Below are 54,453 nucleotides of genomic sequence, written 5' to 3' on the forward strand. Positions count from 1 at the left end.
GCCCCCGGTCTAGCGGGCGCCGATCTAGCGGGCGCTGGCCGGCTGACCGTCCGGGGCCCGGCTCTCGCCCGGCTCAGGCGCCTGGCGGGCCGCCGGGGCCGGCTGGGCCCAGGCGCGGGCCACGCCGCGTTCCTGCGCCGGGGTCTGCTCGGTGGCCGTCAGGTCCGGCGAGCGGGCCGCCCAGAACCCGAAGGTGACCAGCGCCGCCAGCGCCAGCGAAATGGCCAGAACCCACACGATCCGCGTGCCGCGCCGGCCCTGGCGCACGTACTGCGCCTCCACCGGCCGATGGTCGTGGACCGCCTGCGCCGCCCGCGAATGGGGATCGAGGTCAGCCATGAGTACGCGCTCCTGAAACTGATCTTTTCCGGCGCGCTGGCGCCGAGCTTTCTCTCAACGCTTCAAGGGATTGGCCGTTCCGCCAGCGCTGAGCCGCTCTGAGGCCTCACAAAAAACAAAGGTGGCCGGAACTTCGACGGGGGGGTCCACGTTCTTTGGCTGCGGAGGCGGCGACGCCCCCCCCGACTTGAGACCGGCGCCCTGCCGGTCTGCCGTCTCCGCGCCTTATTCTCGATGATGCGACTTCGGCGGGCTGGTTCTCCAGCCCGCCGTTTGTTTTTCTCATTCGCCTGAAACGCGAAAGGGCGGCGGATTGCCCCGCCGCCCCTCGCCGTTTGAGCGAATGGACGCGATCAGTCCATCAGCTTGCGGGTCAGGTAGGTGTACTCCAGCGCCACCCGCCGGGCGGTCTCCAGCAGGTTGGCGCCGGCCGCGTGACCGCCGTCGGTGTTCTCGTAGTAGAGCACCGGGTAGCCCAGCGCCTCGAGCTTGGCGACGGCCTTGCGGGCGTGGCCGGGGTGGACGCGGTCGTCCTTGGTCGAGGTCTCGATGAACGGCTCGGGGTACTTCTGGCCGGCCTTGAGCGCCTGGTAGGGCGAGTACTCCAGGATCCAGGCGCGCTGCTCCGGAATGTCCGGGTTGCCGTACTCCGCCATCCACGACGCGCCGGCCAGCAGCTTGTGGAAGCGCATCATGTCGAACAGCGGCACCTGGATGACCGCGGCGTTGAACAGCTCCGGATGCTTGGTCATGGCCACGCCCATGAACAGGCCGCCCTGCGAGCCGCCCATGATGCCCAGGCGGCGCGGCGAGGTGATCTTGCGGGCGATCAGATCTTCGGCCACCGCGATGAAGTCCTCGTGGGCCTTGTGGCGGTTCTGCTGCAGGGCCGCCTCGTGCCAGGCCGGACCGAACTCGCCGCCGCCGCGGGTGTTGGCCACGACGTAGGTGCCGCCGCGCTCCAGCCACAGCTTGCCCAGGGTGCCCGAGTAGGACGGCAGCAGCGAGCTCTGGTAGCCGCCGTAGCCGTACAGGACGGTCGGGTTGGAGCCGTCCAGCTTGGCGTCCTTCGGGTGCACGACGAAGTAGGGGATCTTGGTGCCGTCGGCCGAGGTCGCCTCGAACTGCTCGACCACGTGGCCGGTGCCGTCGAAGCGGTCGGGCACGGCCTTCAGCTTGTCCAGCTTGCCGGTGGCGGCGTCGGCCAGCCACAGGGTCTGCGGGCTCAGATAGTTGGAGACGGTGAAGAACACCTGGTCGCTGGTCTCGGCGGCCGAGCCGATGGAGACGGTCGAGTTGGCCGGCAGGTCCAGCTTGGTGCGGGTCCAGCCCTTCGCCCCGTGGCCGTAGGCGTAGGCCCCGCCCTTCACGTTCTCATAGAGGGCGACGATCAGCTTGTTGCGGGTCTGGGACACGCCCTCGATCGCCTCGCGGGCGCCCGGACGCAGGATCAGCTCCGCCTTCGCCTTGGCCGGATCGGCCTTCAGCGCGGCAAGGTCGTAGGCCAGCAGATCGCCGACCTTGAAGCCGTTCCAGTCCTGCTCGGTGGTGAACACCAGCTGGCCGTCGACCAGGGCGCGCACCGACGACTTGTCAGGCAGCGGCAGCTTCACCAGGCCCTTGTCGGTCAGCAGGAAGCTCTCGGCCTCCCAGAAGGTCTTGCCGCGCACCACGATGGTCGCCTGCAGCGCGCCGTCGGCGTCGCGCAGGGTGTAGCTGTTGACCGAGACGTCGTCGGCCGTGCCGCGGAAGATCTCCTGGGCCTGGTCGAGGCTCTGGCCCCGCTTCAGCCGCTTCAGCACGAACGGATAGCCCGACTTGGTCATGGTGCCCGGACCGAAGTCGCGGGCGACCAGCAGGGTGTCGCGGTCGATCCAGGTCACCCCGCCCTTGGACTCCGGCAGGACGAAGCCGCCGTCGACGAAGCGCTTCTCGACCGAGTCGAACTCGCGGATGGTCACCGCGTCCTTGCCGCCGTTCGACAGCGACACCAGGCAGTAGCGCTCTTGCGGCGACAGGCAGGTCGAGCCCTTGTAGACCCAGTTGGCGTTCTCGGCCTTGGCCAGGGCGTCGAAGTCCAGCACCGTCTCCCACTGCGGCGCGGGCGTGCGGTAGCTGGCCAGCGTGGTGCGCCGCCACAGGCCGCGCACGTTGGTCTTGTCCTGCCAGAAGTTGTCGACCGTGCCGTCGCGGTTGAAGCCCGGCGTCGGGATCCGGTCGGTGGCGTTGACGACGGCCAGGGCCTTGTCGTGCAGCTCGGCGTAGCGCGGGTCGGCCTGCAGCACGCCCAGCGAGCGGTCGTTGTGCTCCTTCACCCAGGCGAGCGACTTCGTCCCCTCGATGTCCTCGAGCCAGAGGTAGGGATCGTCGGCCTGGGCGGTGGTCTGGCCGGCGGTCTGGGCGGTTTGGGCCTGGACGGTCATGGGCGTGCTCACGGCGAGCGCGAGGGCGCAGAGAATGCGGCGCATAAAGTCGTTTCCCCCGACTGTGGTTCAGTCTGTTGGGGACGCAGCATAGGGGGCGACCCGCGTTCCGCAAATCCGCCCGGTCGCACGCTCGTCGTCACTCCTCGTTCGTGATGTTCAGCAGGGTGCCGCAGGCCTTGCAGAAGACCGCGTCCGGATCGTGCCGCGACAGCCCGCAGGTCGGGCAGCGGAAGCGCACCTTGGTCGGCCGGAAAAGGGCCTGGGCCAGGCGGATGAACAGGGTCACGCCGACCAGCATGGTGATGATCGACAGGATCCGCCCCCACACGCCGGGCAGGGTGACGTCGCCGTAGCCCGTGGTGGTCAGGGAGGTGACGGTGAAATAGAGCGCGTCGATATAGCCGGAGATGCCTTCGTGCTTGAGCGCGAAGCCGGTGTAGACGAAACCGGTCATCACGAACACGAAGGTGACCAGGGCGGCGATGGCGCGCGTGGCGTCCTCCACCCGGGTGTCGTCGTAGCGCCGGCCGACTGTGCGCCAGAAGAAATCGCTGTTGATCAGGGTCCACAGCCGCAGGACCCGCAGGAACCCGAAGTTGAACAGGGTCTCGGGAAACAGCAGGGTGGCCAGCACGAACAGGTCGACCCACACGATCGGCCGGCGGATCCAGCTTCTGAAATCGCTCCAGGCGATCGCGCGGGCGACGATGTCCACGCCCAGCACCGCGGCCAGCACGTAGTCCAGGGTCAGATAGACCGGCTGACTGCGCAGCACCGGCGCGGCGATGAAGAAGGCGATCAACGCCAGGTCGACGACCAGCACCGCGTACCGGAACCGGACCGAGGTCGGCGACGAGCCGTGGTAGAGCGCCCGCAGGGTCAGCTGCAGGCGCCGGAAAAAGGTTCGCTCGCGTGGATCCCGCGTCGTCGAGGTCATGTCGAATTAACGCGCGCGCAAGCGCGGCGGCTCATCAAAGGGTCTGTCCTGTCCTATATGTGCGCCAGATGAGCCGTCCATTCCTGAAGATGAACGGGCTCGGCAACGCCTTCGTGGTGGTCGAAGCCCGTGACGCCGCCTTCCAACCGACGCCCGACCAGGTGCGGGCCTGGGCCGACCGCGCGCGCGGCGGCCCCGGCTTCGACCAGCTGATCGCCATCGAGAAGTCCGACCGCGCCGACGCCTTCATGCGGGTCTGGAACGCCGACGGCTCGCTGGTCGAGACCTGCGGCAACGCCCTGCGCTGCGTGGGCTGGCTGCTGATGGAGGCGTCGGGCCGGGACGAGGCCTCGATCGACACCCTGGGCGGCCTGACCCGCGCCACCCGCGCCGGCGACAAGCGCGTCGCCGTCGACATGGGCGAGCCGCGGTTGCACTGGGAACAGGTGCCGCTGGCCGAGGAGATGGACACCCGCAACATCGAGCTGCAGGTCGGGCCGATCGACAATCCGCACCTGCATACGCCCGGCGCCGTCAGCATGGGCAACCCGCACGTGGTGTTCTTCGTCGCCGACGCCGAGACCGCGCCGGTGCGCGAGGCCGGCTCGCTGATCGAGCACCACCCGCTGTTCCCCGAAGGCGTCAATGTCGGCTTCGCCCAGGCCAAGGGCCGCGACCGCATCCGCCTGAAGGTGTGGGAGCGGGGCGCGGGCCTCACCCAGGCCTGCGGCACCGGCGCCTGCGCGGCGCTGGTCGCCTCGCACCGGCGCGGCCTGGTCGACCGCAAGGCGGTGATGGAGCTGGACGGCGGCGAGCTCGAGGTCGAATGGCGCGAGGCCGACAACCGGGTGATCATGACCGGTCCGGTGGCGCTCGAAGGGACGGGAACGCTGGCCTGAACAGGCGCTTTCCTTAACGGCCCGGCTTGATCTAGGGTCCTCGACGAATGTTGGGGGCGCACCGAATGACGTCCCTGCTCGAAGGGGGAATTCGATGCGTTCTCTGATGATCGCCGCCAGCCTGCTGGCGCTGGCCGGTGCGGCGTCCGCGGCGCCGGCGGAAGGTCCGTCGCGCAAGTTCGAGGGCCGCGACCTGTTCTCGCTGGAGTGGGCGTCCGACCCGCAGATCAGCCCGAACGGCCGCCTGGTGGCCTACGTGCGCAACGCCAACGACGTGATGACCGACCGCGCCCGCCGGTCGATCTGGCTGGTCGACGCCGACACCGGCGCGCAGACCCCGCTGGTGGCCGGGGCCGGCTCGCACGCCTCGCCGCGCTGGTCGCCGGACGGCAAGCGCCTGGCCTACGTCTCGTCGGCCGAGGGCGGCGCGCCGCAGCTGTTCGTGCGCTGGATGGCCGACGGCTCGACCGCGCGCCTGACCGGCCTGCCGGACAGCCCGGGCCAGATCACCTGGTCGCCGGACGGCAAGACCATCGCCTACACCCTGTTCGAACCGTCCGAAGGCGCGAAGCTGGGCTCGGCCCCGGCCAAGCCGGAAGGCGCCAAGTGGGCCGACCCGCTGCAGGTGATCGACCAGGTCAGCTACCGCGCCGACGGGGCCGGCTATCTGAAGCCGGGCTACACGCACGTCTACCTGATCTCGGCCGACGGCGGCGCGGCGCGCCAGCTGACCTTCGGCGCCTATGACGACGGCGCCCAGGTGTCCTGGACCCCGGACGGCAAGTACCTGCTGCTCAGCGGCAACCGCGCGGCGGGCTGGGAACGCGAGCCGGTCAACACCGAGGTCTACCAGGTGGCGGTGGCCGACGGTTCGGTGACCGCCCTGACCAGCCGCGCCGGCCCGGACAACCAGCCGGCCGTCTCGCCGGACGGCCGCCAGGTCGCCTACCTCGGCTTCGACGACCAGTACCTGGGCTACCAGAACACCCGCCTCTACGTGATGGACCGCGACGGCAAGAACCCGCGCGTCCTGACCGGCTCGCTGGACCGCTCGGTCGGCGACCCGCAGTGGGCGGCCGACGGCAAGAGCATCTACGTCCAGTACGCCGACCACGGCGCGACCAAGGTGGCGCGCGTGTCGCTGGACGGCCGCATCCAGACGGTGGCCGAAGGCCTGGCCGGCGGCGGCCTGGACCGCCCCTACAGCGGTGGCGAGTTCAGCGTCGCCAACGACGGCGCCATCGCCTTCACCAGCGGCTCCGCCTACCGCCCGTCCGACATCTCGGTGATGAAGGCCGGCAAGGCCCGCCGTCTGACCCAGCTCAACGAGAACCTGTTCGCCGGCAAGACGCTGGGCGAAGTGCGGCCGCTGAAGGTCGCCTCGTCCTTCGACGGCAAGCCGGTCGACTCGTGGCTGGTGCTGCCGCCGAACTTCGACCCGGCCAAGAAGTACCCGCTGATCCTGGAGATCCACGGCGGGCCGTTCTCCAGCTACGGGCCGTCCTTCGCCACCGACATGCAGCTCTACGCGGCGGCCGGCTACGTGGTGCTCTACACCAACCCGCGCGGCTCGACCTCGTACGGCGAGGAGTTCGCCAACCTGATCCACCACGCCTATCCGGGTCACGACTACGACGACCTGATGAGCGCGGTCGACGCGGCCATCGCGACGGGCTCTGTGAACCCGGACGAGCTGTTCGTCACCGGCGGCTCGGGCGGCGGCGTGCTGACCGCCTGGATCGTCGGCAAGACCGACCGCTTTACGGCCGCGGCCACCCAGAAGCCGGTGATCAACTGGTCCAGCATGACCCTGACCGCCGACAGCTACACCTATTTCGCCAAGTACTGGTTCGGGAAGCTGCCCTGGGAGGACCCGCAGGGCTACTGGGCCCGCTCGCCGCTGTCCCTGGTCGGCAACGTGAAGACGCCGACCCTGGTCGTGGTCGGGGGCGAGGACTACCGCACCCCGGTCAGCGAGTCCGAGCAGTACTACCAGGCCCTGCAGCTGCGCGGCGTGCCCACCGCCCTGGTCAAGGTGCCCGGCGTCGGCCATGGCGCCATCGCGTCCCGCCCGTCGCAGTCGGCCGCCAAGGCCAGCGCCATCCTGGCCTGGTTCGACCGCTATCGCGCGAAGGCGGAGGGCAAGTCCGCCGCCCAGTGACGGGCTGAGACTCTGTGGACAGGTCGCGATTTGGCCTTCGGGCTGCTATATGACGCGGAGAGGGCGGCCCGGACGGCCGCCCCTTTTCGTTCGCGTGAGCATGACCGCCGTCCCTGAACCCGCCGCCGAAACCGAAGCCGACGACGTCGCCGTCGTCACCTTCGGCTGTCGCCTGAACGCCTACGAGAGCGAGGTGATGCGGGCGCGCGCGGCCGAGGACGGCCTGACCAACGCGGTGGTGTTCAACACCTGCGCCGTCACCGGCGAAGCGGTGCGCCAGGCCCGCCAGGCCATCCGCAAGGCGCGCCGCGAGCGCCCGGACGCCCGGCTGATCGTCACCGGCTGCGCCGCCCAGATCGACCCGGCCGCCTTCGCCGCCATGCCCGAGGTCGATCTCGTCCTGGGCAACGGCGACAAGACCAAGGCCGGGGCCTACGCGCTCGCCGCCGACGGCCCGCGCGTGGTGGTCAACGACGTGATGAGCGTGCGCGAGACCGCCGGTCATCTGATCGACGGGCTGAAGGACCGGGCGCGCGCCTATGTCGAGATCCAGAACGGCTGCGACCACCGCTGCACCTTCTGCGTGATCCCCTACGGCCGCGGCAATTCGCGCTCGGGCGCGGCCGGCGAGGTGGTCGAGCAGATCCGCCGTCTGGCGGCTTCCGGCGTCAACGAGGTGGTGCTGACCGGGGTCGACCTGACCTCCTGGGGCGCCGACCTGCCGGGCACGCCGACGCTCGGCCAGCTGGTCGCCCGCATCCTGAAGCTGGTGCCCGAGCTGCCGCGTCTGCGCCTGTCGTCGATCGACGCGGCCGAGATTGACGCCGACCTGATGCGCTGCCTGGCCGAGGAAGAGCGGCTGGCGCCGTATCTCCACCTGTCGCTGCAGCACGGCGACGACCTGATCCTCAAGCGCATGAAGCGCCGCCACCTGCGCGCCGACGCCATCCGCCTGTGCGAGCAGGTTCGCGCCGTGCGCCCCGACGTCGCTTTCGGGGCCGACCTGATCGCCGGCTTCCCGACCGAGAGCGACGCGGCCTTCGACAACACCCTGGCCCTGGTCGACGACTGCGACCTGGCGTTCCTGCACGTCTTCCCGTTCAGCCCGCGCCCGGGCACGCCGGCGGCGCGCATGCCCCAGCTGGACCGTCCGCTGATCAAGGCCCGGGCCGAGCGCCTGCGCGCCAAGGGGGCCGAGGCCCTGGTCCGCCACCTGGACCGCCAGGTCGGCCGCACCCTGTCCGCCCTGGTCGAGCGCGAGGGCCTGGCCCGCGCCGCCGACTTCACCGAGGTGGCCTTCGAAGGCCACGCCGAGGCCGGATCGATCGTCCCCCTGCGGGTGAGCGGGCACGACGGCAAGCGGGCCCTCGCAAGCCTCTGATGACGCTGCTCTCGCAAACCGCTACACGAGCCGCATGACCGACGCCGCCGCGCCGAAAAAGGGCTGGTTCCAGCGCCTGACCGAGGGGCTCTCGCGCTCCTCCAAGCAGATGACCGAGCAGGTCGTCTCCACCTTCGTGAAGAAGCCGCTGGACCAGGAGGCCCTGGACCAGCTGGAGGAGCACCTGATCGAGTCCGACCTCGGGCCGGACGCCGCCGCGCGTATCACCGAGCGGTTCAAGGCGCTGCGCTTCGGCAAGGTGTCGGACGAGCAAGAGGTGAAGGAGGCGCTGGCCGAGGCGGTCGCCGCCGAACTGCTGCCGCGCCAGGCGAGCTTCGACCCGCTGTCGGGGCCCAAGCCCTACGTCGTGCTGTTCGTCGGCGTGAACGGTTCGGGCAAGACCACGACGCTGGGCAAGATCGCCGCCGACCTGACCCGCAAGGGCGCCAAGGTCATGGTGGTGGCCGGCGACACCTTCCGCGCCGCCGCGGTCGAGCAGCTGAAAATCTGGGCCGAGCGGGCCGGGGCCGGCTTCGAGGCGCGCGGGACCGGGGCCGACGCGGCCGGGCTGGCCTTCGACGCGCTGGAGAAGGCCAAGGCCGAGGGCTACGACGTGGTGCTGATCGACACCGCCGGGCGGCTGCAGAACAAGCAGGCCCTGATGGACGAGCTGCTCAAGGTCGTGCGTGTGCTGAAGAAGGTCGATGCGGACGCTCCGCACGAGACCCTGCTGGTGCTGGACGCCACCGTGGGCCGCAACGCGCTCGCCCAGGAACAGATTTTCGGCCGGACGGCCTACGTCTCCGGCATCGTGATGACAAAATTGGACGGCACTGCCCGGGGCGGCGTGCTGGTCCCCGTGGCCCAGGCGTCCGACGCCCCGATCAAGCTGATCGGGGTCGGTGAAGGGATCGACGACCTGCAGCCGTTCGACGCGCGCGCCTTCTCGCGCTCGCTGGTCGGTCTCGACGCGGGCTGAGGAGTAGAAGCGTGGACGCCAAGAAAGCCCAGTGGGTCAGAGCCGCCGTCGATTACGGCGCGCCGATCGCCTTCGCCCTGACCTTCTATCCGACCAAGGACTTCATGCTGGCCACCGAGGTCCTGGTGGTCGCGTCGGTCCTGGCCCTGGCGGTCGGCTTCCTGGTCGAGAAGCGGGTCGCGCTGCTGCCGTTGTTCGCCGGCGTCATCGCCATCGTGTTCGGGGCCGCGGCGTTGATCTTCCACAACGAGAGCTTCGTGAAGATCAAGCTGACCGTGATCAACGCCGCGCTGGCGGCGGTGATGCTGGGCGGCCTGGTCCTGAGGAAGAACCCGATGAAGGTGCTGTTCGGCGAGAGCCTGCGCCTGGCCGAGGACGCCTGGCGGGTGCTGATGCTGCGCTACGGCCTCTACTTCCTCACCGTCGCGGTGGTGAACGAGGCGGTCTGGCGCACCCAGACGGACTCCACCTGGGTGACCTTCCGCATGATCCTGCTGCCGCTGGCGATCGTGTTCTCCCTGACGCAGGTGCCCTTCATGATGAAGCACATGCAGAAGGACGGCGACGAGAACGCCACCCCGGAACCGCCGGACCCGGGGTTCTGAGCTCGGCCTTGCCGAACACTTTCAAAGGGCGTCATCCCGGAAAGCGCGCAGCGCTTATCCGGGACCCAGCAAGCGCGACCTGAACGCTGCGAACAGCGGCTGCAACAAGCGCCGCGCTTGCTGGGTCCCGGCTCTCCGCTGCGCTACGGCCGGGATGACGGATATTTTGAGGTCTCGGCCTCCGCCGGATTCCCATACGGCGCAAACCGCGCCTCGAGCCGGCTCTCCTCGAACGCCTTCAGCGACCAGCCGACGGAGTGGAAGGCCAGCGCCTTCCACGGAATGTGCGCCCACCAGAACAGCACGGCGTCCAGGCTTTCCGGCCCCGCCGCGACCTCCGGCGTGACCAGCCGGGCGCGGTGGAAGATCTGCACCTGGCTGCGGTGCGGCACGTCGTAGAGCGCCAGCACTCCGTCCAGCTCGATCTCGCAGCAGGCCTCCTCGCGCGCCTCGCGCTTCACGGCGTGAGCGACCGTCTCGTTCTCCTCCATGTAGCCGGCCGGCAGGGTCCAGTAGCCGCGGCGCGGAAAGATCGCGCGCCGGCACAGCAGCACGCGGATCTCCTCCAGCGGCACGGCGTCGGGCCCGAACGGCGCGCCGGTCTCGCTCCAGACCGCGACCGCGCCGACCACGATCTTCGGGTTCACATAGTCGATGAAACCGCAGTGGTCGCAGACCCGCCGCTCGCGGTCCTCGTCGGGCGGAATCCTTATGGAGAAGGCGGGCTGCAGCGGCTCGGTCATCGTCGCCTCACGGCTTCCGTGCACGGACGGATGTCGCCGAACCGTCGCAGAACCATGTTAACTTGAAAATCTCCGAGACAGGGCCCTCTGCAAACACTGGGGACGACCATGGCCAAGGCGAAGAAGAAGTCCGCCAAGGGGAGCGAGGGGCCGCTCGACGGTTCGCCGAGCCACCTGCTGCACCGCGTGCTGCAGATCGCCCTGGACGTCTACGGCGAGGAGGCCGGTCCCGACGGCGTGACCCAGCGCCAGTTCGCGGTGCTGACAGCGGTGTCGGCCGACGAGGGCCTGACCCAGACCGACCTGGTCAAGGCCACCGGCATCGACCGCTCGACCCTGGCCGACCTGGTCGCCCGCATGATCGGCAAGGGTTTGCTGGCCCGCGAGCGCTCCAACGCCGACGCCCGCGCCAACGTCGTGCGCCTGACCGACGCCGGCCGTGAGGCGCTGGAAGCGGCCCGCCCCAAGGTCGAGACCGCTGACGCCCGGATCCTGGCCCTGCTGCCGCGCGGCAAGCGCGACGCCTTCCTGAACGTGCTCTCGCTCATGGCCAGGGCCGGCGAGGCGGCGGCCGAGATCGTGCCGGCCAACGACCCCGAGGTCGAGCCTGGCAAGAAGCCGAAGAAAGCCAAGAAGGCGGCGAAGAAGTCGGCCAAGGACCAGGTCAAGGACTCCGGCGAGACCGAAAAGCGCCGCAAGCCGAAGGCCGAGAAACCGGTCAAGGCGCCCAAGCCGGACAAGAAAAAGAAGAAGGCGGCCTAAGAACTCGGCCGCCTGCGGAACGCGGCGCCTATTTCGCTCCGGACCCGTACGGCTGTCTGCCGCGTTGAGCTTCCCGCACAGGGAGAGCCCGGCCATGGACGACGCGGACGCCGCGGGCGCGCAGGCGCTGAAGGCTCAAGGGCGCGCCCTGATCCAGGAGTGCGCCTTCGTCGCCGGCCGGCGCGTGGCTGCGGCCGACGACGCCCGCGTCGAGGTCGACGACCCGGCCGAGGAGACCGTGCTGGGCGTCGTGCCCGACCTGCCGGCCGAGGAGGTCGAGAGCGCGATCCGCTCGGCGGCCGAAGCCTTCCCCGCGTGGTCGCGCACGCCCCAGGCCCAGCGCGCCGCCTGCCTGCGCCGCTGGGCCGCCCTGGTCGACGACAACGAGGCGGGCCTGGCCGCCCTTCTGTCCCTGGAGAACGGCAAGCCGTTCGAGGAGGCGCGCGGCGAGATCCGCTACGCCAACGGCTTCATCAAGTGGTTCGCGGGCGTCGCCGAGGAACTGCGCGGCGAGGTGGCGGAAAGCCCGCTGCCCGGCCACACCATCCTGACCCTCCGCGAGGCGGTCGGGCCCGTCGCCGTCATCACCCCCTGGAACTTCCCGGCGGCCATGATCACCCGCAAGCTGGCCGCCGCCTTCGCGGCCGGCTGCACGGCGGTGGTGAAGCCCGCTTCGCAGACCCCGTTCACGGCGATCGCGCTGTGCGAACTGGCGCTGGAGGCCGGCGTGCCGGAGGGCGCCTTCAGCGTGGTCACCGGCGAGTCCGGGCGGATCGGCCGGCTGCTGACCGCCTCGCCCCTGATCCGCAAGCTCTCCTTCACCGGATCGACCCCGGTGGGGCGCAGGCTGATGGAGCAGTGCGCCCCGACCCTGAAGCGGCTGTCGATGGAGCTGGGCGGCGCCGCGCCTCTGGTGGTGTTTGAGGACGCCGACCTCGACGTCGCGGTGGCCGAGACCCTCAAGGGCAAGTTCCGCAACGCCGGCCAGACCTGCGTCTGCCCCAACCGCGTCTACGTCCATCGCGAGCTGTTCGCCGCCTTTGTCGAGCAGCTGGCCGACGCGGTCGCCAACCTGGCCGTAGGCTCGCCGTTCGAGCCCGGCGTGAAGGTCGGCCCGCTGATCGACATGAAGGGCGTGGCCAAGGTCGAGGACCACGTGCGCCTGGCCCGCGCGTCGGGCGCCGAGGCGGTGGTCGGCGGCGACCGCCACGCCCGCGGCGGCCGCTTCTTCCAGCCGACCGTGCTCGCCGGCGGCGACGACGAGCTGTTCCGCCGCGAGGAGACCTTCGGGCCGGTCGTGCCGGTGTTTCCCTTCGACGACGAGGCCGAGGCCCTGGCGCGGGCCAACCACAGCGACTTCGGCCTGGCCGCCTTCGTCTTCACCCGCGACCTCGACCGGGCGTTCCGCTTCGCGCGGGGGCTGGAGGACGGCATCGTCGGCGTCAACGCCGGCCTGATCTCCAACCCGGTCGTCCCGTTCGGCGGGGTGAAGCAGTCGGGCTTCGGCCGCGAGGGCTCGATCTACGGCATCGACGAATACCTCAGCGTGAAGTCGGTGACGCTGGCGTTGAGGTGACGTTAGAAATGCGGGAGATCGCCGCTTTCACCCCCGGCGCTAGCTTTGATTAAGGGCAGGATTACTGCGCCTAGCCACTCGCCCCCCTTGCGTTGGAGTGTCTCCTCGAGAATCACTCCGCCTTCGCCCAGGACGAGCCGATAATGTGCTGAAAGAAATGCGAGAGGAAAATTGGGTACTTCTACGGGAAACGATTGGAATATCTCGGACTTCGGGATCTGAAATCCATCTCGCATTTGCTCTCCGGTAACGGTCAATTCTCCCAGTTGCCTCGTTGGCCGGCCATCTCCGATCTGACCGGTCTCTTCATAGCGCTTCAGCATTGCCGACTGGTGGGCTTGGATGCTGGCTACCAGGCGCTCAGCTGCGGCAAGCTGTAGGGCGGACAAATGAGCACGCAGCTGGGCGCAGCTCGCGGCATCATCGGGGCCGACAGGTAACGATGCTTGGGCGCGGGTGCCGAGTAAGGCGAGGACTTCTGCTGGCTGATTCGGCTGCTCCCCTCCGTTCCTCCGGGCCGTTAGAGAGACAAACAAAACATCGTAATCGTTTGCGGTGTGGCCCGCATGGGCGATGTAATTGTCCCGCAGTCTAAGAAGTGAATCGTGAATAGTGCGGTCAAAGCCTGCAATCCCTCGCGGCGAAAAATGCCTGTTAATTCCACGATCCGCATCGGTAGCGGCCTCGAATGCGCGAGCGTAGCTCACGACAATCCCGGAAAATAAAGCTGATCGCGCGTAATCATTGGGCGCTGCAAAAAGGTGGTCCAATGCTTCGAGACATTGTCTCGCACTGACGAACGCTCCGAGAGCAGCAATGCCTTCGACCCTGGCCGTAGCAGCATCCTTACGCGTTGGGGCACCTTCAGGGGTCTCGTTCACTTTGTGGTCTCGCTGTGAGCGTTGGCTTGTCGGCGCAACTTCACCATAGGGCGTGCGGCGGCAGTGTGCCTACAGCGGCAGCTCCGCCCGCTTCACCACCGTGCGCATGGCCACCGACGAGCTGATCCGGGTCACGCCTTCGATGCGGGTCAGGGCGTGCGAGTGCACCCGCTCCAGGTCCTCGACGTCGCGCACCACCAGGCGCAGCAGGTAGTCCGAGCCGCCGGTCATCAGGTAGCACTCGGCCACCTCGGGCACGGCGCGGATCGCCTTCTCGAACGCCGCCAGCGCCGGGGCGGCCAGCGAGGCCAGGGTGACGGTGACGAACACCGACAAAGGCAGGCCCACGGCGCGCTCGTCGATCACCGCGGCGTAGCGGCTGATCACGCCCCTTTCCTCAAGCCCCCGCACCCGCCTCAGGCACGCCGACTCGGAAAGGTTGGCCGCCTTGGCCAGTTGCACGTTGGTGGCTCGCCCGTCGCGCTGGAGCAGTCGCAGCAGCTTGCGGTCGGTCGCGTCCAGAGTCGCAGAATCCGTCACCAAACGCACCTTTGCAGCAAGGATCCTCCGTTTTTGCGGCCCTGCGCCGCAAAGAACAACAAAAATCCGTCTCGCGCCCGGCGCTACAAAGCGCGGCCGAATAGGGAGAAGACAAAATGCGCGTGGGCGTCCCCAAGGAGATCAAGCCGAACGAGCACCGGGTGGGCCTGACCCCCGCCGCGGCGCGTGAGTACGTCCACCACGGCCACGAGGTGCTGATCGAAACCAACGCCGGGATCGGCGCGGGCTTCACCGACGAGGCCTTCGTGGCCGCCGGCGCCAAGATCGTCCCGAACGCCGACGCGGTGTTCGAGCAGGCCGAAATGATCGTGAAGGTGAAGGAGCCGCAGCCGGTCGAGTGGGCCAAGCTGAAGCCGCACCATATCCTCTACACCTACCTGCACCTGGCGCCGGATCCGGAGCAGACCAAGGGCCTGATCGCCTCGGGCTGCGCCGCCATCGCCTACGAGACCGTCACCGACGACAAGGGCGGCCTGCCGCTGCTGGCCCCGATGTCGGAAGTCGCCGGCCGCCTGGCCGCCGTCTCGGCCGCCGACACCCTGCTGAAGCACAACGGCGGCATGGGCCTGCTGCTGTCGGGCGTCCCGGGCGTCGAGTCGGCCCGCGTGGTCGTGCTGGGCGGCGGCGTGGTCGGCGCCAACGCCGCGCGCATGTGCATGGGCCTGAACGCCGACGTCGTGGTGCTGGAGCGCTCGCTGTCCCGCATGCGCGAGCTGGACGACCAGTTCAACGGCCGGGTCCAGACCCGCTTCTCCACCGTCGACGCGGTCGAGGAAGAGATCCTGAAGGCCGACGTGGTGATCGGCGCGGTCCTGACCGCCGGCGCCGCCGCGCCGAAGCTGGTCAAGAAGTCCCACCTGTCGCGCATGAAGCCGGGCGCGGTGCTGGTCGACGTGTCGATCGACCAGGGCGGCTGCTTCGAGACCTCGCGTCCGACCACCCACGCCGAGCCGACCTACGTCATCGACGGGATCGTGCACTACTGCGTGGCCAACATGCCGGGCGCGGTGCCGAAGACCTCGTCGCAGGCCCTCAACAACGCCACCCTGCCGTTCGGCCTGGCGCTGGCCAACAAGGGCCTGAAGGCTCTGGAAGAGAACAAGCACCTGGCCCGCGGCCTGAACGTGCTGGGCGGCAAGCTCACCCACCCGGCCGTGGCCGAGGCGCTGAACCTGCCGTTCGAAGACCCGTACCACGCCTGGGGCTGAGCCTAGCCTCCAGTCTTGCTGAGTTCGGAGGCCCGGTCGCGAAAGCGGCCGGGCCTTTTTCTTTCAACTGAACGCTCGGCACTGCGAGGGCGTTACCTTCCGGCCGATTTCGGTCTAGAAGCCCGGGCATGACGGAACAGCCAAGCTCGCCATTCGGATTCCGCGACGTCGACCCCGTGGAGAAGGTCGCGCTCGTCCGCGGCGTGTTCGAGCGGGTGGCGTTCCGCTACGACCTGATGAACGACCTGATGTCGGCCGGGGTCCACCGCCTGTGGAAGGACGCCGCCGCCGCCAAGCTGAACCCGCAGCCGGGCGAGGTGATCGTCGACTGCGCCGGCGGCACCGGCGACATGGCCCGCCGCATCGCCAAGCTGGCCCACCGCGCCCAGCGCCGCCGCGGCGGCCCCGACGCCAAGGTGCTGGTGCTCGACTACAACCAGCAGATGGTCTCCGAGGGCCGGGCCCGCGGCACCGAGCCGGAGATCGCCTGGGGCGTGGGCGACGCCATGCGCCTGCCGCTGCCCGACGCCTGCGCCGACGCCTATGTGATCTCCTTCGGCATCCGCAACGTGGCCGACGTGCCCCAGGCGCTGCGCGAGGCGCGCCGGGTGCTGAAGCCCGGCGGGCGGTTCCTGTGCCTGGAGTTCTCCAAACCGGTCACCGAGCCGCTGCAGAAGGCCTACGACGCCTACTCGTTCAAGGTGATCCCGGCCGTCGGCCAGATGGTCACCAAGGACCGCGACTCCTACCAGTACCTGGTCGAGAGCATCCGCCGCTTCCCCGACCAGCGCCGGTTCGCGGCCATGATGGCCGAGGCCGGCTTCGCCAAGCCGACCTGGACCAACTTCACCGGCGGCGTCGCGGCGCTGCACCACGGCTGGGCGCTCTGACTTGGGCAACCCGGTCCGATCGAGTCTGCGTCTGATCGCGACGGGCTGGCTGCTGGTCCGCTACGACGCCCTGGTGCCGCGCGAGCTGGATCCGCTGCTGCCGGCCCACGCGCGCTTCGCCGCGCGCTTCCTGCGCCTGTTCGCCGGTCCGCAGGCCAAGCAGGGCCGCCCCGGCGAGCGCCTGGCCCACGCCTTCGAGCGGCTGGGCCCGGTGGCGATCAAGCTTGGTCAACTGTTGTCCACCCGCGCGGACATGTTCGGCGCGCGCTTCGCCGACGACCTGGCGCGGCTGAAGGACCGGCTGCCGCCGTTCCCGACCAAGGTCGCCCACGCCCAGATCGAGACCTCGCTGGAGCGGCCTGTGGAGTCCGTCTTCGCCGAGTTCGGCGAGCCGGTCGCCGCCGCCTCCATCGCCCAGGCCCACCGCGCGAGGACCCGCGACGGCCACCAGGTGGCGGTGAAGGTCCTGCGCCCCGGCATCGAGCGCCAGGTCGCCAAGGACGTCGACGCCATGCGCATGGCGGCCGGCGTCGTGGAGTTCCTGGCCCGTCCGGCGCGGCGGCTCGAGCCCCGCGCGGTGGTCGAGACCGTGGCCCACGCCCTGGGGCTGGAGATGGACCTGCGCCTGGAGGCGGCGGCCGCCTCCGAGCTCGGCGAGATCATGGCCCGCGACGGCTACATGCGCGCCCCCGCGGTGCACTGGGAGGGCGTCGGCCGCCGGGTGATGACCCTGGAGTGGGCCCAGGGCATGCCGATGAGCGACCCGGCCGCGCTGGAGCAGCCGGGCCTCGACCGCAAGACCCTGGCCGACAACATCATGCGCGGCTTCCTGGCCCAGGCGCTGGACCACGGCGCGTTCCACGCCGACCTGCACGAGGGCAACCTGTTCTGCGCCGCCCCGGCCCAGGTGATCGCGGTCGACTTCGGCATCGTCGGGCGCATCGGCCCGCCTGAGCGCCGCTACCTGGCCGGCATCCTCTGGGGCTTCCTGCAGCGCGACTACAAGCGGGTCGCCGAAGTGCACTTCGAGGCCGGCTACGTGCCCGCGCACCATTCGGTCGAGGTGTTCGCCCAGGCGCTGCGCGCGGTCGGCGAGCCGGTGTTCGGCCGCTCGGCCCGCGAGGTGTCGATGGGCCGGCTGTTGTCGCAGCTGTTCGAGATCACCGCCCAGTTCGACATGCGCCTGCGCCCCGAGCTGGTGCTGCTGCAGAAGACCATGGTCACGGTCGAGGGCGTGGCCCGCCGCGTCGATCCGGACCACGACCTGTGGGCCGCCGCCCGACCGGTGGTGGAGCGCTGGATCACGCGCGAGCTGTCGCCGATCAGTCAGGCCAAGACCCTGTTCCACGACCTGAACCTGGCCGTCCGCGCGCTGACCCGCCTGGCCCACGGCCCGGTGATGCCGCCGGTGCAGGTCGACGTGCGCCGCTGGCCCGCGCCGCCGGCCCGGGTGGCCCTGGCCTTCGCCGCCGTGGCCATGGCTGTGGCGACCTTCGTGCTCGGCTGGATCCTGCACGGCTGACGCGCCTGAGTTAGAGCGCGACAGCCGAAACCGGCGTCCGCTTTCGGCTGTCGCGCCTTCGCGTAACGACGTTATAGCGAGCTTCGCCGTGGTGTGGTGAACTGAGGTCCACACCGACGGGGAGGACGTCATGGTCACCAAGACGAGTTCCAGTTCACGGCGCGTGTTTCTGGCGGGCTCGGTCGCGGCCCTGGCCGGCGTCGGCTCCGAGGCCCTGGCCGCCGCGCCGGACGCGGGCCTGGAGGCGGACGCGCAGGCCGCGCTGAAGCAGCTGCTGGCCTCCAACGAGGCGGCCCGGATCGTCTCCAGCAAGGCCAAGGGCGTGCTGGTTTTCCCGAAGGTCACCAAGGGCGGCCTGGTGTTCGGCGGTCAGTACGGCAAGGGCGTGCTGAAGGTCGGCAAGAAGGTCGACGGCTACTACGAGACCGTGGCCGGCTCGTGGGGCCTGCAGGCGGGGGTGAAGACCTTCTCCTACGCCCTGTTCTTCACCACCAATTCGGCGCTCGAGCGGATGAAGTCGTCCTCGGGCTGGGAGCTGGGGGCCGATCCCAGCGTGGTGGTCGTCGACGAGGGCGCCGCCAAGCGGATCACCACCACAACCGTGCGCGACGGCGTCTACGCTTTCGTGTTCGGCCAGAAGGGCCTGATGGGCGGCGTCAGCCTGGAAGGGACCAAGATCAACCGGCTGAAGTGATGAGGCTCGCCAGGTCCCAGCCGTCGGCCGTCAGCCGGTAGATCACCCCGATCCCGCCGGCCGCCAGGAGCAGGCTGAGCGGCACGGTCAGCATCTGCGCCAGCGCCCCGCCGGCCGACACATGGCCGGTGAGGGTGCTCAGGCCGCGCGCCCAGAAGTCGGTGAGCGTGGTGCGCGGCAGGTCGCGGTGCGCGGCCTCGATGCGCAGCATGACGTAGGGCGCGCCGACATAGGCGGCGAGGTAGGCGGCGCAGACGCCGAGCACGAACAGCGCCTCAGCCGAGTCCAGGAACACCAGGGCGAAGGCGGCGAGGATGGCGGCGTAGGTCACCGCCACCATCCAGCCGACCTCGGCCGGCAGGTCGTGGCAGGCGCCTTCGCCGGCCCATCGTCGGGCCTGCGCCTGAGGCGCGGACCCGGCGAACGGGATCTTCAGGCCGGACAATCCGGCGACGGGCGGGTCGAGGGTCGAAGAGCCTTCCATCGGGCGTCTCCTTGGGGCGACCGCGGCGCCCCGACGACGCCGCGGTCCGGGATCGGATCAGGCGGCGAGCGGATCCTCCTCGGCCGGGCCGAAGAACTCGTAGTGCAGCCGGTCGACGGGCACCCCGGCCTGGGCCAGGCCGCCCACAAGCGCGCGCAGGAACGGCTTCGGGCCGCAGAGGTAGACGTCGGCCTGGTCGAGCGGGGTGTTCCGCTTCAGCCAGTCGACCGAGATCAGCCCGTCCTCGTCGTGGGTCTGGCCGCGCGCGTCGCCCGGCAGGGGCTCGGCGTAGAAGGCGGTCACCGTCGTGCGGCCGTGGCGGCTGGCCAGGTCGCGCACGTGGCGGTCCATGGCGTGGACGGCGCTGTTGGCGGCGCCGTGGACGTAGTGGGCCTCAAGCCCCGGGTGCCGCGCGGCGATGGTCTCCATCATGCTGACCATCGGGGTCAGGCCGACCCCGCCCGACAGCAGCACGACCGGGCGGCTGGGCTGTTCCGGCAGGAAAAAGTCGCCGGCCGGCGGGGTGATCTCCAGCACGTCGCCGTCGCGGACGTTGTCGTGCAGGTGGTTGGAGCCGCGGCCCTCCGGCTCGCGCTTCACCGAGATCCGGTAGGTCTCGCCGTTGGGCGCGGCCGAGATGCTGTAGTTGCGCTTCAGGTTCGGCTCGCCGGGCGTGTCGAAGCGCAGGGTCAGATACTGGCCGGGCCGGTGCGGGGCGACCGCGCCGCCGTCCTTCGGGCGCAGGATGAAGGAGGTGATCACCTCGCTCTCGGGGACGCGCCGCTCGACCACGAATTCGCGCCAGCCGTGCCAGCCGCCTTCGGTCGCTTCGATCTCTTCGCGGATGCCGGCTTCGCGGCCCTTCAGGATGTCGGCTAGGAACCAGTAGGCCTCGCCCCACGCGTCCAGGATGTCCTGCGGCGGGTTCAGCACCTCGACGATCGCGCCGATCAGGGCGTTGGCCACATACGGATAGTGCTCGGGCAGGATGTGGTAGCCGACGTGTTTCTGGGCCATCCGCTCGACCGCGCCGCCCAGCGCGCCGAGGTTGTCGATGTTCCGGGCGTAGGCCAGCACCGCGCCGGCCAGGGCGCGCACCTGGGCGCCCGACTGCTGGTTGGCCTGGTTGAACAGGTCGCGGATGTGGGCGTCCTGGAACAGGCGCGCGTACATGGCCCGGGTGACCGCCTCGCCGTGGGCGGCGAGGGCGGGGGCGGTGGCCTTGACGCGCGCGATCGTGTCCGCGCTCAGGGAAGCCGGCATTCGGTAATCCTTTTACTGGGTTCGAGGTCGGGGCGGTCGTCGCCCCGGAAGGTCAGGCGGCGGCCGCGGGCCGCCCGGGCGAGGGCGGCAGGCGGAAGGTGAGGGCCAGGTTCAGGCTGCGGGCGATCCGCTCCGCCTTCGCCTGCAGCAGGGCGGCGGCGGGCGGGGACAGCATTTCGTCGGTGGTCTCGCGCCACAGCGCCAGCCAGCGGTCGAACATCTCCGGCGTGATGGCTTCCTGGTGCTTCAGGTGGGCCTGCATCGGATGGCCCTTGTAGCGGCCGGTGGTGAGGGCCACCGACGACCAGAAGTCGGCCAGCAGATCGAGGTGGCGGGGCCAGTCGTCGATCGCGGCCTCGAACACCGGGCCCAGATCCGGATCGCGGCGGACGCGCGCGTAGAACACGTCCATCAGCGCCGGCAGGCGCGCTTCGATCTCGACGCCGTCGCGAGGCTCCATGTCCCGCTCCTAAAGATGCATCTTGAGTGCATCTATGCGTCGCTAAAACATGCCCGACAAATACGGGTTTATACGTAGTGCCGCCCGCCGTCCGCCGGGCGTATGAGGCCGCGCATGCGTCTGACGCTGTACACCGACTATGCGATGCGGGTGCTGCTGTACCTGGGCGCCCACGACGACGGCCTGTCCTCGATCGCCGACATCGCCGAGGCCTACGACATCTCGCGCAACCACCTGATGAAGGTGGTGCAGGATCTGGGGCGGGCGGGCTTCGTGGAGACCGTGCGGGGGCGGGGCGGCGGCGTGCGGCTGGCCCGGCCGGCCGACCAGATCGGCCTGGGCGAGGTGCTGCGCACGACCGAGGACAGCTTTCGCCTGGTCGATTGCGGCGACTGCCTGATCACCCCGGCCTGCGGCCTGCCGCGGGTGATGAACGAGGCCACCGCCGCCTTCCTGGCGGTGTTCGACCGCTACACCCTGGCCGGCCTGCTGACGGGCCGGGCGCGCATGCGCGGCCTGTTCGGGTTCGAAGCGCCGACGCCGCGCCCGCGCCTGGAGGTGAAGCGGACGCCCGCCCGAAATTCCTGACCCGGAGCTGACCGATGCGCCTGCCCGACGACGTCGTTCCCTACAAGCGCACGCCCGACTTCACCGAGACGACCGTGCCGGTCGGCCTGCTGCGCGCCCACGCCACCAAGGCCGGCGCCTGGGGTCTGATCCACGTGCTGGAGGGGCGGCTGGCCTATCGGATCTCCGACCCGGGCCGTCCCGCCGAGGAATGCGTGCTGACGCCGGAGGGCGAGCCGGGCGTGGTCGAACCCACCGTCCTGCACGAGGTCGAGCCGCTGGGGCGGGTGCGCTTCTACGTCGAATTCCACCGCCGCGAGGACGATGCGACGGACGGCTCGCCGCACGTCGAAGTCTGAGGCACTCTCCCGTCGTGCCGGGGGGAGTGTGATGGCGTTGATCGGTGTGCGCGGTCTGTGGACCGCGGGGATTTTCGCGGCGGCGCTGGCGGCGCCGGCCTTCGCCCAGACGACCCTGGAGCTGCGCGTCCCGGCCGACACGCCGGCCGCCAGCACGGTCTATGTCGCCGGTTCGTTCAACGGCTGGGATCCGGCCGCCGCGGGCTGGGCGCTGAAGCGGCGTGACGACGGGATCTACGCCCTGACCCTGCCCGAGGACGTGCGCGGGTCGGTCGAGTTCAAGTTCACCCTGGGCGGCTGGGAGACCGGCGAGCAGACCGCCGACGGGGCGGGGGCGCCCAACCGGACGGCGACCCTGCCGGCGGGCGGCGCCTTCACCTGGACCGGCGAGGTGGCGCGCTGGGGCTCGGGCGTCGCCGCCGCGAAACCGCACACCGCCAGCGCCCAGGTCTCGGTGCTGGCCGAGGCTTTCGCCATGCCGCAGCTGGGGCGCACGCGCCGGGTGTGGATCTACCTGCCGCCGGACTACGCCACGAGCCGCAAGCGCTATCCGGTGATCTACATGCACGACGGCCAGAACGTCTTCGACGACGCCACCTCGGGCTTCGGCGAGTGGGGCGTCGACGAGACCCTGGACGGCCTGTTCGCCAAGGGCGACCCGGGCGCCATCGTGGTCGCCGTCGACCACGGCGGCGAGCACCGGCTGGACGAGTACGACCCGTGGCCGAACGCGGTCGATCCCAAGTACGGCGGCGGCGAGGGCGGGGCCTATGTCGCCTTCCTGGTCGACACCCTGAAGCCCTACGTCGACGCGCACTACCGCACCCGCCGCGACCCGGCCCACACGGCGGTGATGGGCTCCAGCATGGGCGGGCTGATCTCGCTCTACGCCGCGTTGGAGCGGCCGGACGTGTTCGGCCGGGCCGGGGTGTTTTCCTCGGCCACCTGGCTGGTGCGCGATCACGTATTGGCGCTGGCGGCCACGCCCCGCGCGAAGCGCTACGACCAGCGCATCTGGTTCGTCAGCGGCGGGGCCGAGACCAACACCAGCTCGCCCTTCAGCGTCGGCGAGGACCAGGCGGCGACGGTCGCGGCCCTGGCCAGGGCCGGTTTCGCGCCGGCGTCCCTGAACGCCAGCGTGCCGGCCGACGGCCAGCACTCAGAGTGGTTCTGGCGGCGGGAGTTCCCCGCCGCCTACCGTTGGCTGTTCGCCCGCTAGGCGGGGATCAGCCCCCGCCGCCCGTGTCGGCCCCGGCGCCGAAGTCGAAGCCCGGGTCGCGCTGGCGCTTGCCGCCGTCGCCGAAGGTGTAGGTCAGGCCCAGGAACACGCCGCGCGCGTTCATCTGCCGCTCGGTGCGGTCGTGGATGGTCGGGGTGTCGATCACCAGCCGGTCGCGCATGGTGCCCAGCACGTCCTGGGCGGTCAGGACCACCGACAGCTTCTCGTCGACCTTGTGCCGATAACCCAGGTTCAGCATGCCGGTCGGCTCGCGCCAGCCCTGCGCCTGCAGTCGCTTGCCCATGACGAAGGCGTTGATCTGGATGAAGTCCTTGGGCGTGGCCTGCCAGTTCAGCGCGCCGCGGCCGCCGACCGACCAGCCCGAGCGGCCGTCCGTCGCCGTCACCGTCGAGCCCTCGATCTCCTGCCAGTAGGCGTTGGAGCTTAGGTTGTAGGTCAGGGACTTGGTCAGCCGGCCGTTGGCGACCAGCTCCAGCCCGCCGCTGCGGCTCTCGGCCAGGTTCTCGCGGGTGGTCAGGAAGACGCCGTCCAGGTCGAGGGTCCCTGACGGATCGCACAGGGTCGGGACCGTGGTGCAGGCGCGCACCACCTCGGTCACGCCGTCGGTGCTTTGCCGGTAATAGGCGGTGGCCAGGTAGAAGGTCTGGCCGGAGCGGTACTGCCAGCCCAGCTCGTAGGAGTCGGTCTCCTGCGGCTTCAGGTTCGGGTTGCCGCTGCGCAGGTTGAACGGGTCGACATAGACCACGTACGGGTTCAGGTCCTGGGCCTGCGGACGCTGGACGCGCTTGGAGTAGCTGGCCGTCAGCTGCTGGCTGTCGGTCAGGTCGTAGGCCAGGTGCAGGCTGGGATACACCCCGCTGTAGTCGTTCGTGGCGGTGACGCCCGTGGTCACCTGGTTCATGTCGATGTCGACCTGCTCCAGCCGCAGGCCGACCAGCGCGGTCACCGGGCCCAGCGGCCGCTCATAGGTGGCGTAGGCGGCCTGGACCGTCTGGTCGTAGAGGAAGCGGTTGGTCCGCGAGGTGTCGACCGTGGCCGAACCGGCGTCCAGACCGCGGAGGCCCTGGTTGTCGTAGTCGTTTTCCGAGCGCTCGATCTGCAGGCCGGTCTTCAGCTTGGCCTGGTCGCCCACCGGGCGGGTGTAGTCGAGTTTGAACTGGGTCTCGTCCTGGACGATCTCGTTGTGGGTCGCCTCGTAGGGGTTCGCGCCGCCGGGCAGGGTCCCGGTCTGCAGCGCCCGCATCCGGCGGTCGCCCTCGGTGCGCTCGAAGCTGAGGTCGGCGACCAGCTCGTGCTCGTCGCCCTTGAACTTGCGCCGCCAGCTGGCGCTGGCCTCGGTGTTGGACCTCTCCATGGAGGAGGACGCCGCGCGGTCGTAGGTGGTGACCACCGCGCCGGTCGAATCCTCGCCCTCGTAGCTCTCGAGGCTGTCGTTGGAGAACTTCATGCCGCGGTGGCGGATCTCGGCGCTGACCCGGGTGGCGGCGTCGAGGTCGTAGTCGAGGTTGCCGCGCAGGTTGCGCCCGTCGCCGGTACCGTCGGACTTGGCGCGCTGGCGGCTGTCGATGAACTGGCCGCTGCCGACGTCGAAGCGCGAGCGGTCGGTCGAGGTCTCGCCGTCCATCACGTCATGGCGCACGCCGGCGTCGCCGGACAGGCCGAGCTTGCCGGACATGACCGAGCCGCTGACCCCGCCGTTGTAGCGGCCGTCGGTGCCGACGTTGGCGCGTACCGAGCCGGAGCGGCCGGACTTCTTGCCCTTCTTGGTGACCAGGTTGATCACGCCGGCGGTGCCCTCGGGGCTGAAGGCGGCCGAGGGGTTGGTCATCACCTCGACGCGGTCGATCTGGTCGGCCGGCATCTGCTGCAGGGCGTCGGCCTTGCCGTCGCCCTTGAACATGCCCGACGGGCGCCCGTCGACCAGGATGGTGACGTTGGCGTCGCCGCGCAGGCTGATGTTGCCCTGCACGTCCACCTCGACCGAGGGCACGTTGCGCAGGGCGTCGCCGATCGAGCCGTTGGTCGCGCCGAGGTCGTCGGCCACGCTGTAGCTGCGCCGGTCGATCGAGCTGCGGAAGCCGTTACGCTGGCCGGTGACGGTGACGTCCTGCACGCTGGTGGCGTCGGCGGGTGGCTTGCGGGCCGGCGCGTCGGCGGCCGGCTGCGGCTTCGGGGCCGGCGGGGTCTGGGCGAAAGCGATCGCCGGGGCCGCGACGGCCGCCGTCGCGAGCAGGATGACTTTCAAACGCAAGAGATCGCCCCCTGGCGGACTTCGCCGCCTTCATTCGTCACGCCCCCGACAGGCGCGGTTGGTTACACGGCCCCGCTTGCGAATTCCGTCGCGCGGGAACGCGGCCGACCCAAGCTTACGGCCAAGCTGGGTGCAAATGTCTTTTTGGAAAGGTTGGAGAAGGGCGGCCGCTCAGCCGCTCAGCGTGCGGTGTTCCGGTGCTCGTCCAGCACGCGCCGGACGGCGGCGACGTCCAGCGCCTCGACCACCACCGGCTGGCCGGTGGCGGGGTCCACGCTGCGGGTCGTCACGGCCATCAGGAGCGAGTTGTAGATCGCCTCCTCGGTCGCCTCGATCGCCGCGGCGAACAGGGGCGAGGTCTGGTCGTTGGGCAGGTCGACCACGCTCGCCACGTCGCGCCGGCGCTCGGGCGTGCGGCGCACGGCCTCGGCGGTGGAAAACGCGATCGCGTAGTCGCCAGAGCCGTTCGAGAAGGTCGAGCCGGTGCGCGCCAGGCCGGCGATGGCGCGGCGCGCTAGCCGGGTCAGGTTGCGGTCGCTCAGCGGCGCGTCGGTGGCGACCACGATCATGATCGAGCCGTCGGCGCTGGAGTCCTCGACGTATTCCTTCAGGTGGTAGCGGCCCAGCGCCCGGCCGACCGGGGCCCCGCCCATGGACAGCACGCCGCCGTAGTTGGTCTGGACCAGCACCCCCACGGTCCAGCCGCCCAGCTTCTTGGGCAGCACCCGCGAGCTGGTCCCGACGCCGCCCTTCCAGCCGAACGCCACCGTGCCGGCGCCGGCCCCGACGCAGCCCTCCTCGACCGGGCCCGGGCGCGCGGCTTCGATGGCGGCGCGCGCGTGGGCGACGGTGACGCCGCGAGAGCGGATGTCGTTCAGCCGGCCGTCGTTGGTCTCGCCGACCACGGCGTTGACCGAGCGGACGTCGCCGTTGCCCGGCTGGGCCAGGGTCCAGTCGATCACCGCCTCGACGCCGCGCGCGACGGCCAGCGTGTTGGTCAGCACGATCGGGGTCTCGATCTCGCCCAGCTCGACGAGCTGGGTCGCGCCGGCCAGCTTGCCGAAACCGTTGGCCACCTCCAGCCCGGCCGGGACCTTGTCCTGGAACAGGTTGCCGCCGTGCGGCAGGACGGCGGTGACGCCGGTGCGCACCCGGTCGCCCTCTACGACGGTGACCTGGCCGACCCGCACGCCCGTCACGTCGGTGATGGCGTTGAGCGCGCCGGGCTTCAGCACGCCGGGCTTGAGGCCGATGTCGCGCGCGCGGACCCGGGTCGCTTCAGTCATGGGCTTGGCCTCTCCCGGACGCTCCGCGGCCGTCGCCGCCGTCGCCGCCAGACCGACAGGCAGGGCCTTCAGCACCGATCGCCGCAGCATACCCGACCTCACGCGCTCCGCCTGGCGGGAGAGTGGCGCGGCGGCGCCGGTCCCGTCCAGCCCGCAAGCCCTAGTCGGCGGCCAGATGCTCGATCAGCACGCCCATGTTCTGGACGTAGATCCCGGTCGAGATCCCGACCACCGGCGTATCGGTGACGTAGGGCGAGGTGTCGGTCGCGTCGCCGACCAGGGTGCGCGAGAAGTCGCCCGGCGCGACCTCGGCCGGGCTGTCGCCTCGATAGGGGTGGCTGGTCGATTTCAGCATGGTCGGCCACCAGCCCTCCGCGTTCAGGCCGGCCACCAGCTCGGCCACGCGCGCGGCCTCGCTGGCCGCGGCCGGAGCCGCGCCGCGGTTGCTGTTGAGGTCGGACACCTCCACCGGCCGCGTGGCGAAGAAGCGCGGCAGCGGCGACCGCCCGGCCTTCAACGGCGAGCCGCGGCTGGCGACCTCGGGCGGGGTGGCCTTGAGCGCCTCGTAGCGTCGGCGCAGGCCCGCCACGTCCAGCTTCCGCTGGGAGGAATAGTGACCGACGGTGCCGACGGGATCGTGGTCCGCCCAGTAGACGCCGTTGGTGACGTTCGACCCGCGCCTGTGGAGGAACAGCGGCAGGTTGGTCCCCGGCTCGACGAAGGTCGGGTGGGTGCGGCCGTCGACGCGCAGGGCGGCCGGCAGGGCCACCTGGTCCAGCCAGTCGAGCGCCTCGGGCACGCGCGCCAGATAGCGGGCGTCGCCGGTCAGCTCGTAGAAGGTCATCAGCTGGGCGACGTTGTTGGCGGTGGTGTGGGTGACGATCGAGGTCGGCTCGTAGGTGCGCGCGCCGATCGGCTTCAGGTCGGGGCCGTGCTGGAGGCCCCAGCCGGCCTGGGGCGCCGGCTGCTGGGTCGTCACGAAGCTGTCCATGGCGCGATGCACGGCGTCCAGCAGGCGCGGCTCGCCCAGCACCTGCCAGGCCATGATCAGGAACTTGATGTTCTCGCCGGCGACGTCGTCGTTGAAGGTCAGGAAGCCGGTGTAGTCGGGCCGGCCCTGCTTGGAGAACTCGCCCGCGCGCGGCCAGCGCTGCGGCCAGCCGCCGACCGGCAGCTGGCTGTCCAGCACGAAGCCGATCGCCCGGTCGAGCGCCGCCTTGACGCGCTTGTCGCCGGTCTGGGCGTAGAGGCGCAGCAGCAGCTGCATCGACTCCGACGTCCCGGCGTCGTCGAAGGTGGCGTTGCCGTAGTAGTGCTGGAATTCCTCCAGTCGCCAGGCGTTCTTGCCGACCGTGGCGTACCAGTCGCGCAGCGACTCCTCGCCGGCCAGGTCGATCACGTAGTTCCAGCCGCCGCTGGGGTGCTGGCCGCGGATCAGCGCGCCGCCGGCCTGCTCGGCCGCCCGCAGGTAGCCGGCGTCGCCGGTGGCGTTGAAGGCGTCGAGGAACAGGTGCCCGACGGTCGCCGTGCCGGGCGGCTGCACCCAGATCATGGTCGGTTTCGCTTCCAGCTCGCCCCAGCGGCGCGAGAAGTCGGGCAGGTAGGACCAGACGTAGCCGCCCTGGTAGGCGACCTTGTCGACCATGAAGGCGGTGGCCCGCTTCATCGTCGCCAGCACCTCGGCCCGCGAGGGCGCGGCGGCGGCGCGCGCCGGGAATGCGGCGGTTGCGGCCAGGGCGGACGCACCGGCCAGAAGGCGACGTCGGTCGAGCATGGAAACCTCCCCCGCGGGCGTTCTCGCGTCCCGTCTGCGTCGAATGGACGTCAGCTTGACACCGGTGTCAATGTCGAGAGCCGTCGCCCGCGGCCACGCGTCACTTGCACGCGAAATTGATCCGGGAAGACTGTTGGCGCCAAACGTGAAGGTTGCTCCGCCGGCGATGCCGGTGTGCTGTGCCGTCGCGTCGGCGTGGGACGGACCGCGCCGAACCGCAGGGGGGATGCTCATGACGAAAGCCGCTCGCCGGAGCGGGAGCGTTTACGCCGTGTTCGCCGGCGTGCTCGCCCTTCTCGCCTGCCTGCTGCCGCCTCTGACGGCCAGCGCCGCCGAGCGCTACGCCTCCGTGGTCATGGACGCAGGCACCGGCGAGATCCTCTACGAGCGCAACGCCGACGACCTGCGCTACCCGGCCTCGGTCACCAAGATCATGACCCTGTACGTGACCTTCGCGGCCCTGTCGGACGGCTCGCTGAAGCTGACCGACAAGGTGACCATCTCGCCGCGCGCCGCTCGCCAGCCCCCGTCCAAGCTGGGCCTGCGGGCTGGCGACAAGATCACCGTCGAACAGGCGATCTTCGCGCTGTGCACCAAGTCGGCGAACGACGTGGCCGTGGCCCTGGCCGAACGGGTCGCCGGCAGCGAGGCCAAGTTCGAGAAGCGCATGAACGAGCGCGCCCGCAAGCTGGGCATGACCAAGACCCGCTTCGTGAACCCGCACGGCCTGCCCGACCCGCGCCACGTCTCCACCGCCCACGACCTGGCGATCCTGTCGCGCGCGGTGCAGCGCGACTTCCCCAAGTACTACGCCTATTTCGGCGCCCAGAGCTTCACCTTCCGAGGCCACCGGATCCGCAATCACAACGGCCTGCTGGGCCAGGCGCCGGGCGTCGACGGGATCAAGACCGGCTACACCCGCGCCTCGGGCTTCAACCTCGCCGCCTCCGGGGTGCGCGACGGCCGCCGCCTGATCGTCGTCGTGCTGGGCGGCCGCTCGCCCCGCAGCCGCAACGACCACGTGTCCCAACTGCTGGACGCCGGCTTCGCGGTGCTGCGCGCCCGCAAGACCGACAAGCCCCTGACCATCGCCGGCTATCTGGCCGGCCACGGGGGCGAGGCGACGCCGGTCTCCGACGAAACCGCCACGGCCATGGGCGACGACGACGAGACCGACGCGGGCGAGGAGGGCGAAGAAGACGTGGGCGTCGAGACGCCGGCGCCGACCCCGGCGGTCACGCCCGCCGCCGTGCGCGAGACGAAGGCGAAGGCCAAGGCCGAGACTAAGGTCGAGACTAAGGTCGAGACTGGCGACTGGCAGATCCAGGTCGGCGCCTTCAAGAAGCGCGCCGACGCCAACGCGGCGCTCAAGGACGTGCGCAAGCGCTTCAAGGCCCAGGTCGAGGGTGCGGCGGAGACCGTCAGCAGCGCCGGCGGCTGGCACCGGGCGCGCTTTACGGGCCTGTCGGAAGACGCCGCCGGGGCCGCCTGCGAGGCGCTGAAGTCTCGCAAGCTGCCCTGCCTGGTGCTGCACGGCTGACGCGACCACGCTTGCCAACCGGCGGGCACGCCGCTTACGGCCTGCGGGCGTTCTGAAGCGCGTACCGGAGTCTGATCCCATGACCGACGTCGAGGCCCTGGCGCGCGCGGCAGCGCCGCTCGAACCGGACGCGGCCGAGCGGGCCCGCTTGCTGGAACTCGTGAGCGAGCACGTCGGGGCCTTCTACGACTGCCTGCCTGAAGCGCCGGCCTATCGCTCGCGCGAGGAGGCGCTGGCGCGGCGCGACCAGGCGTTGATCCCGGAAGAGGGCCGCGCGGCGGAAGAGGTGCTGGCCTATGTGCGCGACTGCGTGGACGCGCCGGGCCTGACGGCGGCCTCGCCGCGGTTCATGGGCTACATCCCCGGCGGCGGCCTGTTCCATTCGGCCCTGGGCGACCTGCTGGCGGCCGTCTCCAACAAGTATTCCGGCTTCGCCTCGGCGGGGCCCGGTGCGACCCTGCTCGAGAACACCACGGTGGCCTGGCTGGCGAAGGCGGTCGGCTTTCCGGAGTCGTCCGCGGGCGTGCTCACCTCGGGCGGCAGCCTGGCGACGCTGACGGCGATCGTCGCCGCACGCGACGCCCGCGATCCGGACGGCGGCGGGGCGGTCTACCAGACCCGCTTCACCCATCACTGCGTGCACAAGGCCCTGCACATCGCTGGCCGCGGCCGCGCGCCCCTGCGCCTGGTCGAGACCGACGAGCATCGGCGCATGTCGCCCGAGGCGCTCGAAGCCGCGATCACGAAGGACAAGGCCGCGGGCCTGCGTCCCTGGCTGGTGGTCGCCTCGGCCGGCACGGTCGACACCGGCTCGGTCGATCCGCTGGACGCCGTCGCCGAGGTCTGCGCCCGCCACGGCGTGTGGCTGCACGTGGACGGCGCCTATGGCGGCCTGTTCCACCTGTGCCCGGAGGGGCAGGCGATCCTGAAGGGCGTCGAGCGGGCCGACAGCCTGGTGCTGGATCCGCACAAGGCGCTGTTCCTGCCCTACGGCACCGGCGCGGCCCTGGTGCGCGACGGCCAGCTGCTGCACGACGCCTTCGCCGCCACCGCCGCCTATCTGGAGCCGCTCAGCGAGACCCATGTCGGCCCTTCGCCCTCGGATCTGGGCCCCGAGCTGACCCGCCACTTCCGGGCGCTGCGCTTGTGGCTGCCGCTGCAGCTGGCCGGGGCCGCCGCCTTCCGCGCCGCCCTGTCCGAGAAGCTGGCCCTGGCCCGGCGCTTCCACGAGCGGCTGTCGCGGATCGAGGGCTTCGACGCGGGCCCGTCGCCTGACCTGTCGGTGGTCGCCTTCCGCTACCTGCCCAAGCGGCACGACCCGAACGTCTTCAACCACGCCCTGCAGGCCTGGCTGCAGCAGGACGGCCGGGTGTTCGTCAGCGGCACCCGTATCGACGGCGACGTCTACCTGCGCTGCGCCATCCTGTGCTTCCGCACCCATGCCCAGCACGTCGACGAATTGATCGAACGACTGGTCCAGGGCGTGCGCGAACTGGAGGCGCGCTGAGCGGGATTCGCGTAACGGCAATCTTCGGTTGTATTGCTTGACAGTACGAGGCCCCGGCGCGCATTTGTCGCAGTGTTACGCTGGGGGATCGTCTCAAATGCATAAAGTTCTCGTCGCGGCCGGTCTGGCCGTGTCTCTGTCCGCGTGCGCCTCGACTTACGTCGGCAAGCCCTATGACCGCGCCGCGGCCAATGTTCAGTCCATCGGCATCGCCGACGACGCGCTGCCGGAGAAGGCGACCGCCTGGGAAGTCGCCTCGGTCGGCTCCAACTTCGGCCTGGTCGGCGCCCTGGCCAACGCCGCCATCCAGCAGAGCCGCGAAAAGGCCATCAACGACGCCCTGGCCGGCGCCGGCTTCGACGCCGAGGGCCGCCTTGAGCAGCGCGTGATCACGTCGCTGGACTCGCAGGGCTATCGCGCCAAGGTTGAACAGAACGCGGCCCGCCAGAAGCGCGTCTACCTGACCAGCTACAAGAGCGCCGGCGACAAGCCGGACGCCTATCTCGACATCGTGGTCACCAACTACGGCTACCTGTCCGCCGGCGTCGGCCAGCCGTGGCGCCCGACGGTGGCGGCCACCGTGCGTCTGGTCAGCGCCTCCGACAGCTCCAAGGTGCTGATGGAGAACCAGATCGTCTACAACGGCATGTATCCGCAGAAGGGCGTCATCACCCTGTCGGCCAACCCGCAGTTCGCCTTCATGGACCGCGAGGACATGCTGGCCGACCCGGCGCGTCTGGCCGGCGGCATCGAGGACGCCCTGAACCAGGTGGCCGACACCGCGGTCAGCCTGCTGCGCTAGGGGGGACGCCGTGCGCTTCACCCTCAACCTTTCGGTCGTGGCCGCGGCGGCCGGCCTGCTCGGCGCCTGCGCGGGCACGTCCGCATCCACGCCGCTGCCTATGGCCACCATCCACTACGACCACCAGGGGTGCCCGACCCAGCCCGATCTGGGCGCGGCGCTCTCGCTGACGCCGGAGAAGGAAAAGGCGGCCCACACCGTCACCACCCCGGTGCGGGCCGGCACCGGCTGCCTGACCTGGGCCGGAAAGGCGACGCCCTACGTGGTCTACGCCCTGCCGGCCGACGTCGAGGACAAGACCTTCGACGTGGGCGCCAGCCTGGAAAGCCAGCGCATCTTCGCGCCGGAGGTGACCGTGCTCGACGCACAGGGCGCCCCGACGCGGACCTTCGCGCGCGACCAGTTCCTCTATCGTGGCGGGGTCTATTCGGTGCAGTTCAGGGCCAGGCCGGGCGACGCTTACGTGCTGGTCACCGCCGCGCCGGAGCTGGTGGGCAAGGCGTACGACTCGATCGCGATCGGCACGACGACCACCAGCGCCTACACCGGCTATGGCTCGGCCAGCTGGACCGTCGGCAACGACAACGCCCAGTCGCGCACCTTCTCCTACGAAGGCTCGGCGCAGGTGTCGGTGTTCGACAGCGACACCAAGGAAGCCGCCAAGAAGCCGGGCTGAGCATTCGCGCCCCGGCGCGATGGGGCCGCCCCGCACCCGCGGGGCGGCCCTTTCTTTTTGGACTCCAGTCTTCCCGACCGGCTCGCGAGGCGCTCTATTGCCGCGGTTCCAGTTGGGGGAGACGGATTATGCGGACTTCGATTCTGTTGGCGGGCGTCGCGGCGCTGACCATGGCGACGAGCGCCCAGGCGGCCCCGAAGCCGGCGGCGCATCCGCAAGCCGAGGCCCAGGCGCTGGAGCTGGCCAAGCAGGCCATCGCGCTGCGCTCGGTCGCCGGCCCCGGCAACCAGACCCCCGAGGTCGCCGCCCTGTTCGCGAAGGCCCTGGTCGCCGGCGGCTTCGCCGCCGAGGACGTCACCGTCGCCCCGGTGGACGACACCGCCTATCTGATCGCGCGGTGGCCCGGCAGCGATCCCAAGCTGAAGCCGCTGGTCATTTCCGGCCACATCGACGTGGTCGAGGCCAAGGCCGCCGACTGGACCCGCGATCCGTTCACCCCGGTGGTCGAGAACGGCTACCTGTACGGCCGCGGCGCCACCGACATGAAGCTGGACGGGGCGATCGCCGTCGCTTCGCTGATCGAGCTGAAGCGCCAGGGCTACAAGCCGCGCCGCACCATCATCATCGAGTTCTCCGGCGACGAGGAGACCACGATGAAGACCAGCGCCATCATCGCCGAGAAGCTCAAGGACGCCGAGCTGGTGCTGAACGTCGACGGCGGCGGCGGCTCGCTCGACGAGAAGACCGGCGCGCCGCTGTACTTCACCTGGCAGGGCGCGGAGAAGACCTACGCCGACTTCAAGCTGACCGTCACCAACCCGGGCGGCCACTCCTCGGCGCCGCGCGCCGACAACGCCATCGACCGGCTGTCGGCGGCCCTGCTGCGCATCCAGGCCAAGCCGTTCACGCCCGAGCTCAGCCCGCTGACCAGGGCCTATTTCGAGGCGGCGGCGAAGTACGAGCAGCCGGAGACCGGCGCGGCGATGAAGGCCTTCGCCGCCGACCCGTCCGACCAGGCGGCGATCGCCACCCTGCGGGCCGATCCGGCCACGGTGGGCAAGATCGGCACCACCTGCGTGGTGACCATGATCAACGGCGGCCACGCGCTGAACGCCCTGCCGCAGCGGGCCGAGGCCAACATCAACTGCCGCATCTTCCCGGGCCACAAGCCGGCCGACATCATGGCCGAGCTTTCGGCCGCCGCGGCCGACCCGGCCGTCGCCTTCACCGACGTGACCGAAGGCTCGGTCCCCAACGACGCCTCGCCCATGCGCGCCGACTTCGAGGCGGCGGTGAAGAAGGCGCTGGGCAAGGTCTATCCGGGCGTGCCGGTGTTCCCGAGCATGGCCTCGGGGGCCAGCGACAACATGTGGTTCCGCTATCACGACGTGCCGGCCTACGGCGCCAGCCCGACCTTCCTGAAGGGCTCGGACGACTTCAGCCACGGCCTGAACGAGCGCACGCCCATCGCCAACATCCAGCCGGCGATCACCTACTACCTGTCGGTGGTGGGGGATTTGTCGAAGTAGGGCGGGGCGGCTGGCTGGGCTCGTCCTTAGAGGGTTCGAGTTTGGCCGACCCGTCTGGCTCAGATGGGTCGGCCACCCTCCATCTTCTTGTTAAGCGTTTTTACGACACGCAAGAAGCTGCACGTATGGGGCGTTGGTCCCCTGCACCTGTGCGCGGTCTTCGATCGGCGGGGTCGTGGTTGTATTCGGAATAGGCGGGATATGGAATCCGCCACTCACTCCAGCTCCGTCGCCTTGTCGGCCGATGGCGGTTCCCTCCATCAGACGGTGAGTGTGCGCTCCGGTGGGCCGATTTTCCTTATCGGAGAGCGCAACTCCGACTGTTGCGCCAAGCTGCCCTCCAGGAACCAATCCGACGATATACCGGCCGCGGATGCTAGTGGCCTCTGACCAACCATTGGGGCACGAGCTCACGTCGAAATATGCGATCGTGCCCGCAGGTACTCCGTTGCCCGCCTTGAGTGCTGCGACTAGCTGCTCAAGCTTTTCTACGCGCGCCTCGATCGGAGATGGTTTGGGAGAGCTAGTTTGTGCCTGTGAAGGCACAAAGATGGATAGGAAAACAGAAAGAGAAAGCGCCGCAACGGCGGCCAAACGGCTCGAACGCATTACGATTTCTCCTCGATGATGCGGGGTACCGCCCCCTCAGCACCTCGCACAAAGCACCGATCTCGAGGTGATACAAGTTTTGGTAGTGCAATGCCCCAAATGGTTGAGTCCCCCAAAGTGGGACAGGCCAATTAGGTCCGGCTGCAGCTACCGAACGGAGCGACCCAGGCCGAGTACCTGCGCAATCCGAAGGGCTCGACCCGCCCGAACGCCGACTTGTCCCAATGGCGGCAACCTACGCATTACGAATGCGCCGCTCTACCGGCTGAGCTAAGGCAGCCTCTTACGCCGGTCCCGCTCGCGTGGGAGGAATGTGGGGACGCTCGCCACCTTCAGTCGAACCCGGGCGTCAGGCCCGGGACCTCAGGAGTTCGGCGACCTGCTTCGCCAGCTGCGCTTCGGTGAACGGCTTGCCCAGGACCGGGCCGTGCCAGGCGTGCTCGAGCGCCTCGCCCTCCATGTAGCCGGTGACCAGCAGGATCGGCAGGCTCGGCCACCGCTCGGCGATCCGCCGCGCCGCCTCGCTGCCGGTCATGCCGGGCATGGCGTAGTCCATCACGACCAGCTGGGGCAGGTCGCCCTCGGCGAGGCGGGCCAGGGCGGCGGGGCCGCTGTCCACCGGTTCGGGCGTGCAGCCGAGGTCGGTCAGCAGGGCGGCGGTGGTGCGCCGCACCTCCGCATCGTCGTCCACCAGCAGGACGCGGACGCCGCGCAGGTCGGCCGGGCGCAGGTCCGCCGCCGGCTCGGGCGCCTCCGCCTCGGCCGGCGCGGCGACCGGCACGTAGATGGTCACGCGCGTGCCGTTCCCGGGGGCGGTCTCCACGCGGGCGCCGCCGCCCAGCTGCTTGATCACGCCCAGCACCTGCGATAGGCCCAGGCCCGACCCCGCGCTCGGCCCCTTGGTGGTGAAGAACGGCTCCCACATCTGGGCCAGCACGTCGGGGGCCATGCCCGTGCCGGCGTCGGCGACCGACAGGGTCACGTAGTCGCCCGCGGGCGGCGCTTCGGGGGTTTCGGGGGCCGTCTCGACGCGCGCCCCGCCGATCTCGATCTCGATCGTGCCGCCCTGGGGCATGGCGTCCCGGGCGTTGAGGGCCAGGTTCAGGACCACCAGCTCGAGCTGGCTGTGGTCGCCCAGGGCCCAGGCGGGATGGGCGGGGTGGCGTATCTCGACGCGGAAAGCGCCGCCCAGCGAACGGTCGAGCAGGGCCTGCATGCCGTCGATCATGGCGGACATGTCCATCGGCTCGACCGTGAGGCGCTGGCGCCGCGCGAAGGCCAGGAGCTGCGCCGTCAGTTTGGATCCGCGCTCGGCGGCCTGGCGGGCGCGGTCGACGTACTTGCGCAGGTCGTCGTCGCCGAGCCGCTTGTTCAGCAGGTCGAGATTGCCGGTCACCGCCATCAGCAGGTTGTTGAAGTCGTGCGCCGTCCCGCCGGTGAGCCGCCCGATGGCCTCGGCCTTCCGGGCGTGCACCAGGCTGGCGGCGGCCTCGCTCAGCTCGTGCGAGCGTTGGGCCACGCGCTCCTCCAGCGTCTCGTTGAGCCGGCGTAGCTCTTCCTCCCGCGTCGCCAGCTTCACCGAACTGGCGTGCAGGGCCTCCGCGACGGCGTCGGTCTCGCGCATGCCCGTCACGACCGGCATGACCGGCCCGCCGTGGCCCAGGGCCGAGGCCGAGTGGGCCAGCGCCTCGACGGCGTTCGTCATGCCCCTGGCCATGTGCACGGCGAGCGCGACGCCGACGGCCAGGAGCCCCAGGGTCACCGTGCCGGCGATCAGCAGGCTGCGGGCGAAGGTGCCGGTCACCTCGCGCATCGGCACGGCGACCAGGAAGGTCCAGCCCGTGAACGGCGAATGCCTGTAGGCCGCCAGGCTCTGCTCGCCTTCGAGGTTGTGGTCGACCGCCACGCCGTGATCCAGAGACAGCTTCGCCAAGGCCTGCGGCGACGCGCGCCGGCCGAGCCATCTGGCTACGTCGCGGTTGCGGGCCATCACCCGCCGGTTCTGGTCGAGGAGGACGCCGGTTTAGCTGTCGGGCAGATGCTGTTCGGCGATGAGCTCGTTCAGCACGGCCGGCGGCAGGGCCATGGCCAGCAGGTAGTCCGGGCGGCCGTCGATCTTCACGACCGTGGCCAGTTCGAGGGTGTAACGGCGCGGCATGGAGCCGGATTGCCCCAGGTCGCTGATGTACAGGGACGAGGCCTTCTCCCACGCTTTCTGGAACTCCGGCTCGTTCCTGACGTTCGGCAGCGGAGTCCCTGACGCGAAGCGCGTGTTGACCACCTGCTGGCCCCGCCGGTCGATCACGCCGATCCAGACGTCCGGCCGATTGACGAGCTGGCGCGCCTGGCGGTCGAACGCGGCGAAGTCCCGGGTCTGCAGGTAGGGCGAGGTGGCGAGGCTGCGTAGCGTGGCGTTCGCCTCGCGCATGCGGCCGTCGACGGCGAGCGACAGGGCCGTGGCCGTTTCGGTGAGCTGTCGCTCGGTCTCCCGCCGCTGCGAGCCGTAGTTGTCGAGGGCGACGAAGGCGGCGGTCAGGCCGGCGGTGAGGACCAGCGCCGCCGTGAGCAGGGTGAAGCGCCCGCGTACGGAACGCGCGAACTCGCGCCAGTTCGGTAGGCTTCCGCTGTGTTGGCCCCCGCCAAAGTTGAGCGCCGCCATTACGACTCTCTGCCTCGGTCTCCAGTGGCGGCGAGAGCCGCCGAGACCGCGCCGCAAGTTAATCACAGATATCGGCGTTCGCGGTACGCGCCCAAGTTGCCGTCACGACGCCGTGTTTGTCCGACGGCGCCCCGGCGGCTTTTTGCATGTGCCCCGGAATGCTCGCGAGTAGCTGACGCACAGCCGGTCTGAAACCGTCGTTCACCTGCGATTTCGCAAGCCTTCCCTTACGTCAGCTTGTGCGACCAGGGTGGAGCCGCGTGTGCCCCGTGGACGCCGGCCGACGCCCGGTGGAGGGGCGGATTTTCTCGTCGAAAACAGTCGGGCGACGGCGCCGCGCACGTCTGTGCCGAGGCCCGACGGCCCGCATTGCGCGGGATAACTGTTTGCAAATTCAACGGGAGGAAGTGGCGCGCGGCCACGTGATTCGAGCACGCGGCCGGCGCGTCACCGACGCGCCGCTGTCCCGGCCGAGCTCGGGCGGCTCCGTCAGACCAGCGACGAATAGATCAGCGTCTTCAGCTCGCGGCGCAGGGGGTAGATCCACGACGGGCTGCACTGGGTCATGAAGACGACATGCAGCTTCTCGACCGGGTCGACGAAGAACGACGTCGTGAACATGCCGCCCCAGTAGTGCTCGCCGACGGAGCCCGGGATCATCACCCTGGCGACGTCCTGGGTCACCGCGAAGCCCAGGCCGAAGCCGATGCCGCCGTTCTGGGTCTCGCTGAACAGCGACTTCGACATGCTGGCCAGGTCGGACCGGCCGGGCAGGTGGTTCAGCGTCATCAGGTCGAGCGTCTTGCGCCCGAGCAGGCGCGCGCCGTCCAGCTCGCCGCCGTTGGCGAGCATCAGGCAGAAGCGGTGATAGTCGAGCGCGGTCGAGACCAGGCCGCCGCCGCCGGACAGGAACCTGGGCTGGCGCAGCCAGAAGCTCTCGGCCCCGCGGTCGAACATCACCCGGCCCTTCTCCGGGCCCGCCCACGCGTAGCAGTCGGTCAGCCGGTCGGCCTTCTTGGCCGGCACCACGAAGCCGGTGTCGTTCATCTTCAGCGGCGCGAAGATCCGCTCGGCGAAGTAGCGGTCCAGCGGCATGCCCGACACCCGCTCGATCACCGCGCCCAGCACGTCGGTGGACACCGAGTAGTTCCAGGCCTCGCCCGGCGTGAACTCCAGCGGGATCTGGCCGAGTTCGCGGACGAACCCGTCCAGGTCGAGCCCCTCGTGCCAGTCCTCGGCCAGCTTGCCGGCGCGGTAGGCGGCGTCGACCGGGGTGCGGTTCTGGAAGCCGTAGGTCAGGCCCGAGGTGTGGCGCAGCAGGTCGAGCATGCGCATGGGCCCGGCGGTCGGCTTGGTCCGGAACGGCTCGCCGGCGCCGCCGCCGTCATAGACGCCGATGTCCTTGAACTCGGGCAGGACGTCTTCGACCGGGGTGTCCACGGCGACCTTGCCGGCCTCGACCAGCATCATGAATGCGACCGAGGTGATCGGCTTGGTCATGCTGGCGATGCGGAAGATCGAGCTCTCGTCGATCTGCCTGGACGAGCCCTCGCGCGCGGCGCCCTGGCTGCTGAAGTGAACAATCTCGCCGTCGCGGCTGACCAGGATCTGGGCGTGCGGCAGGCGGCCGCTGTCGAGGTAGCGTTCCTTCAGGAAGCCGTCGACACGACGCAGCCGTGCGGCGTCAAAGCCGTGCTTCGCGGGAGCCTTTACGTGCATGCTCTTCCCCCGGTTCTTTTCCACTGGTCGGCTCTTTGTGCGGCCGAATCCCATCCCTTGTCGCGTCGACTTTGCGGTTCGCCGTGCGACAAAGCTGTATTACCAGAGCGGCGAAATTGTCGTACAAAAATTTTGACATTCCCGCCCCGCCGGTCGATGACAAGCGGAGCGAGCGCTAGTCGGCCAAAGAGCTGACAGCCGTCCCGGGGGGCTGGCTCACCATGATCGAACTCTACCACTGCGTGGACGCGCGCTCGTTCCGGGCGCTCTGGGCCCTGGAGGAGATGGGGCTGCCCTATCGCCTGCACGTGCTGCCCTTCCCGCCGCGGGTCCACCAGCCGGACTATCTCCAGCTCAATCCGCTCGGCACCATCCCGCTGCTGGTCGACGGCGACGTGCGGATGACCGAGTCCGCCGCCATCCCGCAGTACCTGGCCAGCCGGTACGGCCCCACGCCGCTGGCCGTCGGCGCCGACGAGCCGGACTATGCGCTGTGGCTGGACTGGATGGCGCGCAGCGACGCGACCCTGACCTTCCCGCTGACCATCGTGCTTCGCTACACGCGGCTGGAGCCGGAAGAGCGGCGGCTGCAGCAGGCGGCCGACGACTATACGCAGTGGTTCCTCTCGCGCCTGCGCCACCTCACCCGCGCGCTGGGCGATCGCGAGTGGCTCTGCGCGGGCCGCTTCACCATGGCCGACCTCTGCGTCGGCTACGCGCTGCTGTTCGCGCGGACGCTGAACCTGGAGCACAAGTTCAGCCCGGAGGTCGCGGCCTACTGGGAGCGCCTGAGCGCCCGGCCCGCCTTCCTGGCGGCGAAGGCCGCGCAAGCCGGCGGCGAGGGTGCGCAATGACCGCCCAACCGCGCGCCCATAGCCGCGGCTACGCCCGCCTCGTGCTGGTCATGCTGCTGGTCGTCTACACGTTCAACTGGCTGGACCGGCAGATCCTCGGCATCCTCGCCCCGGCCATCAAGGCGGACCTGGGCTTGAGCAACACCCAGCTCGGCGCGTTGGGCGGCATCGCCTTCGCGGCGCTCTATTCGACCCTGGCCATCCCGCTGGCCCTGGTCGCCGACCGCACCAGCCGGACCTGGGTGATCACCCTGTCGATGACGGTCTGGAGCGCGTTCACGGCGGCGTGCGGCTTCGCGACCGGCTTCTGGCAACTGTTCCTGTTCCGCGTGGGCGTCGGCGTCGGCGAGGCCGGCGGCGTCGCCCCCAGCTACGCGCTCATCTCCCAGTACTTCCCGCCCGAGCGACGGGCGCGGGCCTTCGCCGTCTATTCGATGGGCATTCCGGCCGGCCTCGCCGCCGGCGTGCTGCTGGGCGCGGCGATCGCGAAGGCGGTCGACTGGCGCGCCGCCTTCGTCGTGATCGGAGCCTGCGGGGTGATCGTCGCGCCGATCTTCCGCTGGGTGGTCCGCGAGCCGGCGCGCGTGGGCGCGCCTGCCGAACGCGCCCCGGTCGGGGCCGTGTTCGCGATCCTGCTGCGCAAGCCCAGCTTCTGGTTCATGGGCTTCGCCGCCGCGATGAGCAGCCTGACGGGTTACGGCCTGGCGTTTTGGACGCCGTCCATCGCCATGCAGACCTTCGGCTTCGACCTGACCCAGACGTCGTACTTCTTCGGTTCGCTGCTGCTGGTGGGCGGGGTGAGCGGGGTGCTGCTGGGCGGCCTGCTCGCCGACGTTCTCGGCAAGGCCGATCGCGGCGCCTACGCCTGGCTGTCGGCGATCGCCTGGCTGATCACCGCGCCGCTGTTCATGATGGGCTTCCTGTCGCCCTCGCCCTGGAAGGCGTGGCTGCTGCTGGTGGTGCCCAACGCGCTGACCCTGGTCTTCGTCGGACCGCTGACCACCGCCGTCCAGCACCTGGTGCCGGCCCACATGCGGGCGACGGCGGCGGCGTGCTTCCTGCTGATCAACAACCTGATCGGGATCGGCGGCGGCTCGTGGCTGCTGGGCGCGCTCAGCGACGTGATGACGCCGCAGTTCGGCGAGCAGGCGCTGAGGTATTCGGCGGTCGCGCTGGCCGGCTTCTACCTGCTGGCGGCGCTCCTGGCCCTGCTCGCGGTCCGGCCTCTGCGCCGGGACTGGGTCGACGACCCGGCCGCCTGAGGCCCCCAAGATCAATTGAAGAGGTGGAGTTTATGGGGATCGATCTCTCGAACCGCGTGGCGATCGTCACCGGCGCGGGCGCCGGGCTCGGGGCCGCGCATGCGCTGGCGCTCGGCCGGCGGGGCGCCAAGGTCGTCGTGTCGGACGTGAACGCGGAGGCGGCCGCCGCCGTGTGCGCCCAGATCGAGGCCGACGGCGGCGAGGCCATGGCCGTCGGCGTCAGCGTCACCGACCGGGCCGGCGTGCAGGCGATGTGCGAGGCGGTGCTCGCGCGCTGGGGGCGCATCGACATCCTGGTGAACAACGCCGGCGTCCTGCGCGACAAGACCTTCGCCAAGATGAGCCTGGACGACTTCCAGCTGGTGCTCGACGTGCACCTGATGGGCTCGGTCAACTGCACCAAGGCGGTGTGGGACGTCATGCGCGCCCAGAACTACGGGCGGATCATCTTCACGACCTCGTCCTCTGGCCTCTACGGCAACTTCGGCCAGTCGAACTATTCGGCCGCCAAGATGGGCCTGGTCGGACTGATGCAGACCCTGGCGCTGGAGGGCGAGCGCAACGGCATCCGCGTCAACTGCCTGGCGCCCAGCGCGGCGACCGGCATGACCAACGGCCTGTACACCGCCGAAGACCTGGCCGGCCTCGACCCGTCCCTGGTCAGCCCCGCCGTCGTGGTCCTGGCCAGCGAGGACGCGCCGACCCGCGCGGTGCTGCTGGCGGGCGCGGGCAGCTTCGAGCAGGCCCACGTCACAATGACCGAGGGCGTGTACCTCGGCGCGGGCGAAGCCGTCGCCGACACCCTGCTCCAGCGCCTCCCTGAGGTGGCCAGGCGGGACCGGGAGACCGTGCCGGACCGTGGCGAGGCCCAGTACCGGCACGAAGTGGGCAAGCTGGTCGCCCGTACGGAGGCCGCATGAGCGCGCCCGTCTACATCGTCGCCGCCCGGCGCACCGCCATCGGGACCTTCGGCGGCTCGCTGAAGGACCAGACCCCGTGCGGCCTGGCCGCCCTGGTCACGCGTGACGCGCTGGCCGCCGGCGGCGTGGCGCCGACCGAGGTCGGCCACGTCGTGTTCGGTCAGGTGATCCCGACCGCGCCGCGCGACGCCTATCTGGCGCGCGTCGCGACCCTGGAGGCGGGGCTGCCGCAGCACGTGCCGGCCATGACGCTCAACCGCCTGTGCGGCTCGGGACTGCAGGCCGTCGTCTCGGCGGCGCAGTTGCTGATGCTCGGCGACGCCGAGGTGGCGGTGGCCGGCGGCGCCGAGGTGATGAGCCGCGCGCCCTACTTCGCGCCGGCGGCGCGCTGGGGCCAGAAGATGGGCGACGCCATGCTGGTCGACGGGCTGAACGGCGCCCTGACCGATCCCTTCGGCGGCGGGCTGATGGGCGTCACCGCCGAGAACGTGGCCGAGCGGCACGGGATCGATCGCGCGCGCCAGGACGCCTACGCGATTGAAAGCCACCGGCGCGCCGCCCAGGCGATCGCCGAGGGGCGCTTCGCCTCCCAGATCGTTCCGGTCGAGGTGAAGGCTGGCAAGGCCGTCCGGACCTTCGAGGTGGACGAGCACGTCCGGGGCGACGCCAACCTGGCCGACCTGGTCAGGCTGCGCACGATCTTCCGCGAGGGCGGCACGGTCACGGCCGGCAACGCCTCGGGCGTCAATGACGGCGCCGCGGCGCTGGTGCTGGCGACGGAGGCCGCCGTGACGCGCCAGGGCCTGCGTCCGCTGGCGCGGATCGTCGCCTACGGCCACGCCGGGGTCGATCCGAACTTCATGGGCATGGGCCCGGTCCCGGCCGTGCAGGCGGCGCTGGCCCGGGCCGGCCTGTCGGCGGCCGACATGGACGTGATCGAGTCCAACGAGGCGTTCGCCGCCCAGGCCTGCGCCGTCGCGGACGCGCTGGGCCTCGATCCGGCCAGGACCAATCCGAACGGCAGCGGCATCTCGCTCGGTCACCCCGTGGGCGCGACCGGCGCGGTCATCGCCACCAAGCTGGTGCACGAGCTGGAACGGGTGCAGGGGCGCTACGGCCTGGCCACCATGTGCATCGGCGGCGGCCAGGGGATCGCGCTGATCGTCGAGCGGGCCTGACGGCCCGCTCAATCGCCTGTCAGGCCCCGCCGTGGGCGGCGCGGAGCTGGATCTTGTCGATCTTGCCCGTCGCCGCCAGCGGCATGTTGGGCAGGCGCACGACGGCGTCCGGCACCCACCAGGAAGCGACCTGGCCGCGCACGGAATCCAGCAGGGCCTTGTCCGAAATCTCGTGCCCGTCGCGCAGCTCGACCAGCAGGATCGGGCGCTCGCTCCACTTGACGTCGGCGCGCCCGATCACCGCCGCGAGGGCGACCTCGGGCAGGCTGCAGACGATGGATTCGATCTCGGCCGGGTTGATCCACTCGCCGCCGGACTTGATCAGGTCCTTCGCCCGGCCGGTGATGGTCAGGTTGCCCTTGCGGTCGATGCGGGCGAGATCGCCGGTGTCGAACCAGCCGTCCGCGTTGGTGGCGTTGTGGCTCTGGCCGAAATAGCGCTCGATCACGGCCGCGCCACGCACGTGCAGGCGGCCCTCCTGGTCGCGTTGCTCGGCCAGCGGCGCGCCGGTCTCGTCGGCCAGCATCAGGTCCACGCCCAGCGCCGGACGTCCCGAGACCGCGGCCGCGCGATCCGGCTCGCCGATGACGCCGAACACGCCGACGGGCGACAGCTCGGTCATGCCCCAGCTGTTCTGGACGACCACGCCCAGCTCGCGCTCCAGGCGCTCCATCAGGGCCGGCGGGGTCGCCGCGCCGCCCAGGATGATCCGCTGCAGCGAGGGCAGCTTCGCGCCGACAGCCTCCAGGTGCTCGCACAGGCCCAGGAAGACGGTCGGCACCCCGACCGCGATGGTCACGCCCTCGGCGGCGATCAGGCGGGCCAGGCTGGCGCCGTCGGTGTGACGGCCGGGCAGGACCATCTTGCTGCCGGCGGCCGGCAGGGCGAACGGCAGGCCCCAGGCGTTGGCGTGGAACAGCGGTACGATCGGCATCACGACGTCGACCGTGCGCGCGCCCAGCACGTCGGCCTGCAGCATCTTGAGGGTGTGCAGGTAGCTGGAGCGGTGGGTGTAGGTCACGCCCTTGGGCGCGCCGGTCGAGCCGGAGGTGAAGCACAGGCCCGACGGCGCGGTCTCGTCGAACTCGCCCCACGCGACGTCGGCGGCGGCGGTCGCGATCAGCGGGTCGAGCTCCTGCACCAGGGCCCGCGGATGGGACGCCGTCGTCGGGCCGTCGATGACCAGGATGCGCTCCAGGCCCTGCGCGTGATCGGCCACCTCGAGGGCGAGCTTCAGCAGGTCGGCGCTGACCACCGCGATGCGGGCGCCGGACTGATCCAGCATCCAGGCCAGTTGCACGGCGGTCAGGCGCGGATTGAGCGTGTGGCAGACCGCGCCCATGCCCATGATGGCGAACCAGGCTTCGACGTGGGCCTGGGTGTTCCAGGCCAGGGTGGCGACCCGCTGGCCCTTCTCGACGCCGAAGCCGGCGAGCACGCCGGAGGTCCGGCGGGCGCGACCGTGCAGGTCCGCATAGCCGATCCGGGCGTTCTCACGCCCCTCGCGCGCGGTCACGACCTCCGCTTCTGGATGCCATTTCGCGGCGTAGTCCAGGATCTTGTCGAGGGTCAGGGCGAACGATTGGATGCTGCCGTCGATCATGGCGCTGTCCTGTACTAGAGCGGGCGGGCAGGGCCTGGCCGAGCCGAGGTACGCTTCGGTCGGTGGGGCGCGTCGGCGGTCAGCCGATCACCTTCATCAGCCTGAGCCAGAGTTGCTGGTCGAAATCGGGGTCGTTGGTGGCCGCGCCGGTCCGCACGACGATCAGCTTGCGGCTGGGCACGACGTAGAGGCGACGGTCGAACAGGCCGAGCGCGCCGACCAGGTCCGCGGGCGCCGCGGGGATCAACTGACCTTCGCTGCGCGCGGCCTGGGCGCGGACGGTGTAGGCGCCGCCGTTCAGCCACCACAGCCGGCCGTAGGACGGATTGGTGGTCGAGCGGGTGAACAGGGCGTCCAGCTGCGCCTTGGACACGACGCGCGTGCCGTTGTCCGCGACCCCGCCGTTCAGGACCATCAATCCGAACATCGCGACGTCGCGGGGCGTGGTCACCAGCCCGGTGTCGTTGCCGACGGACGCCAGGGCGGCCGGACGCTTGCGCCAGGCGGTGTCCTTCATGCCGGCCGGCGCGGTCAGCCAGTCGTGGGTGATCGTCTCGAGCGGTTGCTTGGCCGCCGCCGTGATGATCCGCTTGGTGATCGCATAGACCGGCGTGTTGTAGAAAAAGACAGTGTTCGGCGGCGCGACGTAGGCGAATTTCTCGTCGAGCCCCGAGCTCATCGTCAGGACGTCGATGACCCGGATCTTCGCTTCCTGCTCGGCGGAGGCTTTGGACCAGCCCTGGCCGAGGTAGGTGGAGACGGGCGCCTCGATGTCGAGCAGTCCCTTGTCGATGGCGATCGCCACCAGGACCGCGACAAAGCTCTTCTGCTGGGAGGCGACATCCTCAAGCAGGGCGCCGTCGGCGCTGGGGCCGTAGGTGAAGGCGGCGAACACCGGATCCGACTCCGGCCCCGGCCAGGCCTGGTTGATCAGCACCTTGCCGTTCTGGATGACGATGAACCCCGTGGAGTTCTTCCTGCGGAGATAGTCGAGCAGGTTCTTCAGATCTTCAGGCTGGGCCGCTGCGGGGACGGCGGCCGGAGCAGGCGCCGCACAAGCGACTGGCGCGGCCGCGAGGAAGGCGGCGAGGGCGCAAGCGAAACCACGGCCGAGCGCGCGTGACATCAGTTCGATCTCCGTCCGGCGACCGCGCGCCGTTTGGTGGTCGGGCTCGGCGTCGTCGCGGAGACGTCCCGCTTAACGCGTGGGCCGCGCGCCAGCATGATGCGCGCCACCTCGCCCTGCATGAAGTAAAGGATCTCGCGCGCCGCCTGGCTGGCCTTGTCCGGATCGCGCTCGAGCAGGCCGGCGCGGACGCTGCGCCAATGCTCGTAGGGGCCCGGGCCGTTGGCGTTCACCGCCAGGGCGACGTAGGAGAAGTGGAAGCGGGTCTTGCGGCGGATGGAGGCGGTCATGCGCTGGGCGTCCGCGCTGCCGTATTCCATCATGTCGCTGAAGATCGCTTCGCTGACCTCGATGATCTGGTCCGACGGGGCGCCGCTCTCCGCGTCGCTCAACAGCCGGTCGATCTTCTTCAGAATGTTGCGGATGGCGCTGTCCGGCGCCCGCATGCAGGCGAAACGCGCCGCCAGGCCGTAAAGCGCGGCGCGGACCTCATAGAGATCGAAGACCTCTTCGACCGTCGTCGCCGACACGCGCGCGCCGCGGTTTTCCTCGATCTCGATCAGGCCGTCGTCGGCCAGGGCGCGCAGGGCGCGGCGCACGGTCGAGCGTCCGACGCCGAACTCGTCGCACAGCCGGACCTCGCGCAGCCATTCGCCCGGCGGGATTTCGCTCTTCTGGATCCGGGTCCGCAGGGTCTGCGCGACCTCCTCGGCGGTCGGCGCGACGCTCGCAACCGCCTCGTTTTGCTCGGTTTTCGGTGTGCGCGCCACGGAATCGCCCCCCTGCAGGCCCGCGGCATTCAGCCGGGGCTCCGCCAGTCTCGCATTGGGCATTCCTATTTCGCGCTGCATGACCGGGCAAGTAACTTGTCTGACCTAACGGCCTGATTGTTGTACAATTAGAAGAGCTTCGGCTTTCGCCGGCTGTCGCGGCGGCCCGGTCGGGCCGCCGCGAGCCGGTTCAGGCCGGCCGGATCACCAGCGGTAGGAGACGCTCACCCCGACGGTGCGCGGGCGGCTGTAGCGGTTGGCCAGCGGAATGGCGCCCTGCTGCAGCTTGAGGACCGGGATGACTTCGTCGGTGGCGTTTTTCACGAAGAAGGCCACCTCCGTCCGGCGGAAATCGACGCCGGTGCGCAGGTCGACGTTGTCGAGATCCTCGAGCGGGATGAACGGCGCGGCCGCGGTCACGGTGTCCTGTCCGCCGCCACGCTGCCCGTTGTAGGCGACGTTGAAGAAGCCGTTCAGGTCGCCGACGAGCGGGCGGCGGTAGTTCACGTTGGCCGACATGGTCCAGTCGGGCATCTGGGCGACCTGGCTGTCCAGGATCGGCGCGCCGGGGACCGACGCCACTTCTTCCCACTTCGCGGACTGGTGCGCGCCGTTGAGGCTGAGCATCAGCCGGCCTTCGCCGATCCGGAAGTTGGAATCGAGGGCGGCCTCGATGCCTTTGATCCGGACCGTGCCGCCGTTGATGTTGAAGATCTGGCCGGCCTGCGCGCAGACGTTGGCCACGGTGCAGCCGTCCAGCACGCTGGCGATCGCGTCGGTGGTTTCCGAGGTGTAGGCCGAGAGGCGGAAGAACACGTGCTTGGTGACGTCGGACTTCAGGCCGACCTCGTAGCTGGTGGTGTTTTCGTTCTCATAGGCCGGACGCAGCGGGTTGGGCGCCACGGCGACGGCCGTCCCGTTGTTCACGCCGCCGGCGCGGTAGCCCGTGCCGGTACGGGCGTAGATGAGCGCCGGCACCGGTCCGTGCAGGCGATAGCTGGCCGAGGCCGCATAGCTCAGATTGTTCTGCTCGAACTCGTAGGTCGTCGGCGTGCCGACCGGCGTGGTCGTGTAGAGGCGGAAGTCGCTCTGGCTGGCGGTCTTGTCGTCGCGCGAGTAGCGCAGCTCGCCGTCCAGCGAGAGGTCGCCGATCTGGTACTTGAGCGAGCCGTAGACTGCGGCCGAGCGATACTCCGACGGGACCAGGCGGTGGGTGCCGAAGGCCAGCGGGAAGGTCGTCGGACAGGTCAGAGCGGTCGGCTTCAGCCGATAGCAGATCGGCGCCGTCGGCGTGCCGCCGCAGATGCCGGACGAGGCGGTCAGCGCGCAGGGGCTGGTCGTCACGTCGCGGACGTAGGTGTCGTCCTGCGCCAGGTATTCGGCGCCGGCCAGCCATTGCAGGTCGCCGTCGATCGCGTCGCCGGTGATGTGGACGTCCTGGTAGAAGGTCTCGTCCTTGGCGTCGGTGTACGTCCCGCCCAGCGGATAGAGGCCGATCTCGTTCAGCGACTGGAACATCGCCTCGGTCGCGAGGTCGACCGCGGCGGAGAAGTGCTGCTGCGAGCGCGAGCGCAGCGCCATCGTCGTGGACGTCAGGGCGCCCCAGCCCAGGTCGTACTTGGCGGTCAGCATCGCGCGGTCGACCTTCTGGTGCAGGTCGTTCAGCGTGTCTTGCGGGATGTCGTAGCGGGGACCGGTGTAGCCGAGCGGAATCGTGGCGATCTGGCCCGCCGGGACCACCCATTGGTTGGCGAAGGTCGGCAGGTTCATGTCCTGCGAGTCGACCAGCAGGTTCACGTCCAGCGGGCCATCGGTGTAGCGGATCTGGCCGCGCACGATGTAGCCGTCGGTGTGGTCGTAGTACTTGTTCTGGTTGGGGTTGTAGTATTGACCGGCCCCTTGGCCGGTGACCTGGGCGCCGAGGCGGACCGCCACCTTGTCGCTCAGCTGCTGGTTGACGACGCCTTCCATCCGCAGCTGCTCGAGGTCGTCGGTGTAGGTCGCCGACACGCGTCCGCCGTTGCGCTGCTGCGGCTGGGCCAGGACGACGTTGACGCTGCCGTATTCGGAGTTGCGGCCGTAGAGCGCGCCCTGCGGGCCTTCCAGGACCTCGATGCGCGCCAGGTCGAAGTAGTCGATGCGCTTGAAGTTGCGCCCGCCGAGCGTGCTGCTGCCGACATAGGCGCCGTTCACGAACAGGCCGACGCCCGAGTCCGCGCTGGTCGCGCGCTGGGTGCCCGAGCCGCGGATCGACACTTCGGCCAGGTTTTCGCTCTGCAGGCCGTTGAAGCGGGCGCCGGGCACGGTCTGGAGAAGATCGCCGACCCCCTCGATCGGGCTCTTCGCCTCGAGCTGTTCGGCCGACATCGCCGTGATCGTGCTGGGCACGTCGCGGACGGCCTCTTCGCGGCGGCGCGCCGTGACGACGACGTCGCCGAGCTCGGTGGCCTTGTCCTTATCCGTCGCGGCCGTGTCGGCCGCCGTCGAACCGGCGCTCTGGGCTTGGGCCATCACGACCCCGGGGCTCATCGCCGCGATCAGCGCGACGGACGAGCACGCAAGCAAGCGGACCTTCCTCATTCACTCCCCCCTTATTCGTGCCGTCGATCTCCGCCGCGGCTAAGCTGAACCATTCTCCCTGTCCCACCTTCCTGTCAAGATTGTACGACAATTCACGCTTCACGGTGTGGCGCCGCGGTCAGCCTTGCGTATCAATGGTGTCCGAACGGTTGGCGTAACGGCGCTCTGAGCGAGCCCGCGGGCGAACGGCCGAAGGGCCTGCCATACAAGGGGGCGTCGGGCTTGTCGGGCGGAGCGCCGGCTGTCGCTAGTTGTCAGACAAGTGACGCGCTCTTGTCGTGCAATTGCTTGACATCCGCCAATCGCCGAAAGACGCTCGGCCCCAGAGCGTCATCAAGAACGCCAAGGGGAGCGGATGTCCGTGTCGAAGACCGCCGGCAAAGCGCCCGGCCCGAAGATCGCGATCATGGCCTCGGCCGGGGCCGCCGTCGAATGGTACGACTTCTTCATCTACGGCACGGCGGCGGCGCTCGTCTTCCCGCACCTGTTCTTCCCGGCCGATCTTCCCCCCTTCGTGGCGCAGATCGCGTCCTTCAGCACCTTCGCCGTCGGCTTCATCGCCCGCCCGCTGGGGGGAATGCTGTTCGGCCATTTCGGCGACATGCACGGGCGCAAGCGCGCCCTGGTGGTGGCCATGTTCCTGATGGGCCTCTCGACCGTGCTGATCGGGTTCTTGCCCGGCTATGCCGACGTCGGCGTCGCCGCGCCGCTGGCGCTGGTGGCCTTGCGTTTCATCCAGGGCCTGGCCGTTGGCGGCCAGTGGGGCGGCGCAGCCCTGCTGGCGATCGAGAGCGCGCCCGCCGGCCGGCGCGGCTTCTACGGCAGTTTCGTGCAGGTCGGCGTGCCGCTGGGCGTCGTGCTCGCCAACGCCGTGTTCCTGGCCGTCAGCGCGACGCTCGCCGAAGACAGCTTCATGGCCTGGGGCTGGCGGGTCGGCTTCATCCTCAGCGTGGTGCTGATCTTCATCGGCCTCGCCGTGCACCTGGGCGTGACGGAACCGGCGGCCGAAAAGTCCGCTGAGCCGGGGCCGCAAGCCGGCGCGCGGCGTCGTTCGCCGCTGATGGAGGCGGCGCGCGGACATTGGCGGACCATCCTGCTCGCCGGCGGCGCCTTCGTGGCCAACAACGTCTGTTTCTACGTCGCCATCACCTACGCCATCGCCTACGGCACCACGACCGTGGGGCTCGAGCGAGACGTCGTGCTGTCGGCGGTGATGGCCGGGAGCGCGCTGATGATCCCGGTGCTGCTGCTGTGTGGCGCGGCCTCCGACCGGTTCGGCCGGCGCGGGATCTTCCTGCTCGGCGCCCTGCTCTCGGGCGTGTGGGCCTTCGTGGTGTTTCCGCTGCTGGAGTCCGGCTCGGTCCCGGCCGTCTTCCTGGCGATCGCCGGCCAGCTGGTGTTCGTCAGCATGATGTACGGGCCGCAGGCGGCGCTGTTCGCCGAGCTGTTCCCCAAGTCGGTGCGCTACTCGGGTGCGTCGCTGGGCTACCAGATCGGCGCCGTGGTCGGCGGCGGCCTGGCGCCGATCATCGCCACCGCCCTGTTCGCCGAATACCAGTCGAGCCAGCCGATCTCGGTCTACCTGGCTTCCATGTGCGCGATTTCCTTCCTCAGCGTGCTCTTCCTCGGGCGCCGTCGGGGCGGCGACGTCGCGGATCAGAGCGCGTCCGTCGCGCAAGGCCAGATCGGATAGTGGCGATGATCGACACCAACAGACGAGCCTTCCTCGGCGCGGGCGCGCTGCTCTCGCTGAGCGCGACGAGCGCCGGCGCGGCGACTGCGCCCGCGGCCGGCGACTCCATTGAGGCGGACCTGCGCCGCTATGTCGGCCATGGCGAGAAGCGCGCCGGCGGCGCCGGCGACACGGCCTGCGGCGAGTGGCTGGCGGGCGAGCTCGCGAAGGCCGGCTACGCGATCCAGCGGCAGACCTTCTCGGCGCCCTTCTTCGAGACGGCGCGCGCGGACCTGGTCAGCGGGCAAACGACCGCGCCGGTCTATCCCCAGCCGATCGTCGTTCCGACCGGTCCCGGCGGGGTCTCCGGCCCCCTGGTCCGGGTGGATTCCGCCGGCCGTTTCGCCGGGTCCCTGAAGGGGGCGATCGCGCTCGTGGACCTGGCGCACGCGCGCTGGTCGACGATGATGGCGCCGGGCGCGCGCGGGCCGATCGAGGCGGCGTTCAAGGCCGGAGCGACGGCCGTCGTGGCGATCACCAACGGGCCCACCGGCAAGGTGATCGCGCTGAACGCCGACGGCCGCGCGCCGATGTTCACGGGGCCGGTCGCCCTGATCGCGCCCGAGCAGGCCGGCGGCTTCCTGGCCGCCGCCATGCAGGGCCAGGAGGCGCGACTGACCATCGAGGGGCAGGGCGGCCAGCGGCCGGCCTTCAACTTCGTCGGCCGGATCGATCGCGGCAAAGGGCGCTGGCTGGCGGTGTCGACGCCGCGGTCGGGCTGGTTCGGCTGCGCCGCGGAGCGCGGGCCGGGGGTGGCCGTCTGGCTGCACCTGGCGCGCTGGGCGGCGGGCGCGCTGAAGGACTACGACCTCGCCTTCGTCTGCAACACCGGCCACGAGTACGAATACCTCGGCGCGGCCGAGGCCATGAAAGAGATCGCCCCGCCGCCTTCAGCGACCCGCTTCTGGCTGCACCTGGGCGCCAACGTCGCGGCGCGGGACTGGCTCGATACGCCCGGCCGCCCGGCCCCCCTGCCCGGCGTCGACAGCCAGCGGGTCCTTTCCGTTTCGCCGGCGCTTCTGCCGCTGGCCCGCACCCTCTTCGCCGGCCAGCCCGGTTACGAGGCGCCGGTGTCCAGCGAGGTCATGGCGGCGGGCGAGCTCGTCGAGGTCATCAAGGCCGGCTACGCGCCGGCGGCGGGCGTCTTCGGCATCCACCGCTATCACCACACCGCCGAGGACGACGAGCGCTGCCTGAACGTGCCCGCGACCGTCGCCGCCGCGGCGGGCTTCCGCAAACTGCTCCAGGAAGTCGCCGCCGGGCGCGGGTGATCCGGCGCATGCGGGGGCGGCGGGCCTGGCGACCATATGCTGGTCGCCAGGCCCGACCGACTATCGCCGATCCGGCAGACGCTGCAGGCGTTTCTGCGCCACCATCGGGTACAGCTGGCCGCCGTGGTAGGTGACGACCCCGCACATTCGGTCGCCCGCGCCGGAAAGCGTGGCGTTGAGAGTGACGTCGCCCTCGAGCGATGCCACGATCATCTGAACCTTCCGATCGCTCACCGTCGCGCTCCGAATGACGACAGGCGCGGTCCGCACGGGCGTCAGCGTTCCGCCATAACGCCCGTCGAGCCGGCCGACAGTCAGGAGGCCGAAACTCGGGACGCCGCCCACGTCCATATAGAAGTCCCACAGCCCGGCCAGGTCCGGCTCACCAGCGGCGGCGCCCGACGCGGGGGAAGGATCCTGGGCGCAGGTGGGCTTGAGAACCGTAGTGTCCTGCGCAAAGCCCGCGGCGGGGACAGCGATGACGAGCATCAAGGCGCAGGCGAAAAGTCCGTGTCGCATCTGGGCTCCGGTAGAACGGCTTAGAGTTCGCCGCCCTCTCGCCCGGCTGAGCGGCCTGGACAACGGCCCAATCCGCCAACGCCATTCGCGCGTCCCTGATTTACGGCAATGCTACAGGCCCGGGGGCATCCGATGCGACGAGCCGGCCAGGGCCGTCAGGAGCTCCGCGCTTCGAGGCCCGAGCGAACCGCCGCGAGGTAGGTTCTCCCGACCGGTACGGTCATGCCGCCGGTGAGCTCGATGAGCGTCTGTTGGCCGTCGCGGCGCAATCCGGCGACCGCCTTGCGCGCGACCCACCAACGTCTGTGCGCCTGAAAGCCGAGCTGCGCCGGAATGATCCGAACGGCTTCGCTGAGCCGCATGTGGATGAGAGCCGAACCCAGGCGTGTGTGGACCAGCAGATAATGGTCCTGCGCTTCGAGGGCCAACAGGTCCCGTCCCAGCCGGCCAGGCACGCGCGCGAAGAACTGATCGGCGTTCGCGTCTTCCGCGGGAGGCGCTGGACTGTGCGAGGCGAGAAACGGCCATACCGCAACGCCGGCGATGATCAGCTGGACCGACGCTACGGAAAGGTAGAGCGACACCAGCCGTCCCGGCGGCGTCGAGCGTTCGGGAAGCAGCGCTTCGAGCGCCCACGCCACGACGAACATCATCGGCAGAGTGGAGATCAATCCCACGAGGACGATCGCGGCGATCTTGGGCAGGCGAGCGAACGCCGGCGCAGGACGAAGGATTTGCAGGGTGGCGATCGCCAGCGCGTAGCCCGTCGCCACACAGCCGAACCAGAAGGCGTAGCGTTCGGGGTGCGCCAGCGACCGAAACGAGCCGAACGGCCCCGCGAACCCCAGAAACACCCCCAGGGCGATCGCCCCGTAGACGCTGGTGAAGAGCGGGGAGCTCCAGGTGCGGAGAGGGATCGAGGGCATCTTGCGGCGTTGGCGAAAAGCGAACGCTAATCACGGAAACCGGTGTTGTCGAGCCGGCCGGACGCGGGCGAGACGCTCACCTCACCGGCCGGTCGGCGCCGGCGTCCGTCGCGCGCCGAAGGACGGTCTGGACCTGTCCGGCGGCCGTCCGGGTCGGGCCGTAGCGAAGCTCGGCGCTTCGCCGGGATTCCCTGGCTGGAAGGAGTGGTGCCGCCTAGGTGACTCGAACACCTGACCTACGCATTACGAATGCGCCGCTCTACCGGCTGAGCTAAGGCGGCCCCTTACGCCGGTCCCGCTCGCGCGGGAGGACGGTCGATTTACACGGACCCCGGCGTCTTGCCAAGGCCGCCCGCGCGGGCGGTCGATTAAGTCGTCGGCTTGCCGCGGCCGCCGCCGGTGCGGCCGGCGCCGGAGCGGCGG

General features: G+C 70.2%; 46 protein-coding genes and 2 tRNA genes. 25 read left to right on the plus strand and 23 right to left on the minus strand.

Annotated features, from left to right (window positions below):
• Positions 1 to 24 precede the first annotated feature (24 nt).
• From G3573_RS03020 to G3573_RS03030, 3 genes are all read right to left on the minus strand, one after another.
• Positions 25 to 339, minus strand: a complete 315-nt coding sequence (locus G3573_RS03020) for a hypothetical protein (protein ID WP_163259372.1) — start codon at positions 337 to 339, stop codon at positions 25 to 27.
• Between the two features lie 353 nt (positions 340 to 692).
• Positions 693 to 2,807, minus strand: a complete 2,115-nt coding sequence (locus tag G3573_RS03025; RefSeq protein WP_163259373.1) for a prolyl oligopeptidase family serine peptidase — start codon at positions 2,805 to 2,807, stop codon at positions 693 to 695.
• 94 nt (positions 2,808 to 2,901) lie between these two features.
• Entirely contained in the window at positions 2,902 to 3,702 is an 801-nt protein-coding gene (locus tag G3573_RS03030; RefSeq protein WP_163259374.1) for an ion channel, read from the minus strand.
• Positions 3,703 to 3,770: 68 nt separating this feature from the next.
• On the opposite strand from G3573_RS03030, the gene dapF reads away from it, so the two are divergent.
• From dapF to G3573_RS03055, 5 genes are all read left to right on the plus strand, one after another.
• On the plus strand, positions 3,771 to 4,601 hold the full coding sequence (gene dapF / locus G3573_RS03035; RefSeq protein WP_163259375.1) for a diaminopimelate epimerase: 831 nt from the start codon (positions 3,771 to 3,773) through the stop codon (positions 4,599 to 4,601).
• Positions 4,602 to 4,695: 94 nt separating this feature from the next.
• Positions 4,696 to 6,762 carry a S9 family peptidase gene (locus G3573_RS03040; protein WP_163259376.1) on the plus strand — a complete coding sequence of 689 codons (2,067 nt, stop codon included), beginning with the start codon at positions 4,696 to 4,698 and terminating at the stop codon, positions 6,760 to 6,762.
• 100 nt (positions 6,763 to 6,862) lie between these two features.
• On the plus strand, positions 6,863 to 8,143 hold the full coding sequence (mtaB, locus tag G3573_RS03045; RefSeq protein ID WP_240454482.1) for a tRNA (N(6)-L-threonylcarbamoyladenosine(37)-C(2))-methylthiotransferase MtaB: 1,281 nt from the start codon (positions 6,863 to 6,865) through the stop codon (positions 8,141 to 8,143).
• Between the two features lie 34 nt (positions 8,144 to 8,177).
• Complete coding sequence (gene ftsY, locus G3573_RS03050) at positions 8,178 to 9,122, plus strand: signal recognition particle-docking protein FtsY (RefSeq protein ID WP_163259378.1); 945 nt, start codon at positions 8,178 to 8,180, stop codon at positions 9,120 to 9,122.
• A gap of 11 nt (positions 9,123 to 9,133) precedes the next feature.
• Positions 9,134 to 9,727 (plus strand): septation protein IspZ, encoded by a 594-nt coding sequence (locus G3573_RS03055; RefSeq protein WP_346427335.1) that lies wholly within the window; start codon positions 9,134 to 9,136, stop codon positions 9,725 to 9,727.
• A gap of 143 nt (positions 9,728 to 9,870) precedes the next feature.
• Here the strand turns inward: G3573_RS03055 and G3573_RS03060 are convergent, their stop codons facing one another.
• Entirely contained in the window at positions 9,871 to 10,470 is a 600-nt protein-coding gene (locus G3573_RS03060) for an NUDIX hydrolase (protein ID WP_163259379.1), read from the minus strand.
• Positions 10,471 to 10,578: 108 nt separating this feature from the next.
• Between G3573_RS03060 and G3573_RS03065 the strand changes: the two genes are divergently transcribed.
• Both G3573_RS03065 and G3573_RS03070 read left to right on the plus strand, forming a co-directional pair.
• Positions 10,579 to 11,232, plus strand: a complete 654-nt coding sequence (locus G3573_RS03065) for a MarR family transcriptional regulator (RefSeq protein WP_163259380.1) — start codon at positions 10,579 to 10,581, stop codon at positions 11,230 to 11,232.
• 94 nt (positions 11,233 to 11,326) lie between these two features.
• Positions 11,327 to 12,808, plus strand: a complete 1,482-nt coding sequence (locus tag G3573_RS03070; RefSeq protein WP_163259381.1) for an NAD-dependent succinate-semialdehyde dehydrogenase — start codon at positions 11,327 to 11,329, stop codon at positions 12,806 to 12,808.
• Positions 12,809 to 12,810: 2 nt separating this feature from the next.
• On the opposite strand, the gene G3573_RS03075 is transcribed toward G3573_RS03070, so the two are convergent.
• Together G3573_RS03075 and G3573_RS03080 are read right to left on the minus strand one after the other, a co-directional pair.
• Positions 12,811 to 13,689, minus strand: a complete 879-nt coding sequence (locus G3573_RS03075; RefSeq protein ID WP_163259382.1) for a hypothetical protein — start codon at positions 13,687 to 13,689, stop codon at positions 12,811 to 12,813.
• Between the two features lie 69 nt (positions 13,690 to 13,758).
• The gene (locus G3573_RS03080) at positions 13,759 to 14,232 is read right to left on the minus strand and encodes an Lrp/AsnC family transcriptional regulator (protein ID WP_163259383.1); all 474 of its coding nucleotides are present in this window, start codon (positions 14,230 to 14,232) and stop codon (positions 13,759 to 13,761) included.
• A 113-nt stretch (positions 14,233 to 14,345) separates the two neighbouring features.
• Here G3573_RS03080 and ald point away from each other — a divergent pair, with 113 nt between their 5' ends.
• The 4 genes from ald to G3573_RS03100 all read left to right on the plus strand — a co-directional run bounded on the left by ald (position 14,346) and on the right by G3573_RS03100 (position 18,564).
• Entirely contained in the window at positions 14,346 to 15,458 is a 1,113-nt protein-coding gene (ald, locus tag G3573_RS03085) for an alanine dehydrogenase (protein WP_163259384.1), read from the plus strand.
• A 128-nt stretch (positions 15,459 to 15,586) separates the two neighbouring features.
• Entirely contained in the window at positions 15,587 to 16,348 is a 762-nt protein-coding gene (locus G3573_RS03090; protein ID WP_163259385.1) for a class I SAM-dependent methyltransferase, read from the plus strand.
• A 1-nt stretch (position 16,349) separates the two neighbouring features.
• Positions 16,350 to 17,870 carry a 2-polyprenylphenol 6-hydroxylase gene (ubiB, locus tag G3573_RS03095; protein WP_163259386.1) on the plus strand — a complete coding sequence of 507 codons (1,521 nt, stop codon included), beginning with the start codon at positions 16,350 to 16,352 and terminating at the stop codon, positions 17,868 to 17,870.
• A 130-nt stretch (positions 17,871 to 18,000) separates the two neighbouring features.
• Positions 18,001 to 18,564 (plus strand): lipid-binding SYLF domain-containing protein, encoded by a 564-nt coding sequence (locus tag G3573_RS03100; RefSeq protein ID WP_163259387.1) that lies wholly within the window; start codon positions 18,001 to 18,003, stop codon positions 18,562 to 18,564.
• Here G3573_RS03100 and G3573_RS03105 read toward each other — a convergent pair.
• Genes G3573_RS03105 through G3573_RS03115 form a run of 3 tightly spaced genes read right to left on the minus strand, consistent with a single transcriptional unit; the run spans position 18,548 to position 20,771 of the window.
• A complete protein-coding gene (locus G3573_RS03105) occupies positions 18,548 to 19,048 on the minus strand; it encodes a hypothetical protein (protein ID WP_163259388.1) in 501 nt (166 codons plus the stop codon). The two genes, G3573_RS03100 and G3573_RS03105, sit on opposite strands and share 17 nt — an antisense overlap.
• A 57-nt stretch (positions 19,049 to 19,105) precedes the next feature.
• Positions 19,106 to 20,311, minus strand: coding sequence for an NO-inducible flavohemoprotein (gene hmpA, locus G3573_RS03110; RefSeq protein WP_163259389.1), 1,206 nt, complete (start codon positions 20,309 to 20,311; stop codon positions 19,106 to 19,108).
• A 52-nt stretch (positions 20,312 to 20,363) separates the two neighbouring features.
• Complete coding sequence (locus tag G3573_RS03115; protein ID WP_163259390.1) at positions 20,364 to 20,771, minus strand: group III truncated hemoglobin; 408 nt, start codon at positions 20,769 to 20,771, stop codon at positions 20,364 to 20,366.
• A gap of 114 nt (positions 20,772 to 20,885) precedes the next feature.
• On the opposite strand from G3573_RS03115, the gene G3573_RS03120 reads away from it, so the two are divergent.
• From G3573_RS03120 to G3573_RS03130, 3 genes are read left to right on the plus strand one after another with little or no spacing between them, the layout of a single operon-like run.
• The gene (locus G3573_RS03120; RefSeq protein ID WP_163259391.1) at positions 20,886 to 21,359 is read left to right on the plus strand and encodes an Rrf2 family transcriptional regulator; all 474 of its coding nucleotides are present in this window, start codon (positions 20,886 to 20,888) and stop codon (positions 21,357 to 21,359) included.
• 14 nt (positions 21,360 to 21,373) lie between these two features.
• Positions 21,374 to 21,697: a DUF1971 domain-containing protein gene (locus tag G3573_RS03125; RefSeq protein ID WP_163259392.1), complete on the plus strand. Its 324-nt coding sequence runs from the start codon at positions 21,374 to 21,376 to the stop codon at positions 21,695 to 21,697.
• Positions 21,698 to 21,728: 31 nt separating this feature from the next.
• Positions 21,729 to 22,916 carry an alpha/beta hydrolase-fold protein gene (locus tag G3573_RS03130; RefSeq protein WP_163259393.1) on the plus strand — a complete coding sequence of 396 codons (1,188 nt, stop codon included), beginning with the start codon at positions 21,729 to 21,731 and terminating at the stop codon, positions 22,914 to 22,916.
• A gap of 7 nt (positions 22,917 to 22,923) precedes the next feature.
• Here the strand turns inward: G3573_RS03130 and G3573_RS03135 are convergent, their stop codons facing one another.
• The 3 genes from G3573_RS03135 to G3573_RS03145 form a co-directional block, all read right to left on the minus strand.
• Complete coding sequence (locus G3573_RS03135; protein WP_163259394.1) at positions 22,924 to 25,188, minus strand: TonB-dependent receptor; 2,265 nt, start codon at positions 25,186 to 25,188, stop codon at positions 22,924 to 22,926.
• 179 nt (positions 25,189 to 25,367) lie between these two features.
• Positions 25,368 to 26,564: a P1 family peptidase gene (locus G3573_RS03140; protein WP_240454483.1), complete on the minus strand. Its 1,197-nt coding sequence runs from the start codon at positions 26,562 to 26,564 to the stop codon at positions 25,368 to 25,370.
• Between the two features lie 70 nt (positions 26,565 to 26,634).
• Positions 26,635 to 28,248: a pectate lyase gene (locus G3573_RS03145; RefSeq protein ID WP_163259395.1), complete on the minus strand. Its 1,614-nt coding sequence runs from the start codon at positions 28,246 to 28,248 to the stop codon at positions 26,635 to 26,637.
• 232 nt (positions 28,249 to 28,480) lie between these two features.
• On the opposite strand from G3573_RS03145, the gene G3573_RS03150 reads away from it, so the two are divergent.
• The 5 genes from G3573_RS03150 to G3573_RS03170 all read left to right on the plus strand — a co-directional run bounded on the left by G3573_RS03150 (position 28,481) and on the right by G3573_RS03170 (position 34,302).
• On the plus strand, positions 28,481 to 29,788 hold the full coding sequence (locus G3573_RS03150) for a D-alanyl-D-alanine carboxypeptidase (protein ID WP_240454484.1): 1,308 nt from the start codon (positions 28,481 to 28,483) through the stop codon (positions 29,786 to 29,788).
• 79 nt (positions 29,789 to 29,867) lie between these two features.
• A complete protein-coding gene (locus G3573_RS03155; protein WP_163259397.1) occupies positions 29,868 to 31,295 on the plus strand; it encodes an aminotransferase class V-fold PLP-dependent enzyme in 1,428 nt (475 codons plus the stop codon).
• Positions 31,296 to 31,392: 97 nt separating this feature from the next.
• Positions 31,393 to 32,097, plus strand: a complete 705-nt coding sequence (locus G3573_RS03160; RefSeq protein ID WP_163259398.1) for a hypothetical protein — start codon at positions 31,393 to 31,395, stop codon at positions 32,095 to 32,097.
• Positions 32,098 to 32,107: 10 nt separating this feature from the next.
• Positions 32,108 to 32,773, plus strand: coding sequence for a MalM family protein (locus tag G3573_RS03165; protein ID WP_163259399.1), 666 nt, complete (start codon positions 32,108 to 32,110; stop codon positions 32,771 to 32,773).
• A gap of 128 nt (positions 32,774 to 32,901) precedes the next feature.
• Positions 32,902 to 34,302: a M20/M25/M40 family metallo-hydrolase gene (locus tag G3573_RS03170; RefSeq protein ID WP_163259400.1), complete on the plus strand. Its 1,401-nt coding sequence runs from the start codon at positions 32,902 to 32,904 to the stop codon at positions 34,300 to 34,302.
• A 790-nt stretch (positions 34,303 to 35,092) separates the two neighbouring features.
• Here G3573_RS03170 and G3573_RS03175 read toward each other — a convergent pair.
• The 4 genes from G3573_RS03175 to G3573_RS03190 all read right to left on the minus strand — a co-directional run bounded on the left by G3573_RS03175 (position 35,093) and on the right by G3573_RS03190 (position 39,289).
• Positions 35,093 to 35,186, minus strand: a tRNA-Thr gene (locus G3573_RS03175).
• A gap of 74 nt (positions 35,187 to 35,260) precedes the next feature.
• A complete protein-coding gene (locus G3573_RS03180; RefSeq protein WP_163259401.1) occupies positions 35,261 to 36,844 on the minus strand; it encodes an ATP-binding protein in 1,584 nt (527 codons plus the stop codon).
• Positions 36,845 to 36,934: 90 nt separating this feature from the next.
• Positions 36,935 to 37,570 (minus strand): cache domain-containing protein, encoded by a 636-nt coding sequence (locus G3573_RS03185; protein ID WP_163259402.1) that lies wholly within the window; start codon positions 37,568 to 37,570, stop codon positions 36,935 to 36,937.
• Between the two features lie 489 nt (positions 37,571 to 38,059).
• Positions 38,060 to 39,289, minus strand: a complete 1,230-nt coding sequence (locus tag G3573_RS03190) for a serine hydrolase domain-containing protein (protein ID WP_163259403.1) — start codon at positions 39,287 to 39,289, stop codon at positions 38,060 to 38,062.
• 221 nt (positions 39,290 to 39,510) lie between these two features.
• Between G3573_RS03190 and G3573_RS03195 the strand changes: the two genes are divergently transcribed.
• Genes G3573_RS03195 through bktB form a run of 4 tightly spaced genes read left to right on the plus strand, consistent with a single transcriptional unit; the run spans position 39,511 to position 43,503 of the window.
• Positions 39,511 to 40,143: a glutathione S-transferase family protein gene (locus tag G3573_RS03195; protein WP_163259404.1), complete on the plus strand. Its 633-nt coding sequence runs from the start codon at positions 39,511 to 39,513 to the stop codon at positions 40,141 to 40,143.
• Positions 40,140 to 41,405 (plus strand): MFS transporter, encoded by a 1,266-nt coding sequence (locus tag G3573_RS03200; RefSeq protein WP_163259405.1) that lies wholly within the window; start codon positions 40,140 to 40,142, stop codon positions 41,403 to 41,405. Before G3573_RS03195 ends, G3573_RS03200 begins: the two co-directional genes overlap by 4 nt.
• 32 nt (positions 41,406 to 41,437) lie before the next feature.
• The gene (locus G3573_RS03205) at positions 41,438 to 42,325 is read left to right on the plus strand and encodes an SDR family NAD(P)-dependent oxidoreductase (protein ID WP_163259406.1); all 888 of its coding nucleotides are present in this window, start codon (positions 41,438 to 41,440) and stop codon (positions 42,323 to 42,325) included.
• On the plus strand, positions 42,322 to 43,503 hold the full coding sequence (bktB, locus tag G3573_RS03210; protein ID WP_163259407.1) for a beta-ketothiolase BktB: 1,182 nt from the start codon (positions 42,322 to 42,324) through the stop codon (positions 43,501 to 43,503). Before G3573_RS03205 ends, bktB begins: the two co-directional genes overlap by 4 nt.
• Before the next feature lie 19 nt (positions 43,504 to 43,522).
• Here the strand turns inward: bktB and G3573_RS03215 are convergent, their stop codons facing one another.
• The 4 genes from G3573_RS03215 to G3573_RS03230 form a co-directional block, all read right to left on the minus strand.
• Positions 43,523 to 45,106 carry an AMP-binding protein gene (locus tag G3573_RS03215; protein WP_163259408.1) on the minus strand — a complete coding sequence of 528 codons (1,584 nt, stop codon included), beginning with the start codon at positions 45,104 to 45,106 and terminating at the stop codon, positions 43,523 to 43,525.
• A 79-nt stretch (positions 45,107 to 45,185) separates the two neighbouring features.
• A complete protein-coding gene (locus tag G3573_RS03220) occupies positions 45,186 to 46,232 on the minus strand; it encodes a serine hydrolase (RefSeq protein ID WP_163259409.1) in 1,047 nt (348 codons plus the stop codon).
• Positions 46,232 to 47,002 carry a GntR family transcriptional regulator gene (locus G3573_RS03225; protein ID WP_163259410.1) on the minus strand — a complete coding sequence of 257 codons (771 nt, stop codon included), beginning with the start codon at positions 47,000 to 47,002 and terminating at the stop codon, positions 46,232 to 46,234. Before G3573_RS03225 ends, G3573_RS03220 begins: the two co-directional genes overlap by 1 nt.
• 204 nt (positions 47,003 to 47,206) lie before the next feature.
• Entirely contained in the window at positions 47,207 to 49,582 is a 2,376-nt protein-coding gene (locus tag G3573_RS03230; RefSeq protein WP_163259411.1) for a TonB-dependent receptor plug domain-containing protein, read from the minus strand.
• 355 nt (positions 49,583 to 49,937) lie between these two features.
• On the opposite strand from G3573_RS03230, the gene G3573_RS03235 reads away from it, so the two are divergent.
• Both G3573_RS03235 and G3573_RS03240 read left to right on the plus strand, forming a co-directional pair.
• On the plus strand, positions 49,938 to 51,275 hold the full coding sequence (locus G3573_RS03235) for an MFS transporter (RefSeq protein WP_163259412.1): 1,338 nt from the start codon (positions 49,938 to 49,940) through the stop codon (positions 51,273 to 51,275).
• A gap of 5 nt (positions 51,276 to 51,280) precedes the next feature.
• On the plus strand, positions 51,281 to 52,585 hold the full coding sequence (locus G3573_RS03240; RefSeq protein ID WP_205598043.1) for a hypothetical protein: 1,305 nt from the start codon (positions 51,281 to 51,283) through the stop codon (positions 52,583 to 52,585).
• A 60-nt stretch (positions 52,586 to 52,645) separates the two neighbouring features.
• Here G3573_RS03240 and G3573_RS03245 read toward each other — a convergent pair whose 3' ends face one another.
• From G3573_RS03245 to G3573_RS03255, 3 genes are all read right to left on the minus strand, one after another.
• Entirely contained in the window at positions 52,646 to 53,104 is a 459-nt protein-coding gene (locus G3573_RS03245; RefSeq protein ID WP_163259413.1) for a hypothetical protein, read from the minus strand.
• A 155-nt stretch (positions 53,105 to 53,259) separates the two neighbouring features.
• Complete coding sequence (locus G3573_RS03250; protein ID WP_163259414.1) at positions 53,260 to 54,030, minus strand: LytTR family DNA-binding domain-containing protein; 771 nt, start codon at positions 54,028 to 54,030, stop codon at positions 53,260 to 53,262.
• A 205-nt stretch (positions 54,031 to 54,235) separates the two neighbouring features.
• A tRNA-Thr gene (locus G3573_RS03255) sits at positions 54,236 to 54,311 on the minus strand.
• Between the last annotated feature and the right edge of the window lie 142 nt (positions 54,312 to 54,453).

Source organism: Caulobacter sp. 17J65-9 (assembly GCF_010975005.1).
In the GTDB taxonomy this organism is placed as follows: Bacteria; Pseudomonadota; Alphaproteobacteria; order Caulobacterales; family Caulobacteraceae; genus 17J80-11.

Coding starts and splice junctions, on each gene's coding strand:
- G3573_RS03025 (WP_163259373.1), bottom strand. CDS start 2,807: ATGCGCCGCATTCTCTGCGCCCTCGCGCTCGCCGTGAGCACGCCCATG.
- G3573_RS03230 (WP_163259411.1), bottom strand. CDS start 49,582: ATGAGGAAGGTCCGCTTGCTTGCGTGCTCGTCCGTCGCGCTGATCGCG.
- G3573_RS03185 (WP_163259402.1), bottom strand. CDS start 37,570: ATGGCGGCGCTCAACTTTGGCGGGGGCCAACACAGCGGAAGCCTACCG.
- G3573_RS03140 (WP_240454483.1), bottom strand. CDS start 26,564: ATGCTGCGGCGATCGGTGCTGAAGGCCCTGCCTGTCGGTCTGGCGGCG.
- dapF (WP_163259375.1), top strand. CDS start 3,771: ATGAGCCGTCCATTCCTGAAGATGAACGGGCTCGGCAACGCCTTCGTG.
- G3573_RS03205 (WP_163259406.1), top strand. CDS start 41,438: ATGGGGATCGATCTCTCGAACCGCGTGGCGATCGTCACCGGCGCGGGC.
- hmpA (WP_163259389.1), bottom strand. CDS start 20,311: ATGCCGGCTTCCCTGAGCGCGGACACGATCGCGCGCGTCAAGGCCACC.
- G3573_RS03100 (WP_163259387.1), top strand. CDS start 18,001: ATGGTCACCAAGACGAGTTCCAGTTCACGGCGCGTGTTTCTGGCGGGC.
- bktB (WP_163259407.1), top strand. CDS start 42,322: ATGAGCGCGCCCGTCTACATCGTCGCCGCCCGGCGCACCGCCATCGGG.
- ald (WP_163259384.1), top strand. CDS start 14,346: ATGCGCGTGGGCGTCCCCAAGGAGATCAAGCCGAACGAGCACCGGGTG.
- G3573_RS03245 (WP_163259413.1), bottom strand. CDS start 53,104: ATGCGACACGGACTTTTCGCCTGCGCCTTGATGCTCGTCATCGCTGTC.
- G3573_RS03160 (WP_163259398.1), top strand. CDS start 31,393: ATGCATAAAGTTCTCGTCGCGGCCGGTCTGGCCGTGTCTCTGTCCGCG.
- G3573_RS03065 (WP_163259380.1), top strand. CDS start 10,579: ATGGCCAAGGCGAAGAAGAAGTCCGCCAAGGGGAGCGAGGGGCCGCTC.
- ftsY (WP_163259378.1), top strand. CDS start 8,178: ATGACCGACGCCGCCGCGCCGAAAAAGGGCTGGTTCCAGCGCCTGACC.
- G3573_RS03200 (WP_163259405.1), top strand. CDS start 40,140: ATGACCGCCCAACCGCGCGCCCATAGCCGCGGCTACGCCCGCCTCGTG.
- G3573_RS03030 (WP_163259374.1), bottom strand. CDS start 3,702: ATGACCTCGACGACGCGGGATCCACGCGAGCGAACCTTTTTCCGGCGC.
- G3573_RS03215 (WP_163259408.1), bottom strand. CDS start 45,106: ATGATCGACGGCAGCATCCAATCGTTCGCCCTGACCCTCGACAAGATC.
- G3573_RS03060 (WP_163259379.1), bottom strand. CDS start 10,470: ATGACCGAGCCGCTGCAGCCCGCCTTCTCCATAAGGATTCCGCCCGAC.
- G3573_RS03125 (WP_163259392.1), top strand. CDS start 21,374: ATGCGCCTGCCCGACGACGTCGTTCCCTACAAGCGCACGCCCGACTTC.
- G3573_RS03195 (WP_163259404.1), top strand. CDS start 39,511: ATGATCGAACTCTACCACTGCGTGGACGCGCGCTCGTTCCGGGCGCTC.
- G3573_RS03170 (WP_163259400.1), top strand. CDS start 32,902: ATGCGGACTTCGATTCTGTTGGCGGGCGTCGCGGCGCTGACCATGGCG.
- G3573_RS03105 (WP_163259388.1), bottom strand. CDS start 19,048: ATGGAAGGCTCTTCGACCCTCGACCCGCCCGTCGCCGGATTGTCCGGC.
- G3573_RS03020 (WP_163259372.1), bottom strand. CDS start 339: ATGGCTGACCTCGATCCCCATTCGCGGGCGGCGCAGGCGGTCCACGAC.
- G3573_RS03040 (WP_163259376.1), top strand. CDS start 4,696: ATGCGTTCTCTGATGATCGCCGCCAGCCTGCTGGCGCTGGCCGGTGCG.
- G3573_RS03070 (WP_163259381.1), top strand. CDS start 11,327: ATGGACGACGCGGACGCCGCGGGCGCGCAGGCGCTGAAGGCTCAAGGG.
- G3573_RS03150 (WP_240454484.1), top strand. CDS start 28,481: ATGACGAAAGCCGCTCGCCGGAGCGGGAGCGTTTACGCCGTGTTCGCC.
- G3573_RS03250 (WP_163259414.1), bottom strand. CDS start 54,030: ATGCCCTCGATCCCTCTCCGCACCTGGAGCTCCCCGCTCTTCACCAGC.
- G3573_RS03115 (WP_163259390.1), bottom strand. CDS start 20,771: ATGGAGCCTCGCGACGGCGTCGAGATCGAAGCGCGCCTGCCGGCGCTG.
- G3573_RS03145 (WP_163259395.1), bottom strand. CDS start 28,248: ATGCTCGACCGACGTCGCCTTCTGGCCGGTGCGTCCGCCCTGGCCGCA.
- mtaB (WP_240454482.1), top strand. CDS start 6,863: ATGACCGCCGTCCCTGAACCCGCCGCCGAAACCGAAGCCGACGACGTC.
- G3573_RS03120 (WP_163259391.1), top strand. CDS start 20,886: ATGCGTCTGACGCTGTACACCGACTATGCGATGCGGGTGCTGCTGTAC.
- G3573_RS03130 (WP_163259393.1), top strand. CDS start 21,729: ATGGCGTTGATCGGTGTGCGCGGTCTGTGGACCGCGGGGATTTTCGCG.
- G3573_RS03220 (WP_163259409.1), bottom strand. CDS start 46,232: ATGTCACGCGCGCTCGGCCGTGGTTTCGCTTGCGCCCTCGCCGCCTTC.
- G3573_RS03235 (WP_163259412.1), top strand. CDS start 49,938: ATGTCCGTGTCGAAGACCGCCGGCAAAGCGCCCGGCCCGAAGATCGCG.
- G3573_RS03155 (WP_163259397.1), top strand. CDS start 29,868: ATGACCGACGTCGAGGCCCTGGCGCGCGCGGCAGCGCCGCTCGAACCG.
- G3573_RS03190 (WP_163259403.1), bottom strand. CDS start 39,289: ATGCACGTAAAGGCTCCCGCGAAGCACGGCTTTGACGCCGCACGGCTG.
- G3573_RS03240 (WP_205598043.1), top strand. CDS start 51,281: ATGATCGACACCAACAGACGAGCCTTCCTCGGCGCGGGCGCGCTGCTC.
- G3573_RS03090 (WP_163259385.1), top strand. CDS start 15,587: ATGACGGAACAGCCAAGCTCGCCATTCGGATTCCGCGACGTCGACCCC.